Here is a 57293-nt window from a genome sequence, read left to right on the forward strand (position 1 = left end):
AAAGACCAAAAGGAGCGATGCCGTGTCCCATATCCCCAATTCCGCGATGAAGCATGCCGGCCCCGTCCATCACGAACCCGCGCCGGAGGCCCGGTCTGGCAAGCCGAATCGGGCGGAAAACGGCCAGGGGCTGGGCCTGCCGGCATGGCTGGCGATCGGCGGCACGCTCGTCGTCGGGGCGGCAGCAGCGCTCGCCGTGCCGTTGCTGCGCGGCCGTGCGACTCCGGTGCCCAAGCGCCGCGGCAAGCGTGCGACGGTACGCAAGGCGGCATCGGGCGCTAAACATCGCAAGGTAGCTGCAAAATAGACCCAGATTGGCGGAAGCGCTGGTGATGCGCGCCAGCCGTGCTAGACCCGCCCCGGGCATGGGACGACGATGAAGGCGCGCGACGACACCGGGCGGAACGGATCGAACGGTATCGCCGCGTCGCTGCGCGACGGCGATGCCGTTCGCACGCGTGCCGCGGCCAGTGCGGCGCCCGATCCCGCCGCAGCGTTCGATCGCCTGTCGCGTCGCCATCGCGAATGCCTGCGCGGGGTGCGCGCGCTCAAGGGCTCCAAGGAGATCGCCGAGGAGCTCGGCATCGAGAAATCGACCGTCGACAGCTATCTGACCGAGGCGGTGAAGCTGCTCGGCGCACGCAATCGGCGCGATGCGGCGCTGCGCTGGGCGGCGTATGAAGATCAGGCCGCTGAGCCAAGCGCCGAATGTACAACGATTATTCCCGAAGCCGGGGACCCCGATAAAATCGGGGGTCATTCTGCGCGGCTATCCCCGCTCGCCGCCGATCCGCCACTGCCGGTGGTGCCGGACGAGACCATCGTCATGGCAGCGGACAGCGGCGGCGCCCGGCCTTTCAGGTCATCGGCGTTCCCGATCCGGCTGCCCTTCCGGCGGAAAGGACAACGGAGCAACGACCTGACGGTCGGGGATCGGTTGATCTGGATACAGGCCATCGCATTCGGCACCATCGTCGGTTTCGGCATGTTGATGAGCGGCCTCCAGGCACTGACCCATTTGATCGAGGCGCTGACCCGCAACCTTTCCTGATCGTCAGCGAAAGCGCCCCGCAGGGGGTGGAAAGGGTCGCCATCATGTCGTCAATCATCGCATCGCGCACCGCTCCGGTCGCCGCGTCGTCTGTGGATACCAAGGCCGCGGCCGATGCCGTCGCGCAGCTGCTCTGGAAGCTCGAGACGCAGCTCGACGAGGCTTTCTCCACCGGCGGCGAGCTGCTCGCGGCGCTGCCCCGCGCCCGCCACGCCGCCAACCTGCCGGCGATCGCCGGGCAGCAGGCGTTCGAAGTGCTGGGCCAGGCGATCATGGCGATCGGTGCCGCCCGCGGCCACACCGTCGCGGGCCATCGCGTCATCGAAAAAATCGGTAAGCAGATCGGGTATGAAACGAGCTTCGGCGACGAACGTCCGAAGCCCGAATTCGCCCCGACAGGTGCCGACGTCAGTCATCTGCGCGTCGCTGCCTGAGGTGTCATGGCTTGACCGTCGAACTGCTCCTTTGACAGGTCAGGCCATGACACACATCCTCGTCTTCAACCTGGTCCTGCTGGCGACATGCGGTTACGCGCTGTTCGCCGGCGGCGCACCCGAACGATGGACGGCGATCCTGTTCGTCACGGGGGCTCTGGCCACGTTCGCGGTGCCGGATTTCTATCCGTCGGGCCCCTATCATCAGGTCGAGCCGATCCTGCTCGCGATCGACGTCGCGATCCTGCTCGGCCTGCTGGGGGTGGCGCTGCGTGCGGACCGCTATTGGCCGCTGTACGTCAGCGCGCTCCATCTGATCACGCTGGCGATCCATGGCGTGAAGGCCATTCAGCCGTCGCTGGTGCCGTGGATGTACGCGGGTGCGAGCGGCAAGATCGCCTATCCCATGCTGCTGATGCTGGCGATCGGCGCGCTGCGCCACCGCCAGCGCAAGGCCCAGTTCGGGAGCGACCGCGACTGGTCGCCCCTGCGCCAACCGGACATCCCTTCATCATGACTGCCGACATACGGTTGCTGCGCTGGCCCGAACGCGATCGCGAGGAGTACGAACGGCTGGTATCGGCGCTGGAACGCGTGCGGGCCTCCGCCGCGCGCAGTCGGGGCGAGATCGTCGCCCCCGTGCCCGCCGGCCCCGAAGAGCCGAGCGATGCCGATCGCGCGCGCACGCTGTTGGCCCAGCGTCGTCAGCGCGACGCCATGGCGGGCGACCTGATCGAGCTGTTCGGCGAGCCGGGGTGGGACATCCTGCTGACGCTGTTCGTCGCTTATGAAGAGGCGCGCCCGGTCACGGGCGAGGCGCTCGGCCTGCTGCTGTCGCTACGCCCGGCGGTGCTGGCCCGCTGGCTGGAGCTGCTGTCCCGACGCGCGCTGATTCGCGGTGCCGTGCATAAGACGGGCACGCTCGATCCGGCGACGCCACTGGCATTGACCGACGACGGGCTGGCGCTGGTGCTGCGCTGCATCGGCGGCGCGTGATGGCAAGGGCGCTGCGGGCCGGCGCGTCAGTGCGTCGGGCCGACCAGCCGCTCCGCCTCCTCGCGCATCATCTCGACGCCCTGGCAGACGTGGAGTCCCGCGACCGTCATGTCGAGATCGTCGGCCAGCCGCATCAGCTCTTCGCCGAGCGCCACCGCGCGGTGCAGCAGCTCGCCGCGGATGCGGCGTTGCTTCTGGTCCTCAGGCGTCATCATCGCCTTGATCTCTAATCACCCCCCGCGTCCGCGCAAGCGGGTAGCGGAGCAAAAAACCGGGGCAGCACGTTTGTCCCATACCATCCAGACGTCATGACAGGAGAGGCGCAATGGCGGACGACACCCATCCCACCGACGATGCCGCAAAGACCGGCGGCAACCCCATGCACGACGCCGCGCAGCGTGCGAGCGACACCATGCGCGGCGCAAGCGAGGCGATGCGCGGTGCCTTCACCGATCATGTTATGAATCCCGCCCGCCGCGCCGGCGAGGCGATGCGCGCCTCCGGCCAGAAGGTGGCCGACGGCAGCGCGGCGCTGGGCCTCAAGATCATCGAGCAGGCCGAACGCAATTCGCACGATGCGTTCGAGGCGATGCGCGAGGCGGCGCAGGCCCGCGACGTTACCGACGTGCTGCGCATCCAGGGCAATTACCTGCGCCGGCAGGGCGAACGCTCGATGGAGCAGGCGCGCGAGATCGGCGAGATGATCCTGCGCTTCGGCCGCGACGCGGTGACGCCGCCCAAATCGGGCGACTGACGCGCGCGATGGGCGGGTGGCGAGGGGCCGCCCGTTCCTCAGCCGAACGGCGTCGCGCGTGCCAGCATCAGCAGGTCGTGCGCGACGCCGTCGCTCGCGCGGACGTGACCGGCGAGCCGCGCCTCCTGCGTGAAGCCCAGCCGCTCGAACAGTGCCACCGATGCTGCGGCATCCGGCGTCATCGTCGCGGTCAGCTTGGCGAGACCATGCGCGTGCGCGATGGCGAGCAACGCCTGCAACAGGTCGCTGCCCAGACCCTGGCCACGCCGGTCGGGGGCCACGAGCAGCCGGATTTCGCCGACATGCCCGCTCCATCCCAGCGGATCGCGGATCAGCGCCGCGGTGGCGACGATGCGGCCGTCGTCCTCGGCGACGAGGCTGTCGATCCAGCCTTCGCCGACCGCCTGCTGCCACGCCTCGATCACCCGCGGATGGCGCAGGTCGCGGCCGGAAAACAGCAGGTCATGTTCGGGCAGCGTCGCGGTGAAGGCGAGGACGGCGTCGTCGTCGGTCGGCCGGAACCGGCGGATGGTGTGGCTCATGATCGCTCCTGGCCCGTCTGCTACCGTACGTGTGGGGCCGGTACATCGGCAGTCGCCCGGCCAGCGTCAACCCGCGGCAAGTCTCAGTCCCGGCGCGGCGCGCCACTGGGGGAGACGGGTTGCGGACCGTCGGGCGTCACCTCCAGCGACGAATCGCCGCCCAGCACCCGGTAGAGCGTCGCGCGATTGTTCGCCGCGGTCAGCTGCGTGCCGATCAGCGTGCGCTGCGCCGAATAATAGCTGCGCTGGGCGTCGAGGCTGGACAGGAAGGTATCGAGCCCCCCCTGATAGCGCGCATTGACCAGCCGCAGCGTATCGGCGGCGGCATCGCGGAAATTCGCCTGCGCGCGCAATTGGTCGGCGATCGTCCCCTGACGGGCGAGCGCGTCGGCGACCTCCTGAAACGCGGTCTGGATCGTCTTTTCGTACGTTGCGAGCGCGGCGTCGCGCTGTGCCTCGGTATAACGGACATTGGCGCGGCCGGCGCCGGCCTGGAAGATCGGATAGCTGACAGACGGCGCCACCGAATAGTTGAACGCCCCGCCGGTGAAGAGCGTCGAAAGCGCGTTGCTCGCGAAGCCGACCAGCCCGGTCAGCGAGATGCGCGGGAACAGCGCCGCGCGCGCCGCGCCGATCTGCGCATTGTAGCTTTGCAGCGTATATTCCGCCTGCACGACGTCGGGCCGGCGCAGCAGGATGCCGCTGTCGAGCCCGGCGGGCAGGCTGGCGATCGTCGGCGCGGCAACGTCGATCGACTCGGGCAGCAGCGCGGGATCGATCGGCGCCCCGACCAGCAATTGCAGCGCGTTGACGTCCTGCGCGACCAGCGTCTTCTGCTCGGCGAGGTCGGCGTTCGCGGTTTCGAGGATCTGCTCCGCCTGCCGCAGGTCGGTGCGGGCGCTGATCCCACCCTCCAGCCGCGCGCGGGTCAGGCGCACGCTAACCGCGGCGCTTTTGGCGGTATCCTCCGCGACCTTCAACAGGCTGCGGTCGGCGGCGTATGTCAACCAGCCGCTCGCGACCTCGCCCACCAGCGTCAGTCGCGTCGCGCGGGCGCCGGCTTCGGTGGCGAAATAGCGGTCGAGCGCGGCGCGCGACAGCGAGCGCAGGCGGCCGAACAGGTCGATCTCGAACGCCGTCGTGCCGATCTGCGCGGAGAAGGCGCTGTTGCCGCCACCAGTGTTGAGGACCGCGCCCGTTCCCGTGCCGTTGCCCGTATCGACGCCGGTGCCCGTGCCCGTCCCACCGGTTCCCGTTCCGCCCGTTCCCGTGCCGCCGGTGCCCGTCCCGCCAGTGCCCGTCCCGGTGTTGCCGCTGTTCGCGATGCCGCGCGTGCCGTTGCCGCCGTCCGAATAGGTGTAGCGGCCGGTGGCGTTGATTGCGGGGAACAGATTGGCACGCTGGATGCCATATTGCGCGCGCGCCGCGGCGATATTGGCGGCGGCGACGCGCAGGTCGCGGTTGTTGGCGAGCGCCTGGTCGATCAGCCGTTGCAGCCGCGCGTCCTTGAACACGTCGCGATAGGTGATCGCGGGCAGCCGTGCCTCGCTCTGGCGAAGGTAGGCGTCGCCGACCGGCCACGACGCCGGCACCGGCGTGTCGGGGCGGACGTATTTCGGCTCCATCGAACAGCCGGCGAGCATCGTGGCGCCGAGCGCGATGGCGAGGATCGAACGGGTCATCGCGCAGGCTCCGGATCAACGGCGGGCGGCATCGGCGGGGCAGGGGGCGTGTCGTCGTGATGGCCCTGGTGCCCGGTCGGCTTGCCCCTGAGCTTGGCAAGACCATCGCGCACGCCGCGGCGCACAAGGACGAAGAACAGCGGGATGTAGAAGATCGCCAGGAAGGTGGCCGACAGCATGCCGCCGATCACCGCCGTGCCGATCGCGATGCGGCTGTTCGCACCCGCACCGGTCGAAATCGCCAGCGGCAGCACGCCGAAGATGAAGGCGAAGCTGGTCATCAGGATCGGCCGCAGACGGATCTTGGCGGCCTCCAGTGCCGCATCGATGACGCGCGCGCCCTTGCGTTCGGCCTGTTCGGCAAATTCAATCATCAGGATGGCGTTCTTCGCGGCGAGGCCCATCGTCGTCAGCAAGCCGATCTGGAGGTACACGTCGTTGGTGAGGCCCCGCAGCGTCACGAAGGCGATCGCGCCGATCAGCCCGAGCGGGATGATCATCAGCACCGCGAACGGGATCGACCAACTTTCGTACAGCGCCGCAAGGCACAGGAAGACGACCAGGATCGACAGGCCGTACAGCAGCGGCGCCTGACCCGACGACAGTCGTTCCTGATAGCTGAGGCCCGACCAGGCGATCGACGTGCCGGGGATCTGTGCCGCCAGCTCGCTGATCCGCGCCATCGCATCGCCCGAGCTGACGCCGGGCGCGCCCGACCCCGAGAACTCGAACGAGGATATGCCGTTGAAACGCGACAGCGTGGTGGGGGCGGTCGACCAGCCGGTCGTCGCGAAGGACGAGAAGGGCACCATCTGACCGTTCGATCCGCGCACGAACCATTGCTTCAGATCGTCCGGCGCGGCGCGATAGGGCGCGTCGCCCTGCACGTAGACGCGCTTCACACGACCGCGGTCGATGAAGTCGTTGACATACTGGCCACCCCAGGCGGTGGTCAGCGTGTTGTTCGCCGCGCTCTGCGTCAGGCCCAAGGCCGCCAGCTTCTGCTGGTCCATGTCGATACGCAGCGTTGCGATGTCGGGCAGTTCGGTCAGGCGCACCGACGCCAGCTTCGGATCGGCATTGGCCATCGCCAGCAATTTGTCCCGCGCGGCGCCGAACTGTTCCTGCGTCAGGCCGCCGGTGTTCTGCAGCTCCATCGTAAAGCCGTCCGACGAACCGAGGCCGCGGATCGCTGGCGGCACCAGCGCGAAGACCTGCGCGTCGCGAAGCCCGCGGAACGCGCCGGATGCGCGCTGCGTGATCGCATCGGCGGTGTTCTCCTTGCCGCTCCGGTCCTTCCAGTCGACGAAGTTGAGGAAGCCCTGGCCGGTGTTCTGGCCGCTGACGCCGCCCCCGCCGCCGCCCGCGACGGTGAACAGGACGGAGGTGTTCTTGGGCTCATATTGGGCGAAATAGTTTTCGACCTGCCGCTGCACCTGCTGCGTCCGTGCGATCGTCGCACCGGGGGGCAGGCGGAACTGGACGATCGCCGCGCCCTGGTCCTCGGTCGGCAGGAAGCCGGTGGGCAGGCGCAGGAACAGTATCGCGAGCAGCGCGACGACGCCGACGTAGATCAGCAGGAACAGCCACTTGCGATCCACCACCGTCTGCACGGCACCGGTGTAGCGTGTCACCGTCTTTTCGAACGTGCGGTTGAACCAATTGCCCGCGGCCTCGCCCCATTCGGCGACCTTGCCGAGGTGCTTCTTGATGCCCTTGCTCTCCCGCTCCTCCTGCGACTTCTGCTTCAGCAGCGAGGCGGTGAGCGCGGGGCTGAGGATCAGCGCGACCAGCACCGACAGCACCATCGCCGACACGATGGTCAGCGAGAACTGGCGATAGATGACGCCGGTCGATCCGCCGAAAAACGCCATCGGCAGGAACACCGCCGACAGGACGAGCGCGATCGCGATCAGCGCGACGCTGATTTCGTTCATCGACTCGATCGTCGCCTGACGCGGCGTCATCTCGGGGTCTTCTTCCATCAACCGCTCGACGTTCTCGACGACGACGATCGCGTCGTCGACGAGCAGGCCGATGGCGAGGACGAGGCCGAACAGCGTCATGGTGTTGATCGAGAAGCCGGCGAAGTGGAAGATCGCGAAGGTGCCGAGCAGCACCACCGGCACCGCGATGGCGGGCACCAGCGTGGCGCGCCAGCTTTGCAGGAACACGAACATCACGATGACGACCAGCACGATCGCCTCGAGCAGCGTCTTCACCACCTCGTCGATCGACAGCTTGATGAACGCGGTCGTGTCGTTGGCGTAGGCGACCTTCAGGCCGGGCGGGAAGCTTTTGGCGACGCGCGCGACCTCGGCCTTCACCAGCTCGGCGGTCTTCAGTGCGTCGGCGCCCGGTGCCAGCAGCACCGCGATGCCCGCGCCGGGGTGCCGGTTGATGCGGCTGAAGGCGGCATAGCTTTCCGCGCCCAGCTCGATCCGGGCGACGTCCGACAGGCGCACGGTCGCGCCCGAGGGGAGCGTCTTGACGATGATCTGGCGGAACTGCTCGGGCGTTTGCAGGCGCGACTGGGCGGTGACGGTCGCGTTCAACATCTGCTCCGGACTGGACGGCACGCCGCCCACTTCGCCCGCCGCGACTTCGGTATTCTGGTTCTGGATCGCGGTGGTGATGTCCGACGGGATCAGCTGGTAGCTGGCGAGGCGCGCCGGGTTCAGCCAGATACGCATCGCATATTGCGATCCGAACACGTTGACGTCGCCCACCCCCTGCACGCGGCCCAGCGGGTCCTGCAGGTTGGAAACGAGATAGTCGCTGACGTCCTGGTTCGTCTTCTGGTCGGTTTCGTCATAGACGCCGACGATCAGCAGGTTGTCGGGGTTCGATTTGCGGACGACGAGGCCCTGCTGCTGCACCTGTTGCGGCAGGCGCGCGACGCCCTGCTGCACCTGGTTCTGCACCTGCACCTGCGCGATGTCGGGATCGGTGCCCTTTTCGAACGTCGCGGTGATCGACACCGAGCCGCGGCTCGACGACGAGGAGCTGAAATACAGCAGGCCGTCGATGCCGGTCAGCTGCTGTTCGATGACCTGCGTCACCGAATTCTGCAGCGTCTGTGCGTTCGCCCCGGGGAAGGTCGCGCGGATCGACACCTGCGGCGGCGCCACGTCGGGATATTGCGCAATCGGCAGGCTCAGGATCGCGCCGACGCCCGCCAGCATCACGATGATGGCGAGCACCCAGGCGAAGATCGGGCGGTCGATGAAGATGCGGGAGATCATCGCGGATCAGCCCGCCTTGCTTTGGGCGTTACCCTGCTGCTTGCCCTCGCCTTTGCCCTCGTTCTGTTTCGGCGGCGCGATCACCTGCGCGCTGTTCGCCGGCACCGCCTTCACCTGCGCGCCGGGGCGCAAATTGTTGAGGCCCTGCGTGATCACCTTGTCGCCGGGGTTCAGCCCCTGGGTCACCACCCAATATTGCCCCTGCGTGCGGGCGGCGGTGACGCGGCGGCTGACGACCTTGTTGTTCGCGCCGAGGATCATCACGCTCGCATTGCCCTTGGCATCGCGCGACAGAGCGGGTTCGGGCACCAGGAAGGCGCGTTCGTTGATCGCCTGCGCGAAGCGCGCCCGCACGAACATGCCCGGCAGCAGCAGCCCCTGCGCATTGGGGAAGCGCGCACGCATCGTGACGGTGCCGGTTTCCTGATTGACCAGCGCCTCGGCGAATTCGACCGTGCCGGTGTAGCCGTAATCGCTGCCGTCCTCGAGCAGCAGCTTCACCTCGGCCCGGGTCGGCGCGACGCCGCCCTGCATCAGCTTGCGGCGCAGCGACAGCAGGTCTGCGGCGGATTGCTGGATATCGACGAAGATCGGATCGAGCCGCTGGATCTGCGCCAGGGGATCGGTCTGGCTCGCCGAAACGAGCGCGCCGACGGTGAACAGCGACCGGCCGATCCGGCCGCTGATCGGCGCGGGCACGGTCGTGAATTGGAGGTTCACGCGCGCGGTATCCAGCGCCGCCCGGGTCTGCGCGACGGAGGCGGTCGCCTGCCGGGCGGAGGCGATGGCGTTGGTATATTCCTGCTTCGACACCGCCTCGATCGCGGCGAGCGGCTTGTAGCGGTCCGCCTGGATCGTCAGCGCTTCCTGATTGGCCCGCGCGCTGGCGAGGTTCGCCTGCGCCTGGTTGACCGCGGCGCGATACAGGCGCGGATCGATTTCGTAGAGCGGCTGGCCACGACGGACCAGCGAGCCTTCGGTAAAGAAGCGGCGGCGGATGACGCCGTTCACCTGCGGGCGGACGTCGGAGCTTTCATAGGCGCTGGTCCGGCCCGGCAGTTCGGTGACCATTGCGGCACTGGTCGGCTGCATCACGACATAGCCAACTGTGGTCGGCCCGCGATTCGCGCCGCGGCCGCCGCCCTTTTCCTTGTCATGCGTACCACCGCCACAGGCGGTCAGGGTGAGGGCGAGTGCGACAGTGGCAGCCCCGGCAAGGTGCCGTCGGCGACGAATCGATGCTGTGGTCAAGTATGTCACCCGCTAATCTCGGCTCGCGCAGCCGCGACCTGCGCGTCAATGCGCGGCGCGGTGGTTGGTTGCTCGTCGCGATGCAAAGACGGCGATCGACGGGGAAATGCAAGTCAAGTTGACCGTTATTAATGTCGCAAATTGTCGCAGTGCGGAAAAGGAGTGCCATGACGGAGACATGCGACAGGGCGCGACAGGACGCCGACAAGGCGGCCGCCGCGGCGGCGGCGGTGGACGAGGTCCGCGACGGCATGCTCGTCGGACTGGGCACCGGATCCACCGCGACCCACGCCATCCACCGGCTCGCCGAACGCATCGCGCAGGGCAGTCTGACGATCCGGGCCGTCGCGACGTCGCGCGCCAGCGAGGCGCTTGGCCGCAGTCTCGGCATCGCGATGCTCGACTTTGCCGATGTGCCACGCGTCGACCTGACGATCGATGGCGCCGACGCGATCGATGACCGATTGTATGCGGTGAAGGGCGCGGGCGGGGCGATGCTGCGCGAGAAGGTGGTGGCGGCCGCATCGGACCGAATGGTGGTGATCGCCGACGGATCGAAGCATCGTCCGCGCATCGGCGGGGTGCCGGTGCCGGTCGAAATCCTGCCCTTCGCCCGTGCGTCGGTGCTGGCGGCTTTGGGGGAGGGCGCGGCGCTTCGCCTGCGCGAAGGCGACCCCTATGCCACCGATAACGGCAATTGGATCGCGGACTGCCGCCTCGATCTTGCCGATCCCCTTGCCACCGCAGCGTGGCTCGATGCCTTGCCCGGCGCGCTTGGCCACGGGTTGTTCCTGCGCGAGGTGGATGGCGCCTATATCGCACACGGCGGCGTCGTTTCGCGACTGGAACGGGACGCGCCCTCCCGTTAAAGGCTGCCCTCGACCGCAACGGATCGGGCGTGCAGGCGTTCGATGCAGCGTAAGAGCAAGGGCCCTAATCCATGACCGATACGACGACTGCGCTCCACGAGGACGGATCGCTCGAACGCCTGACGATCGACACGATCCGCACGCTGTCGATGGACGCGGTGCAAAAAGCCAATTCCGGCCACCCCGGCACGCCGATGGCGCTGGCGCCCGTCGGCTATACGCTCTGGTCGCAATTCCTGCGCTACGACCCATCCAAGCCCGACTGGCCCAACCGCGACCGCTTCGTCCTGTCGGTCGGCCATGCGTCGATGCTGCTGTACAGCCTGATCCACCTCGCCGGCATCGAAGAGATCGACGCGGACGGTAACAAGACCGGGCGTCCCGCGCTCAGCCTCGACGATCTGAAGGGTTTCCGCCAGCTCGCCTCGCGCACGCCGGGCCACCCCGAATACCGCCACACCACGGGCGTCGAGACGACGACCGGACCGCTGGGCGCGGGGTGCTCCAACTCCGTCGGCATGGCGATTGCGGAGCGGTGGCTCGCGGCACGCTACAACCAGGGTGGCTTCACGCTGTTCGACCATGACGTCTACACGCTGTGCGGCGACGGCGACATGATGGAAGGCGTCGCGTCCGAGGCGGCGAGCCTTGCCGGCCACCTCAAGCTCAGCAACCTGTGCTGGATCTACGACAGCAACCACATCTCGATCGAGGGCGGCACCGATCTCGCGTTCGACGAAGACGTCGGCAAGCGGTTCGAGGCCTATGGCTGGAACGTCATCCACATCGACGATGCCAACGACACCAAGGCGTTTGCGGCTGCGATCGAGACGTTCAAGGCGACGAACGACAAGCCGACCTTCATCGTCGTCCATTCGGTGATCGGCTGGGGCAGCCCCAAGGCTGGCAGCGAGAAGGCGCATGGCGAACCGCTCGGCGAAGATAACATCCGCGCCACCAAAAAGGCCTATGGCTGGCCCGAGGAGAAGAGCTTCTACATCCCCGATGGCGTCGCCGAACACTTCCATGATGCGATCGCTGACCGCGGCACGAAGCTGCGCGAGGAATGGGACGCGAATTTCGCGAAGTATCGCGAGGCGCAGCCCGATCTCGCCGCCGAGCTCGACCTGATGCTCAAGGACACGCTGCCCGAGGGCTGGGACGCCGACGTTCCCGAATTCCCGGCGGACGAAAAGGGGCTCGCGACCCGCGATTCGGGCGGCAAGGTGCTCAACGCGCTCGCCGCGAAGGTGCCGTGGCTGATCGGCGGCTCCGCCGACCTCGCGCCGTCGACCAAGACCGACATCAAGGGCAAGGCCTCGTTCGAAGCGTCGAACTATGGCGGCCAGAACTTCCACTTTGGCGTGCGCGAACACGGCATGGGCGGTGTGGTCAACGGCATGGCGCTGTCGCATCTGCGCAGCTATGGTTCGACCTTCCTCGTTTTCGCCGATTACATGCGCGCGCCGATCCGCCTGTCGGCGATCATGGAACTGGCCGCGGTCTGGGTGTTCACCCACGATTCGATCGGCGTCGGCGAGGACGGCCCGACGCACCAGCCGATCGAGCATCTCGCCACGCTGCGCGCGATCCCCGGCCTCGACACGATCCGCCCCGGTGACGCCAACGAAGTCGGTTATGCGTGGCGCGCCGCGCTGGAGGACGCCAGCCGCCCGACCGCACTGATCTTCTCGCGCCAGGCGATGCCGACGCTCGATCGGTCGAAATACGCCTCGGCAGAGGGCGTGATGAAGGGCGGCTATGTCCTCGCCGATTGCGACGGCACGCCCGACGTGATCCTGATCGCGACGGGCAGCGAACTGCATCTCGTCGTCGAGGCGCATGAGAAGCTGACCGCCGATGGCGTGAAGAGCCGCGTCGTCTCGCTGCCGAGCTGGTATCGCTACGAACTTCAGTCCGACGACTATAAGGAAAGCGTGCTGCCCAAGGGCGTCACCGCGCGCCTTGCGGTCGAGCAGGCGGGCGAGATCGGCTGGCATCGCTTCGTCGGTCTGGAAGGCCGCACGATCACCATGTCGACGTTCGGCGCCTCCGCCCCCATATCCAAGCTGCAGGACAAATACGGCTTCACCGTCGACAATGTCGTCAAGGTGGCGCGCGAGATGCTGGAGACCAAGTGATGAGCAAGCTGAGCGACCTTTCCGCCGCGGGCACCGCGGTGTGGCTCGACTTCGTCGATCGCAAGTTCCTCGAAGCCAAGGGCCTCGAAAAGCTGGTGAACGAGGACGGCCTGACTGGCGTCACCTCCAACCCGTCGATCTTCGAAAAGGCGATGGGCCATGGCGACGCCTATGACGCGACGCTCGCCGCCTTCGACAAGGAGCATCCGGGCGCCGCGACGATCGACCGCTACGAACATCTCGCGATCCAGGACATCAAGGCGGCGGCGGAGACGTTGCAGCCGGTCTATGACCGCCTCGACGGCAAGGACGGTTACGTCAGCCTGGAAGTGTCGCCGTACATCGCCGACGACACCGACGCGACGATCGCCGAGGCCGAAAAGCTGTGGCACGCCGTCGGCCACAAGAACCTGATGATCAAGATTCCTGGCACGGTCGCGGGCGCACCGGCGATCAGCGCGACGATCGCCAAGGGCATCAACGTCAATGTGACCTTGCTGTTCGCGCTCGACGCCTACATCCGCGTCGCCGAGGCCTATGCCACCGGCCTCGAGGAGCGCGTCCGCCAGGGCCAGCCGATCGACCATATCGCCAGTGTCGCGAGCTTCTTCGTCAGCCGTATCGATACGGTGATCGACAAGGAAATCGACCGTCGCGTTGCCGAGGGTGATCCCGAAGCCGAGACGCTGAAGGGTCTGCGCGGCAAGGTCGCCATCGCCAACGCCAAGATGGCCTATCAGTGGTTCCTCGACTTCGAACAGTCGGACCGCTGGCAGGCGCTCGCCGCCAAGGGCGCGCAGCCGCAGCGGCTGCTGTGGGCGTCGACCGGCGTCAAGGACAAGGCGTATCCGGACACGCTCTACGTCGACACGCTGATCGGCCGCGACACGGTCAACACCATGCCGCCCGCGACGATGGATGCCTTCCGCGAACGGGGCACCGTCGCCGAGACGCTGACACAGGACGTCGACGGCGCGCGCAAGGTGCTCGCCGATGTGGAGCGTCTGGGGCTGAACTTGACGGGCGTCACCGACACGCTGGTGCTGGAGGGCGTCGCGTCCTTCGCCAAGGCGTTCGACGACCTGCTGGGCTCGATCGCCGCGAAGCAGCCGGCGGAGGCGTAACGATCGGGGGCGGGATCAACCTCCGCCCCACATCCTCCGTCACCCCGGACTCGTTCCGGGGTCCACCGGGCCGCGGGGGGATGGCAGGAGGTTCGTGCCGCCCCCCTCGCCGCGGAGTGGACCCCGGACCAAGTCCGGGGTGACGCTGTCTTGAGGCGGCTGAAAAGCTCTCCTCACAACCCGGTGGGCCCACCCCGCACCAAATCGAACCGGCCCCGCAACAACTCGGCCTGCTCCGGGTTCTACCCTTCGACATCCAACCATCCGTAAGGCAGCAGATATGAAGATCGGACTGATCGGCCTCGGCCGTATGGGCGGCAACATCGCGCGACGGCTGATGAAGGCGGGCCATCAGGTCGTCGTCTACGACCGCAGCGCAGAGGCGGTGGAGAAGCTCGCAGGGGAAGGTGCGATTCCCGCCAGTTCGCTCGACGACGTCCGCGGCAAGCTCGATACGCCGGCCATCTGGTGGGTGATGCTCCCCGCCGGCGGCCCGACCGAGGATACGATCGCCGCGATCGGCGAGGGCGCCAAGGCCGGCGACATCGTCATCGACGGCGGCAACACCTTCTACAAGGACGACATCCGCCGCGCGAAGGGGCTGGCCGACAAGGGCGTCCACTATGTCGACGTCGGCACCTCGGGTGGCGTCTGGGGCCTGGAGCGCGGCTATTGCATGATGATCGGCGGCGACGATGACACCGTCACGATGCTCGATCCGATCTTCGACGCGCTCGCCCCCGGCCTCGGCACGATCGAGCGTACGCCGGGCCGCATCGCGGGTCAGGCCGATCCACGTGCCGAAAAGGGCTATATCCATGCCGGGCCCGCAGGGGCCGGGCACTTCGTCAAGATGATCCACAACGGCATCGAATATGGCCTGATGCAGGCCTATGCCGAGGGCTTCGACATCCTGAAATCGAAGAACAGCGACAAGCTGCCCGAGGACGAGCGCTTCGACCTCAACATGACCGACATCGCCGAGGTCTGGCGCCGTGGCAGCGTCATTTCGTCGTGGCTGCTCGACCTGACGGCCATCGCGCTGGCCAAGGACGGCGAACTGAACGGCTTCTCCGGCAGCGTCGCGGATTCGGGCGAAGGCCAGTGGACGATCGACGCCGCCATGGAGGAAAAGGTGCCCGCCAACGTGCTCACCGCCTCGCTGTTCGCGCGCTATCGCAGCCGCATTGAACATACTTATGGCGACAAAGTCCTCTCCGCGATGCGCTTTGGCTTCGGCGGGCACGTCGAGATGCCGCAGTGAGCGATGGCGTGAAGCCCATCGCTCTCGTCGTGTCCGACATCGACGGCACGCTGGTCGACAAGCAGAAGAAATTGACCGCCGCGACCACTGCGGCGGTCTCGCGCTTGGAAGCGGCGGGGATCGGGTTCACCGTCATCAGCGCGCGGCCGATCTCCGGCATCCTGCCGATCGTCGAGACGCTGGGTCTCGACGGACCGATGGCGGCGTTCAACGGTGGCATCCTGTTCAGGTGCGACGGGACGATCACCGAGCATCATGTCATCGACGAGGGCGTCGCGAAGGGCGTGATGGCCATTGCGGCCCATAGCCCGGTCGATCTGTGGGTCTTTTCCGACGACCGCTGGTACGCCTCGACCGACCAGGGTGAGCATGTGGAACACGAGCGGCTGGCGTCGAACCAGGACCCGATCGTCACCGACGATTTCGGCGATCTGCTGGCCCGCGCCGACAAGATCACCTTCGTCAGCGACGACGCGCCGATGCTCAGCGATCTCGCGGACCGCTGCAAGGCGGCGCATGGCGAGGATGCGACGATCGTGCAGAGCCAGGTCTATTACCTCGACGTGACCGCGCTGGCGGCCAACAAGGGCGACGGCCTGATCGCGCTGGCCGCCGCGTTCGATCAGCCGTTGGATGCGATTGCGGCGCTTGGCGACCAGTACAACGACGTGCCGATGCTGGAGCGCGCCGGCCTGTCGATCGCGATGGGCAACGCCCCCGATCCGGTGAAGGCGCGCGCCGATCACGTCACCACCGCCAATGACGCCGATGGCGTCGCCCATGCCATCGACACCATCATCCTTCCCCGTACCGGAGCTACCGAATGAAACAGCTGATTGCCTTCGACCTCGACGGAACGCTGGCCGAGAGCAAGCAGCCCTTGCAGGAACCGATGGGTGAAGCGCTCGCCGACCTGCTTGGCGTGGCGCATGTCGCGGTCATTTCGGGCGGTGACTGGCCGCAGTTCCAGAAGCAGGTGGCGAGCCGCCTGCCGGCCCGCGCCGACCTGTCCAAGCTGTGGCTGATGCCGACGACGGGTACCAAATTGTACGTCCACCGCGATGGCGCATGGCAGACGGTCTATGCCGAGCTGTTCGACGATGCGACCAAGGCGAAGATCCTGAAGGCGTTCGACGAGTCGCTGGAAGCGACGGGCTTCGTTCCCGAAAAGACCTGGGGCGAGCGGATCGAGGATCGCGGCAGCCAGATCACCTTCTCCGCACTTGGCCAGGAAGCGCCCGTCGCTGAGAAAGAGCATTGGGACCCCAAGTTCGAAAAGCGCAAGGTCATCCAGGCCGACCTGAAGCAGCGCCTGCCGGGCTTGTCGATCAACATGGGCGGCGCGACCTCGATCGACATCACGCAGGAAGGCGTCGACAAGGCGTACGGCCTGAAGAAGCTGCGTGACGAGAGCGGTATCCCGCTCGACGCGATGATGTTCATCGGCGACGCGATCTTCCCCGGCGGCAACGATTATCCGGCGAAGGAACTGGGGCTGGACACGGTGCGCGTCCGCGATCCGGAGGAAACGATCTCGGTCGTCACCGCGATCGTCGCCTGCCAGAAGTAACTTAACCGCTGGGTGCGGCGGGCCCGGTCAGTCCGGGCGCCGCACCCGTTCGGTCAGGACGATCTCGCCCTCGACCTCGATCTCCTCGTCATCCGACAGGTCGGATGTATCGGGCATCTCGAACTCGGCGCTCCAGTCGTAGATTTTCGCGAGACCGCCGTCGATCCAGACGCGCACGGCGCCACTGGTGATCTCTCCCCCCATCGCACCGACGAAATCCGCGACGAGGTTTTCCGCCGCGGACTCGTGGTCGGTCGCGCCGGGGATGCTGGCCGGCGTCATCGGCTCATCCATCTCGATCAGCTGTGCCCAGAAGCGTTTGGCCATCGTTTCGTCCTTGCGTTGCCGCGACCGGCGGAGGGTCAGGTTGCGGTGGCGTCGGCGGTAGCGAAGCCGGGGCGTGTAGGACAGGGGCTTTGGGTTTTGCGAGCGTTGTCAGTGGGATGGCCGGGTGGGCATCCAACTAGAACGAGAGAGGGGGCGCCGGATCTGGTCCGGCGCCCCCTCTGTCATTGGCGGCGGCGTGGCGAAGCCACGCCGTCAGTCCTCGGCATTGCCGAGGCTGGCCGACAGCGCCTGTGCGGCTTTGCCGCACCGCGTGCCGGCCCGGCACGCTCAGGCGCTGTAGTACATGTCGTATTCGACCGGGCTGGGGGTCATTTCCCAGCGCGCGACTTCGCCGCGCTTGATCTCGATATAGGCTTCGATCTGATCCTTCGAGAACACGTCGCCCTTCAGCAGGAAGTCGTGGTCGGCGGCCAGGCTGTCGAGCGCCTCGCGGAGCGAACCGCAGACGGTCGGGACCTGGGCGAGCTCTGCCGGCGGCAGGTCGTACAGGTTCTTGTCCATCGCCTCGCCCGGATGGATCTTGTTCTGGATGCCGTCCATGCCCGCCATCATCAGCGCCGCATAGGCGAGATAGGGGTTGGCCATCGCGTCCGGGAAGCGGACTTCGACGCGCTTCGCCTTGGGGCCGGTGCCGTACGGAATGCGGCACGACGCCGAGCGGTTGCGTGCCGAATAGGCGAGCAGCACCGGCGCTTCGTAACCCGGCACCAGACGCTTGTAGCTGTTGGTGGTCGGGTTGGTGAAGGCGTTGACCGCCTTGGCATGCTTGATGATGCCGCCGATGAAGTACAGGCACATCTCGCTGAGGCCGGCATAGCCTTCGCCCGCGAACAGCGGGGTCTTGCCGCTCCAGATCGAGAAGTGGGTGTGCATGCCCGAGCCGTTATCTTCCTTGATCGGCTTGGGCATGAAGGTGGCCGACTTGCCATAGGCATGCGCAACCTGATGCACGACGTACTTGTAGATCTGCATGCGATCGGCGGTCTGCGTCAGCGTGCCGAAGGTCAGGCCCAGTTCGTGCTGCGCGGCTGCGACTTCGTGGTGATGCTTGTCGCAGGGCAGGCCCATTTCGAGCATCGTCGAGACCATCTCGCCGCGGATGTCGACCGCCGAGTCGACCGGCGCGACGGGGAAATAGCCGCCCTTGGCGCGCGGACGATGGCCGAGGTTGCCGCCTTCATATTCGCGGCCGGTGTTGGTCGGCAGCTCGATATCGTCGATCTTGAAGTAGGACTCGGCGTAATTCGTGTCGAACTGCACGTTGTCGAACATGAAGAATTCGGCTTCCGGGCCGACGTATACGGTGTCGCCGACGCCGGTGGTCTTCAGATAGGCCTCGGCGCGCTTGGCGGTCGAGCGCGGATCGCGCGCGTAGAGTTCGCCGGTCGAGGGTTCGACGACGTCGCAGAACACGATCAGCATCGGGGTGGCCGAGAACGGATCGGTGTAGATCGCGTCGAGATCGGGCTTCAGGACCATGTCCGACTCGTTGATCGCCTTCCAGCCCTCGATCGAGGAGCCGTCGAACATCAGGCCGTCGGTGAATTCATCTTCGCCCATGACGCTCGCGACCATGGTGAGGTGCTGCCACTTGCCCTTGGGGTCGGTGAAGCGCAGATCGACCCACTCGATCTCCTCGTCCTTGATCTTGTTCAGGATGTCGTTGGCGGTCGCCATGGAAAGCCCTTTGCTCTGGTAATGACCCGGTCGGGACCGGAAGGATGTTGCGTCGCGGGCGTGCCAATCACACAGATTGTTGCGCCGCGTCAAATGACGAAGATGTCAGACGGCGACTAGATCGCAGCCTCGTCGCGCTCGCCGGTGCGGATGCGCAGCGCGGTTTCGACCGGGATGACGAAGATCTTGCCGTCGCCGATTCGGCCCGTCTGCGCGGCGGCGGCGATCGCCTCCACCACGCGTTCGGCGAGCGCGTCGTCGACAACGACCTCCAGCTTCACCTTGGGCAGGAAGTCGACGACATATTCGGCGCCGCGATAGAGTTCTGTATGGCCCTTCTGCCGCCCGAAGCCCTTGGCTTCGGTGACGGTGATGCCGGACACGCCGATCTCGTGCAGTGCTTCCTTCACCTCATCCAGCTTGAACGGCTTGATGATGGCTTCGACCTTCTTCACCGGAACACGCCCCTTGACTGAAACCCTCGCCCCGAGCGCGGGTGTTGCACCAAACGTGCCAGTCCCGCGCCCGAGGGGCAACCGGGATTCGGCCGATTTTGCTGCCTGGAAAACGGGCATTTCGTGCCCCGTTGCCCGAGTCGCGAGCAGCGATCCGACGCGCGGAAGTGGACGAAGTGGACGGTACGTATCGTCCGAAAACGCCCCCGGCCCGGTGCCGATGGGCAACGGGTGGCGCGAGGCGGCAGGAACGGCATGGCGGCGAGTGTAGCAGAGCGGGAGCGTGTAGGACAGCGGGCGTTCGACTGCGGCTTGAGCGAGGGGCCGCGACACCAAATGTCGTCATTCCCGCGCAGGCGGGAATCCATATTCTCTGACGTTAGCGACTGGAGCCGCTCGGTTAGCCAGTCTGGATTCCCGCCTGCGCGGGAATGACGGAGAAGGGGCGGTGGGGCGGCCTCGCCTTAGAGGATCTCGCGCACCTTCTCGGCCGGGCGGGCGAGGACGACGCCCTTGTCGGTTTCGACGAGCGGGCGCTGGATGATGATCGGATTGATCGTCATCGCTTCGAGGATCGTCGCATCGTCGGCGTCGGCGAGCGCCTTGGCATCGGGTTCGGTCATCCGCAGCCCCTCGCGCGCGGTGAGGCCCGCGGCGGCATAGAGGCGCGAAAGCTCCGCGACGGTCGGCGGGTGCTTGAGATATTCGATGACGGTGACGTCGGCGCCCGCCTCTTCGAGGAGGGCGAGGGTGCTGCGCGAGGTGCCACAGCGCGGGTTGTGGTAGATGGTGGCGTGCATGACGGGCGGTATATCGCGGTTCGGCAGGATGCGGGAGGGCGTGCGAGGCCGGGCGGGGTCTGGTCGCCCGAACGGCAAAAGGGCGGCGCATGTGCGATGCGCCGCCCCCTGCACCGGGCCGAGTGAGGCGATCAGCCCTTGGTACGCGCAGCCTTCATGGCGTTGCGTACGGCGGTGAGGAAATGGTTGCCGGGCTGCGCCTTGCACTGCTGCACGACGATCGGCACGACATTCTCGACGCCGTCGAGCGTCACGGTCGGGTGCGCCTTGCCCTTCGGACCGTAATTGGCGGCATAGACGACCGCCTGCGGGCGGAAGCTTTCGTCGAGCAGACCGAAGTCGCCGCAGGTCACGGTTTCGAGGTGCTTGCCCTGCTTGAGCAGGTCGACGTGGCGGACTTCGCCGCTGCGGCTGGGAATGGTCGCCTTTTCCTGCACTTGCAGCGGCGCCGCAACGGCAGTCGAGGAAACGGCGAGAAGCGCACAGGCGGCGATCGTGCCAAACATCCGGGTCATTGTTCCAGTCTCCCTTCCTTAGAGGCGCTGGTAAAATTCCCATATGTCCATATCGGTTTCATTCTAACGGCAAATTCATGATGCCGTTACTTGGGCGTCAGCAACGACTGTTATCGTGACGCCGATGTATTCAGCAATTGTTGTTGCGCGGCAGGGGTTTGTGCGGTGCGGGCGCGTGATCCGTCGTCCTGGCGAAGGCAGGAACCTCTCGCGGCGCGTGTTGCGCGCGCTTGCCGGGAGATTCCAACCTTCGCTGGGAGGACTCTATGAGTGTAGGACGATCGGGGCTGGCGGGTCAGGAGGAGGCCGTCCCAGGGACGGCCGCCATCATCCCTGCTTCGCGAGCCACTCTTCCAGCCACTTGATCGTATAGTCGCCGCGCTGGAATTCGGGATCGTCGAGCAGCGCCTGATGCAGCGGGATCGTCGTCGTCGGACCGTCGATGACGAATTCCTCCAACGCGCGGCGCAGGCGGCGCAGCGCCCCTTCGCGGGTGGTGCCGTAGACGATCAGCTTGGCGATCATGCTGTCGTAATAGGGCGGCACCTTATAGCCGGCGTAGAGGCCGCTATCGACGCGCACGTGCATGCCGCCCGGCGCGTGGAACTGCTTCACCAGGCCCGGCGAGGGGGCGAAGGTGCGCGGGTCCTCGGCATTGATGCGGCATTCGATCGCATGACCGCGGAACTGAACGTCTTCCTGACGCAGCGTCAGCGGATGCCCCTCGGCAACGCGAATCTGTTCGCGGACGAGGTCGAGACCGGTGATCATCTCCGTCACCGGATGTTCCACCTGCAAACGGGTGTTCATCTCGATGAAGTAGAATTCGCCGTCTTCCCACAGGAATTCGATCGTGCCGGCGCCGCGATAGCCCATGTCGGCCATCGCCTTCGCGCAGACGCCGCCGATGCGTTCGCGATCGGCTTGGCTGAGGACGGGGGAGGGCGCTTCCTCCAGCACCTTCTGGTGACGGCGTTGCAGCGAGCAGTCGCGTTCCCCTAAGTGGATCGCGTTGCCGTTGCCGTCGCCGAAGACCTGGATCTCGATATGGCGCGGGTTGCCGAGATACTTTTCGAGATACACCGTGGCGTCGCCGAACGCGGCCTTCGCCTCGCTGCCGGCCTGCTGCATCAGCGTTTCGAGTTCGTCCTCGGAATGGCACACCTTCATGCCGCGGCCGCCGCCGCCCGACGCCGCCTTGATGATGACGGGATAGCCCGCCTTCGCCGCAATCGCCTTGGCTTCGGCGACGTCGCTGATCGCGCCGTCGGACCCGGGTACGAGCGGCAGGCCGAGCGCGCCGGCGGTGCGCTTCGCCTCGATCTTGTCGCCCATCGTGCGGATATGTTCGGGCTTCGGCCCGACGAAGATCAGGTTATGCAGCTCGACGATCTCGGCGAACCGCGCGTTTTCGCTGAGGAACCCATAGCCCGGATGGATCGCGTCGGCGCCGCTGATCTCCGCCGCCGAGATGATGTTGGGGATATTGAGATAGCTGTCGACCGCGGCGGGCGGCCCGATGCAGATCGCCTCGTCGGCGAGGCGGACGTGCATCGCGTCGGCATCGGCGGTGGAATGGACCGCGACGGTGCGGATGCCCATCTCGCGACAGGCGCGGTGGATGCGCAGCGCGATTTCGCCGCGGTTGGCGATCAGCAGCTTCTTGATCTGACGGGGAGCAGCGGTCACGCGTGGTTACTCGACGACCACGAGCGGCTGGTCGAATTCGACCGGCTGGCCGTTTTCGATCAGGATCTGGCGGACGGTGCCGGCGGTGGCGGCGACGATCGGGTTCATGACCTTCATCGCCTCGACGATCAGCAGCGTGTCGCCGGCCGAGACGCTCTGGCCGACGCTGACGAAGGGCTTCGCGCCCGGTTCGGCGGCGAGATAGGCGGTGCCGACCATCGGCGACTTCACCGCATTGGCCGACACGGCCGGCGCCATCGCACCGGCTTCGGCCGACGCTGCGGCCGCGGGGGCGGCAGGCGCTGCAGTGACGGGCGCGGGGGCGTAATGGACGGGCGCGGCCTGGGGGGCGGCCTTGCGCGCGACGCGGATCTTGCGGTCGCCCTCTTCCACCTCGATCTCGGTCAGATGGGTGGCGTCGAGCAGTTCGGCGAGCTGGCGCACGAGGTTCACGTCAACCTGCATGGCACCGTTGGGGGTCTGGTCGGTCATGGGAAGGCCTCCTGTCAGAAGCGCGCCGCGGCTTCAAGCGCGAGCATGTAGGAGAGGGCGCCAAAGCCGGCGATCGTGCCTTTTGCGGCACGCCCGACGAAGCTGATGTGGCGGAAGTCCTCGCGGGTGTGCGGGTTGGAGAGGTGGACCTCGATCACCGGCGTGCGGATACCCTTGATCGCGTCGTGGACGGCGATCGACGTGTGCGTGAAGGCGCCGGCGTTGAGGATCACCGCCTTCGCGCCGCGCGCCTGCGCCTCGTGTAGCCAATCGACGAGGTGCCCTTCGTGGTTGGACTGGCGCATGTCGATGTCGAGGTCGAGTTCGCGGGCGCGGTCTTCGAGCTGGCCGGCGATGTCGTCGAGCGTGTCGTGGCCATAGATCTCCGGCTCGCGCGTGCCGAGCAGGTTCAGGTTCGGGCCGTTGAGGACGTAGATCGTGTCGGTCATGGGCGGGGGTGTATCGTTGTTCCAGGTAGAAGGCGAGGTTTCGCGCGAAGACGCGAAGACGCGAAGAAGGAGGGTTCGCGCAGAGGCGCGGAGACGCGGAGGGGGTTCGCCCGCGGCAGCGGGCTTTCTCTTAGCGAGAGCTGGGATATAGGCCGCTTCGCGGCAGTGCGAGACGATCGTCCGATTCATGCACCCTCCGCGTCTCCGCGTCTCCGCGTGAACCCCTTCTTTTGCCTCTTTGCGGCTTCGCGGCTTCGCGTGAATCAAACCAGCAACGGTGGACACGCGGCGTGACGCGCCTAGATGGGGCACGCATAAGGAGTTTGACGCGTCATGGCCCATAGCGACGGCACCGTATCGATCACCGTGAACGGCGAGCACAAGCGCGTCGCCGCCGGCCTCAGCCTGACCGATCTGGCGAACGAACTGGGGCTGGTGCCCGAGAAGGTCGCGGTGGAGCGGAACCTGGAGGTCGTGCCGCGCTCGACGTTGAAGGACGTGTGCGTCGAGGATGGCGACGATATCGAGATCGTGCATTTCGTCGGTGGTGGCGACCATCAGGCGCCGATCGTCGACGACTCGTGGAGTGTCGCGGGCAAGACGTTCCGGTCGCGGCTGATCGTCGGGACGGGCAAGTATAAGGACTTCGCGCAGAATGCCGCGGCGCTGGAGGCGAGCGGGGCGGAGATCGTCACGGTCGCGGTGCGGCGGGTGAACGTCAGCGATCGCAATGCGCCGATGCTGACCGACTTCATCGATCCCAAGAAGGTCACCTACCTGCCCAACACCGCGGGCTGTTTCGACGCGGAGAGCGCGATCCGCACGCTGCGGCTGGCGCGCGAGGCGGGCGGTTGGGAGCTCGTGAAGCTGGAAGTGCTGGGCGAGGCGAAGACGCTCTACCCCGACATGCACGAGACGCTGCGCGCGACCGAGGTGCTGGCGAACGAAGGCTTCAAGCCGATGGTCTATTGCGTCGACGATCCGATCGCGGCGAAGCGGCTGGAGAATGCCGGCGCGGTCGCGATCATGCCGCTCGGCGCGCCGATCGGGTCCGGGCTCGGTATCCAGAACCGCGTGACGATCCGGCTGATCGTCGAGGGGGCGGGCGTGCCGGTGCTGGTCGATGCGGGCGTCGGCACCGCGTCGGACGCGGCGGTGGCGATGGAGCTGGGCTGCGACGGCGTGCTGATGAACACCGCGATCGCCGAGGCCAAGGACCCGATTCTGATGGCGGGCGCGATGCGGCGCGCGGTCGAGGCGGGGCGGATGGCCTATCGCGCCGGACGCATGGGGCAGCGGCGCTATGCCGACCCGTCCAGTCCGCTCGCCGGTTTGATCTGATATCGTATTGGGTCCGCACCAGACGCTAAAGTTTTTGTCACGGAACCGGTCCGACTTCGGCCCGTTGTTCTTGCGATAGATCAAGCGGCCCGGCTGGCGGGTCGCAGTCAATCGCAGGAGACGATCGATGGGCGAATTCACCGATAAGGTCGCAGCGGCCGGCAACAAGATCGCCGGCAACGTCAAGGAAGCTGTCGGCAAGGCGACCGACAATGACCGTCTGGTAGCCGAAGGCGAAGCGCAGCAGGCCAAGGGTACCGGTCAGGACGTCAAGGGCAGCGTCAAGGGCGCGCTCGGCGACAAGATCTGATCCAAAATATCAGTTCGCGAAACCGACAGGGTCGTCTCGCATCGCGGGGCGGCCCTTTCGCTTGGACAACAACAGGGGACGACACATGAAGAAGACGATTCTGGCCGGCGCGACGCTGGTGGCGATGGCGCTCTCGCTGAGCGCGTGCGGCGGCAAGGGCGACGACAAGCTCGGCTCCGAGGTCGAGAAGTCCTACGACAACCGCGCCGATGCGATGGAGCAGGCAGCGGACAATCTGAAGGACCAGGCCAAGGAAATCCGCAAGAGCGGCGAACAGCAGGCCGATGCGATCGACGACGCCGACGTGAATGCGCAGGCGATGACCGAAGAGCAGAAGGCGGCGCTGAAGAACGGGTCCGAGAAGCTGCGCTGAGGGTGAGGGGGCGGGTTGGTTTGGGACCGGTGTGTTCGACCGGTCTATTGCCAGGCCGTTCCTCTCCCTCTTTTTCGTCATTCCTGCGGAGGCGGGAATCCAGAACCGCTACCGTTGCGGCAGGCGCCGTGAGGCTTGCCAGTCTGGATTCCCGCCTTCGCGGGAATGACGGTGGTTTGAGTGCGGCTGGGATCAGGTGTGGGGCGCTTGTGGCGTCCGTTGTGCTGGTGGTTGTCGTTGCGTGACGCAACGTCTGCCCATGCGCAGTGGATGCCGGAACGAGTCCGGCATGACGGGGTGTTTGGGGCGGGTGTCTTGTGACCTACAGGCCGAGTGTTGAGTGTTCCGGCATGGCGGCGCAGGATCTTTGGTCTGCGATCGCGCTGTTTGCAGCGCATGCTTCATAACCGACGTCGTCCCGGCGGAGGCTGGGACCTTTTGCGGCTCTTGTTGCGCCCTGTGACCGGGAGATCCCAGCCTTCGTTGGGATGACGTTAGGGCGGGCGGCGCGGTGTATGGTTCGGCCGTCTGCTCACATAAAAAAACGCCCCCTTCCGTGAGGAAGAGGGCGTTTTTTGTTGGCCGCTGTGGGCGTTGGCGATCAGGCGCCGAAGGTGCGCTGCCACCAGCCGCGGCGGGGTTGTTCGCCGGTGTCGGTGGCGGTGTCGGTCGCCGGGGCCTCCGCTTCCTCGGGCTCAGCCGGGGCGGCGGGTTCCGGAGCGGTCACCGTGTCGGCAGGGGCGGCATCGGTCGTGGCGGCTTTACGCGTGCGGCGACGCTTGGGCTTTTCCTCCGCGGCGGGCGCCTCGGCGGCCGGAGCCTCTTCGGCGGCGGGTGCCGGGGTGGCCTTCTTGCGGGTGCGCTTGGGCTTGGGCGCCGGTTCGGCGTCGGCGGCCGGGGCGGCGACCGGCGCTTCGGCGACGGCGGGCTCCGCTTCGGCCGCGGCAGGTGCCTCGACCGGCGCCACATCGGCGACCTTGCGGGCGCGCGGGCGGCGGCGGGTGCGCGGCGCCTCGACGGGCTCGGCGTCCTCGACCTTCGCCGGGGCCGGCGCGTCGAGACCGGTCGTCACCGGGCCGGCATCGCCCGCCTCGACGATCGGTTCGTTGGCCGCCGGCGCGTCGACGTCGGCGTCGGTGCTGTCGACCGCGGCGTCCGTGCCCTCGGTCGGCGTGCCTTCGGCATGGCGGCGACCGCCACGACGACCGCGGCGCCCGCGACGGCGACGGCCTTCGCCCTGCGGCTGCTCGCCATCGGCCTCGACGGTCTCGTCACCCGCGACCGGCTCGACGTCGGTGTCGGCATTCTCGGCGTCGATCGCGTCGACCGGTGCTTCAGCGGTATCGTCCGATGCGGTGTCGCCAGCCTCGTCCTCGCGGTTGCGACCGCGGCGACCGCGACGGCGGCGGCGGCGGCCACGGCCTTCGCCCTCGCCGCGCTCGTCGCGCTCACGCTCGCGCCGGGGCTCTTCCTCGACGGCCTCGACGACCTCGTCTTCCTCTTCCTCGTCCTCGATATCGTCGGGGACGTCGTCATAGTCTTCCTCGACCAGCGCCTCGATCTTGGGCGGGTGCGCGGGCGGCGGGCCGCTGGCCTCGACCGACATGCGCGCGCCTTCCTCCTCGCGATCGGGGACGATCTCGACGATCACGCCATAGCGATCCTCGATCTCGGCGATGTCCGCGCGCTTCTTGTTGAGGACGTAGATCGTCGCTTCCTGGCTGGCGCGCAGGGTGAGCACCGAGCCGCGGCCGCGGGCCGCTTCGTCCTCGATGAGACGCAGCGCGCTGAGGCCCGCCGACGATGCGGTGCGGACGAGGCCGGTGCCTTCGCAATGCGGGCAGGGGCGCGTCGAGGCTTCGAGCACGCCGGTGCGCAGACGCTGGCGGCTCATCTCCATCAGGCCGAACGACGAGATGCGGCCGACCTGGATGCGGGCGCGATCGTCCTTCAACGCTTCCTTCATCGCCTTCTCGACCTTCCTGACATTGGAATTGTTGTCCATGTCGATGAAGTCGATGACGACGAGGCCGGCCATGTCGCGCAGGCGCAGCTGGCGGGCGATTTCCTTGGCGGCTTCGAGGTTGGTCGCGGTCGCGGTCTGTTCGATATTGTGTTCGCGCGTCGACCGGCCGGAGTTGATGTCGATCGAGACCAGCGCCTCGGTCGGGTTGATGACCAGATAGCCACCCGACTTCAGCTGCACGACCGGATGGTACATGGCGGCGAGCTGATCTTCGACATGCGCGCGCTGGAACAGCGGCACGGCGTCGGCATATTGCTTCACGCGGCGGGCGTGGCTGGGCATCAGGAGCCGCATGAACTCCTTGGCGTGGCGATAACCCTCTTCGCCCTCGACGATCACCTCGTCGATGTCCTTGTTGTAGATGTCGCGGATCGCGCGCTTGATGAGGTCGCTGTCGCCGTAGATCAGCGCCGGCGCCGACGAGCCGAGCGTCGCTTCGCGGATGCCATCCCACAGACGCGCGAGATAATCGAAGTCGCGCTTGATCTCGACCTTGGTGCGCTGCAGGCCGGCGGTGCGGACGATGCAGCCCATCGAGCTGGGCAGCTGCATGTCGGCCATGATCGACTTCAGGCGCTTGCGATCGGCGGCGTTGCTGATCTTGCGGCTGATCCCGCCGCCGTGCGACGTGTTGGGCATCAGCACGCAATAGCGGCCGGCGAGCGACAGATACGTCGTCAGCGCCGCGCCCTTGTTGCCGCGCTCTTCCTTGACGACCTGAACCAGCAGCACCTGACGGCGGCGGATGACGTCCTGGATCTTGTAGCGGCGGCGCAGGTTCATGCGGCGCTGGCGCAGCGCCTCCACCTGGTCGTCGTTGCCATTGCGCGGCTTCTTCGCGGGGGCGCCTTCGCTGCCCTCGGCATCGTCATGGTCGGCGTCGTCATCATGATGATCGGCGTCGTCGTAATCGTCGTGATCGCGATCGTCGTGCGCATCATCGTCATGATCGTCGTCGTCATGCTCGGCGCGCAGCGCGGCTTCCTCCGCGGCATGCTCCGCCTCTTCACGCAGCAGCGCGTCGCGGTCTTCCTTGGGGATCTGATAGTAATCGGGGTGGATTTCGCTGAAGGCGAGGAAGCCGTGGCGATTGCCGCCGTAATCGACGAACGCCGCCTGCAGCGACGGCTCGACGCGCGTCACCTTGGCGAGATAGATGTTGCCCTTGAGCTGCTTGCGTTCGGCGGACTCGAAATCGAATTCTTCGATTCGATTATTTTTGACGACGGCGACGCGGGTTTCTTCCCGGTGGCGTGCGTCGATCAGCATACGCGTGGTCATTGAATAGTCTCCGCGCGCGTGGCGCTCCGGCGGCGGGTCCGTGACGGACCGGGCGGCAGGGCGCGCATGCGCGTTGATAGGTGGCGCCGGGCGGACCAGCGCGGGTTTGTGGCAAAGATGCGTCTGCTCGCCCGGCACATCGGGGGGCACGGCCCTCCCGCACGCCCGACACGCCGCCGGCCGAGGCCGGGCGGTGTCGAACGGTGGAAAAGTGCGTCATGCGAGCGTCAACCTGGTTAAGACCGCGCCAGGACGGCGCGAGAACCGGCGCATCGCCGATCTGTATTCACGGGCGACGCACGGGTGCAGTCCGTTGGTAGCATCGGCCTGCACGAACCGCAACTGGCAGGAACTTGCCGTATCGGCCGGCAAAATCGTGCCGAATTCCGGATTAACCTTGCCGGGCAACCCCCTGTTGGCACCCTGTGCGTCACAACGGCCCCGTGGCGATCGCGTTCAGAATCGCCCGAGGGGTTGTGTATGGCTTTTCGCTGGACCCGCGTACGCCTGTCGCGGCAAGGACGCCGTGTGCTGACGCTGTTCGCCCTGATTGCGGGATGGTTCACGAGCGCGCCCGCCTGGGCGGCGACGATGATCCGTAGCGTCGCGGTGCAGGACGGGCGGATCGTCATCCGCTTCGACGGCCCGGTCGCGGATGCGAGCGGCGAGATTCTGTCCGCCAGCCGCCAGATCGCCGTCGACATCGCCGATGCCGTGCCCGGCGCGCGCGCGCGCGGTGGCGGGCCGGTGAGCGGCGTCACCCAGCTGCGGCAAGGGGCGGGCACGCGGCTGCTGTTCGACCTCGCGCGGCCGGCGATCATCGGCGATGCATCGTTCGAACAGGACGGGCGCAGCCTGGTGCTGTCGATCGAGCCGGCGAGTGCGGCACGCTTCGCGGCGGCAGGGGCGGCGGGGCCGCTAAGCTTCCTGTCCTTCGACATCGGCGGCTGGGCGGCACGGCCCAAGTACAAAGTGTCGGTGCCGGTGCCGCCCCCGGCGCGCGGCCTGCCGCTGCCCAAGGTGCGCGGCGACGACAACCGGCCGCTGGTGGTGATCGATGCGGGGCATGGTGGCGTCGATCCGGGTGCGATCAACCCGGTGACCGGGCTGCGCGAAAAGGACGTGACGCTGCGCATCGCGCGGACGATTCGCGACCAGTTGCTCGCCACCGGGCGGGTGCGCGTGGCGCTGACGCGCGACGACGACCGCTTCCTCGTGCTGCGCGAACGCTACGGCATCGCACGGCGGCTGAAGGCCAATCTGTTCATCTCGATCCATTGCGACAGCGTCGGCAGCGGGGAGGCGAGCGGTGCGTCGGTCTACACCTTGTCCGAAGTCGCCTCCGACAAGGAAGCGGCGCGGCTGGCGGCGCGCGAGAACAAGGCGGACGTGATCTCCGGCGTGAACCTGGGCGATGCGGGTGCGGACGTCACGTCGATCCTGATCGACCTGGCGCAGCGCGAGACGATGAACACGTCCGCGAACTTCGCGCGGCTGCTGGGACGCGAGGCCAAGCCGCTGATCCCGACCAAGCCGGTGTTTCATCGTATGGCGTCGCTGATGGTGCTGAAGGCGCCCGACATGCCGTCGATCCTGTTCGAGACGGGCTATATCTCCAACCCGCGCGATGCCGCGTTCCTCGACAGCAGTGAAGGGCGGGAGAAGATCGCGGAAAGCGTGACCAAGGCGGTTGAGGTGCATTTCGCGCGGCAGATGGCGAGCCGGTAGGGGCGCGCCGGGGCGACGTGTGTCACGGGAGGGCGGCACGCCCCACCCGCCTCGTCATCCCCGCGCAGGCGGGGATCCAGACGCGCTACCGCGGCGACTCCATTATCAACGGTAGCGGTTATGGATTCCCGCCTTCGCGGGAATGACGGAACGTAGTGAAAGGCTGGGGTCTCTCTCGGCGCCTGAAGCGTGCTTCCACGGCGAGATTCCAGCCTTCGCTGGAATGACGGACGGGGGGGCGGCGTTCACCGCCGTTTGGAATCCCCGTCAGATCGCGCCCGAGAAGGTGTCGCACGCCGCCGGATCGCCAGTTTCGATGCCGCGGCGCAGCCAGGTCTGGCGCTGGGCGGAGGTGCCGTGGGTGAAGCTGTCGGGGACGACGCGGCCCTGGCTTTCCTTTTGCAGCGTGTCGTCGCCGATCGCGCCGGCGGCGGTCAGGCCCTCTTCCAGATCGCCCGGCTCCATGCGGCTGCGGTTCTGCGCGGCCCAGACGCCGGCGTAGCAATCGGCCTGCAACTCGAGGCGGACCGAGGCGGCATTGCCCTCCCGCTCCGAACTGCTGCGCTGGATCTGCTGCACCTTGTCCGACGTGCCGAGCAGGTTCTGGATGTGATGGCCGAATTCGTGGGCGATCACGTAATCCTGCGCGAAGTCACCCTTGGCGCCGAAGCGATTGGCCAATTCGTTGAAGAAGCTGGTGTCGAGATAGATGCGCTGGTCGGTCGGGCAGTAAAACGGGCCCATCGCCGATTGCGCGGCGCCGCAGCCCGACCGTCCGTTCTGGTTGAAGAAGGAGAGGCCCGGGGCGCGGAAGCGCTCGCCGCTTTGCGCGAAGATCTTTTCCCAGGTATTTTCCGCCGAGCTGAACGCGTTACAGGCGGCACGCTTGTCGGGGTCGGATGAGCAGACCGCAGTCGCGCCGCGGCCTTCGGACGGGGCGCTGCGGGTCACCTGCGTGCCGCTGCCGCCTCCGCCGCCCACGAGACTACCGAGATTGCCAAGCCCGCCGAACACGGCGAACAACAGCAATACGACGACGATGCCGCCGCAGCCGAAGCGGCTGCCGATCAGTGGCAACAGGCCGAACAGCAGGCCGCCGCCACCGCCTCCGCCGAAGCTACCACCGCCGGTGTTACCCTGGTCCTCGACGTCAATATTGGGATCGAAATCGTCGAGGCGCATGGCAGGCTCCGTTTAGCGTGTGTAACGAATGCCCGAACCCGTCCCCCGGTTGCAACCGGCTGCGCTTGGCGCCACGACAGGCGTGTTATCAGGAGAGTAGCATGATCCTTCAGGGCAAGACTGCGGTCATCACCGGCTCCACCTCTGGCATCGGCCTCGCCTATGCGAAGGCGCTGGCGGCGGAGGGCGCGAGCCTCGTCATCAACGGATTTGGCGATGCCGATGCCATCGAGGCGATCCGCGCCGAACTGGCGGCGACCAGCGGCGCGACCGCGCTGTACGACGCGGCCGACATGACCAAGCCCGACCAGATCGCGGCGCTGATCGATCGCGCGGTCGCCGAGACGGGGCGGATCGACATTGCGATCAACAATGCCGGCATCCAGCACGTGTCGCCGATCGAGGACTTTCCCGACGACAAGATGGAAGCGATCGTCCGCATCAACCTGCTGTCGGCCTGGTATGTCGCCAAGGCTGCGGTGCCGCATATGAAGCGGCAGGGTTGGGGGCGGATCATTACCACCGCGTCCGCGCACAGCCTGGTCGCGAGCCCCAACAAATCGGCCTATGTGATGGCCAAGCACGGCATCGCGGGCCTGACCAAGACGCTGGCGCTGGAAACCGCGACGCACGGCATCACGGTCAATTGCATTTCGCCGGGCTATGTTTGGACGCCGCTGGTCGAGGCGCAGATTCCCGACACGATGAAGGCGCGCGGGCTGACGCGCGAGCAGGTGATGAACGACGTGCTGCTCGCCGCGCAGCCGACCAAGGAATTCGTGACGCCAGAACAGGTCGCGGCGCTCGCGCTGTTCCTGTGTCGCGACGAGGCGAAGGCGATCACCGGCGCCAACCTGTCGGTCGACGGCGGCTGGACGGCCGCATGAGGGGCCTGTGGCTGGGCACGGCGACGGCGCTGGTCGCAACGGTGCTGGCAGGCGCGGCGCTGGCACATGTGCGCGACCCCGATACGGCCGCAGTCGACTGGCGCGCGGTGGCGACGGTGGAGGACCGGCAGCGCCTGCGCGAATGGCGCGACGCCTGGGTGAAGGCGCTGGCGGAGGCACGTGCCGATCCGGCGGGCGCAGCGGTGCTGTCTGCGGACCCGGCGCTGTTCAATCCCGACCAGGTGATCCGCGGCGAGATGCTGAAGCCCGGGGCCTATCGCTGCCGCACCTATCGGCTGGGCGGTAACGGCGCCGAGCGGCTCGCCGGCACCGCGCCGCCGCCGCGCGCGCTGCTGAGCGGCGCCTGGACGGCGTGCCGGGTCGAAGGGCAGGGCCCCAAGCGCCAGTTCGCCACCGACGGCGTGCAGCGGGCGAGCGGCGTGCTGTTCGATAGCACCGATTCGCGGACGATCTTCCTCGGCACGCTGGCGCTCGGCGACGAGGCGCGACCGATGCCGTACGGCCGCGATCTGCGGCGCGATATGGCGGGCTTCGTCGAGCGGATCGGCGAGGCGCGCTGGCGGCTGGTGCTGCCGTTCCCGGGGTTTCAATCGACGCTGGATGTGATGGAGATCGTGCCGGCGTAGCGGGCTTTCCTCCCCACGTCGTCACCCCGGACTTGGTCCGGGGTCCACCGAGCCACGGGGGCACGGCTGGAGCCTCTTGCCGTCCCCCTCGCCGCAGAGTGGACCCCGGACCAAGTCCGGGGTGACGGAGTGGTTTGGGCTTATGGTGCGGTCGTCATCGGCGTTGTCGTAGCAGCCGTCGCCGCTACCGGCGCGGTCGCCACGACGGGCGTCGTCGCCAGCGGCGGCAGCGTCGCGAGGTAGGCCTTGCCGTGCATCTTCACCAACGTGACTCGCCCGGCATTCGCCTCGGCGATCGACTGAAGGTAGGACCGCGGCTTCTTCATCAGTTTCGGGCGGTCGAGGTCGGTCAGGCCGGCGATGCGCGCGGCTTCCTTGACGAAGTGGACGCAGTTGCGCTGATTGAGATTGTAATGCGCGTCGCCGGTCTTTTCGTCCCACGCCGCGACCAGCCCGAGCACGGCGTTATATTGCGCGTCGGTGAGGACGACCGAGAACTGCGCGTCGCTGCCGGCGATGTAGAAGGGCTTCGAAATGTCGAGCCGCCCCGCCACCGTGCCCATCAGCAATTTGGGCGACACCGATTTGGCGGTGAAGCCGTAATTGGCGTCGACCGGCGCGCCGCCCGCGTCCGGCACCCCACGCAGCGTGATGAAGGCGTGCGGGAAGCTGTTGCCGAGTTCGTGGCTCCAGAAGGTGATCGTCACCGCCGCCCAGGCGGGCGCCGCGCCGAACAGCGTGGACAGCAGCAGCGCGGTGGCGAGCAGCGGGCGGAGGAGGGAGCGAACCATACGCGGATGATACAGGCGGCGGCGGGGCTTGGGCAACGGAGATCACACTGAGGCGGCGTGGTATTTTCGCGCCCCTAAGCTTGGACGGGATGCGCGAGCGTCGCGGCATTCTCGCGCTTTTCGGGGCGGATATAGATCGAACTGAGCCGCGGGACGGCGGCGCGCAATTCGTCCTCCAGCTCCTCGATCAGCGTCTCGGCCGCGCCCATCGTAATCGCGTCGTCGAAATCGACGCTGGCGGCGACGAAGATCGCATCGGGCGCGGTGTGGATGGTGCGGACGTGGTTGACGGCGGTGACGGCGGGATGGCGCGCGATGATGTCGCGCACCGTCTCCACCACCTGCGGGTCGGCGCGCTCGCCGATCAGCAGGCCCTTGGCTTCGCGGGCGAGCAGCACGGCGACGAGGCCGAGGATCAGACCGATCAGGATCGACGCGACACCGTCGATGCGCGGATCGACGAAATAATGGCTCGCCCAGACGCCGACGCCTGCGATGACGAGGCCGGCGAGCGCGGCCGAATCCTCGAACAGCACGATGAAGCCCGCCGGGTCCTTGCTCTGGCGGATCGCGCGCCACCAGCCGGCCTTGCCCTTCGCCTTCGAAAATTCGCGCATCGCGATGAACCAGGACGCGCCCTCCATCGCCATCGCAATGCCAAGCACGATGTAATTGACCAGCGGATCGAGCAACGGTTCGGGCGTGATGATGTGGCGATAGCCCTCATATATCGACACGCCTGCGCCGACCGCGAAGATCAGGATCGCGACGACGAACGCCCAGAAATACAGCTCGCGCCCGTAACCGAAGGGGTGGACGGCATCGGGCGCACGCTTGGCGCGATGCTGGCCATAGAGCAGCAGCACTTGGTTGCCGCTGTCGACGCAGCTGTGGACGCCTTCGGTCAGCATCGACGACGAGCCGGTGATGCCCGCGGCGACGAACTTGGCGACGCCGATCCCGAGATTGGCGGCAAGCGCCCCGTACAGCACGATATTCTCGCGGATCCGCGCGGTCAGCCCGTCTGCCATTGTCGCTCCCTGTTGCGCCGCAGATGCGGCATCGTGACGAGACGCATGAGCCGGTGGATCGGCTCCCGTCGCTCTGGTATAACGGCCGTGTAAACGCGCGATCCAGTGTGGCGCGGGCGGCGGGGCTGAGCGTGAATGAAAGCACCGGCTGGGCCCGCGGCCATATCGCCTGACCCCTAAACGGGAATGGCCGCCGGCATACGAGATGCCGGCGGCCACCTTTCCTCCCCAGGAAACTTTCGAGAATTCCGTTAGCTAGGTGGGGGCGGGTGCGGCGAGAGGGGCCGGATGCGCAGCGGGGTCATGGTGTCCACCACATGGACAAGCGGGCGCGTCATGCTGTAACAAAATGACAAGCGCACGGAGTTGCCATCCCGTAGCGCAGATGTGGCGTGGGGGAGTGGGGCGTGGCCGAGCGTAAATTGTTTGCGGGGCATGCGGTGCGGCGGCTCCGGCGGCAGGCGGCGCTGACGCAGGCGGCGATGGCCGAGGTGCTGGGCATTTCGCCGAGCTATCTCAACCTCGTCGAGCGCAACCAGCGGCCGCTGTCGGCGGCGCTGCTGGTGCGGCTGGCCGAATCGTATGACTTCGATCCGCGCGCGCTGACCGCGGGCGAGCCGGGCGGTGGCGAAGCGGCGATGCGGCGGCGGCTGGCCGATCCGCTGTTCGCGGACCTGGAGATCGATCGCAACGAGATCGCCGAATGGCTCGCCGGGGCGCCGGGCGGTGCGGAAGCGTTTGCGCGGGCGTACGACCGGCTGGGTGCAGGGGCGGCGCGTGACGGCGATGCCGCCGACCCCGTCGCGGAAGTGCGGCGCGAGATCGAGCGGTGGCGCGGGCATTTCGCGGACCTCGACAGTCTGGCCGAAGCGCTGGCGGACGAATTGCGACTGGGTGCAGGCGACCTGTACGGCGCGATCGCCGAGCGGTTGCGCGTCAAGCACCAGCTGACGATCCGCATCCTGCCCGTCGACGTGATGCCTGACCTGCTGCGCCGGCTGGACCTGCATGCCCGGCAGTTGCAGCTGAGCGAGGTGCTCGATTCGGCGTCGCGGACCTTTGCCGCGGCGTATCAGCTGGCGCAGATCGAGGCGCGGGCCGAGATCGATGCGCTCGCCAAGGGGGCGGGCTTTGCCGACCGTTCGGCGGAGCGATTGTTCCGGCGGCACCTCGCCAGCTATTTCGCGGCGGCGGTGATGATGCCCTATGCCCGGTTCCTGCGGGCTTGCGAGAGCACGGGGTACGACCTGGAGCTGTTGCAGCGGCGATTCGGGGCGGGGTTCGAGCAGGTGGCGCACCGGCTGACGACGCTGCACCGCGTCGGGGCGCGGGGACTGCCGTTCTTTCTCATTCGCATCGATCGCGCCGGGCAGTGTTCGAAGCGCTTCTCCGGGGCGAGTGGGTCGCCGCTCGCCGAGGCGGAGGGGCGCTGCCCGCTGTGGCGTTTGCACCAGGCGTTCGATCGGCCGGGCAGCCTTGCGGTGCAGCTGGTGGAGCTCGAGGACCGGGCGCGGTGGCTGACGATTGCGCGGACGGTGACGCCGCAGCGGCGGCGCTATGGCGGCGTGCTGGCCGAATTCGCCGTCGGCATCGGCGTGGCGGCGGAGCTGGGCGGGGCGCTGGCGGTGGCGCGGGGCATCGACCTGAAGGGCGATGCGACGCCGATCGGCCTGGGGTGCCGGGCGTGCCAGCGTACCGATTGCCCGCAGCGGTCGGCACCGCCGGCGGGGCGGGCGCTGCTGATCAACGAGCGGGATCGGGGCGTGTCGGGGTTCACCTTCACCGGCGACTAGCGGAAAATATCCATACAAAGTGACAGGCGTTAACGCTGATGGCGTGACGTTTGGACGCGATTTTCGGCGCATTTCGCTCAGAATGCCGTGTCAATGTCCGTACACATCCTCGCATCCAGACAGCGAGGGATATGTGACATGACCTACCAGCAGCAGATCGGCACCGCCCGCCAGACGATCGGCGGCCACGCCACCTGGGGCGGGATCGATGCCGAATCGGTCGCGCGGATGCGGTTGCAGAACCGCTTCCAGACCGGCCTCGATATTGCGCGATATACCGCGGCAATCATGCGGCGGGACATGGCGGCGTACGATGCCGACCCCGCGGCCTACACCCAGTCGCTCGGTTGCTGGCATGGGTTCATCGGGCAGCAGAAGATCATCAGCATCAAGAAGCATTTCGGCACCACCGACCGGCGTTACCTGTACCTGTCCGGCTGGATGGTTGCGGCGCTGCGCAGCGAATTCGGCCCGCTGCCCGACCAGTCGATGCACGAGAAGACCAGCGTGCCCGCGCTGATCGAGGAGCTGTACACCTTCCTGCGCCAGGCGGATGCGCGCGAGCTGAGCCTGTTGTTCCGCGAGCTCGACAAGGCGCGCGAGAGCGGCAACGAGGTGGAGGCGCAGCGGCTGACCCAGGCGATCGACAACCATCAGACGCATGTCGTGCCGATCATCGCCGATATCGATGCGGGCTTCGGCAATGCCGAGGCGACGTATCTGCTCGCCAAGAAGATGATCGAGGCGGGCGCCTGCGCGCTGCAGATCGAAAACCAGGTCAGCGACGAGAAGCAGTGCGGCCACCAGGACGGCAAGGTCACCGTGCCGCACGAGGACTTCCTGGCGAAGGTGCGCGCCTGCCGCTACGCCTTTCTGGAGCTGGGCGTCGACGATGGCATCATCGTGACGCGTACCGACTCGCTGGGCGCGGGCCTGACCAAGCAGATCGCGTTCAGCAAGGAGCCGGGCGACATCGGCGACCAGTATAACGCCTTCCTCGACTGCGACGAGATCGACGTCGCCCAGGTTGGCAACGGCGACGTCGTCATCACGCGCGAGGGCAAGCTGCTGCGGCCGAAGCGCCTGCCGTCGAACCTGTTCCAGTTCCGCGAAGGCACCGGCGCGGACCGCTGCGTGCTCGACTGCATCACGTCGCTCCAGAACGGCGCCGACCTGCTGTGGATCGAAACGGAGAAGCCGCACATCGAACAGATCGCGTCGATGGTCGATCGCATCCGCGAGGTCGTGCCGAACGCCAAGCTGGTCTATAACAACAGCCCCAGCTTCAACTGGACGCTCAATTTCCGTTGCCAAGTGTTCGACGCCTGGGCGGAAGCGGGCAAGGACGTGTCGGCGTACGACCGCGCGCGGCTGATGAGCGTCGATTACGACGGCACGCCGCTGGCCGAGGAGGCCGACGAGCGTATCCGCACCTTCCAGAAGGATGCGGCGGCGCGGGCCGGCATCTTCCACCACCTGATCACGCTGCCGACCTATCACACGGCGGCGCTGAGCACAGACAACCTTGCCAAGGCCTATTTCGGCGACGAGGGCATGCTCGGCTACGTCAAGGGGGTGCAGCGCCGCGAAATCCGCGAGGGCATCGCCTGCGTGAAGCACCAGAACATGTCGGGCAGCGACATCGGCGACGACCATAAGGAGTATTTCGCCGGCGAGGCCGCGCTGAAGGCGGGCGGCGTCCACAACACGATGAACCAGTTCGCGGCGTAACCCCCGCAGCCCCCGTGCCCGACGGTGCGGGGGCCGTTTTGCCCCGCGGAAGTGGACGAAGTGGACGGTACGTAACGTCCCGAAAGCCTTCCCCGGCGATCGTGCCGGATGGCGCCTCGATCACCGCCCGACCGGGCTATCCGGCGGGCGGTTTTGTGTATGCGATCCTCACGGGTGGGGAGAGAAAGAGCGGCGCGCCGAGTCGGTGCGGGGCTGAGTGTTTCACATTTGGTCCGTCTAGGAAAGAGCTTCGCCGTGCTATCTGATTTGCCGTTCGAGCGAAGTGAGACACAACCGCGGTCATCACCGACCGATTCATCGAAGAACATCCAAGATCGATCATGTTGCCACTTTCGGCTCGATCATATGATGCCTAGCCAACGGGCGGAGATGCAGCTAAATATTATCGTATCATAGACCTGACGGATAACAATGTCTTAAGTGTCAATCATCTGCATTGTACAAAACAATTTATCGGCGGTATGATTTCTGAAAATATCCGTATTCTTGTGTTGACCGATTAGGTCGTCATGATAAATTGTATCCTCACGCCACATCGGGGGAAACATGCGGGCTCGGAACCGGTACGGATGGATGGCGGCAACTCTGATGGCGCCGTTTATCATGGCTTTTCAGAGCGATGTTCGCAATCCGCCAGCTGATTTACGTAGCAAGGCCAGCCTCATACTCGATCATTCCGGGGAACTTTCGCGGATATGGCCTGGGTATTGGCCTGAAAATCAGGGCTTCATCCTCTACGACCCATCCTCCGGCGCCGTTTTGGTCGGCGCCGATGGGCAACCACGCAATGTGACCTATCGCGCCGGCAAGCTGCCGGGAGCGGATTCGGACTTCGTGTTCGACTATCCCGCGGGCACACCAAATATGATGATGATGACGGTCAAGAACGATTGGCCACTAGCTGTCGAGACGCTGTTCCATGAACAGTTCCATGACTTCCAGCACGACGCGTTCGACAAGAAAGATCGGCGATACGGAGGGGACTATGTTGATCTGACAGAGATCACGGATCGGGCCAGCTTTACCGCAGCCGCTGAACTGGAAAGGCGCGTGCTGGCTGATGCTATCCTTGCGCAAACGGCTGCGAAGCGGACGGAGCTGTCACGACAGTATGTGGCCCTCAGGCGAATCCGGGAGACCACGTTGGGAGAAGCAATCGTCGGTAAAGAACGGTACTTCGAACGCCTGGAAGGAACGGCCCAGTACGTGGGTTTCAAAGCTGCCGCCATTGTACTGACCGGAGAAGATGGTAGCGTCGCTACTCAGCTAGCGACCGGCTTGCGTCGCAACCTGTTCGCCAATGCCAAGGGGTCGTACAGCGGTAACTGGTTTCGGACGCGCGCTTATGACGTTGGTGGAGCAATCGCCCTGCTACTCGATCAACTCGGCCCGTCGGACTGGAAAGCACGTGTTCAAAGCGGGGAGCCGCTCGATATACTGCTCGAAAAGGCCTTGGGCATTACAGATAATAACGAAAGAACGCGCCTCGGTCGGACAGCGCAGGCGACTTATGGCGCCGGGCAAATTTTGCTCGAAATGAAAGCCGCATTGGCCGCGGCGCCGAAAACATTGGAAAGCCCGGCCGATTTTATGCGCTTAGGCTCGCGCCATCTCGTTCTTTCTATATCGATTCCCCGTAGCCGATTGGCGGATGGTCAGGAGTTCAGCAGCACAAAGCAGATGATAGCCGTTGGAAGGGCGGCCATGGCATTTTTGGATGTCAATAACTTTCAAGTCGAGCAGCCGGGTATAAAGCTTGCGCTCAAGGGCTACTCCGTGATGTCCGAGAGAGCACCATCGAAACCTGGGGAGGCGCTCCTCACGACGTACACCATTTCCCTCAGTCCGCAGGTGAAGCTCCCAACGCTGGACGCTTTGGCGCCCGGAACGCACTCGCTCGACAGCCTCAACGTGTCCACCGAAGGCCTAACACTTCATGTTGATCGGCCGACCACGGTTACAGTCACGAAGGATCGGATCGCGGTTTTGACGTCGGTTGCCAGCCAGCCATGACCTGACGCAGTAGTCTTGCTCGTGATGTACCGCGGGTTCGGACGAACCCGACATATTGCGTCGCGAGGTATAGTCGTTTTGCCGAGACGACAGTCCAAATCGGGAAAACAAAAAGCGACACACTTTAGGCGGTGATGGCATTGAAAGGCGGCTCGGCGGATGCGGTCACGCCCCCGCGTCTGTCAGCCGCTCGAGCTGGTCCTTGGTCAGTTCCAGCTCCATCGCCGGCAGCAGATCCTCCAGCTGCTTGACGCTGGTCGCGCTGGCGATGGGGGCCGTCACGCCTTCTTGCGCGATCAGCCACGCCAGCGCGATCTGGGCGAGGGTGGCGCCGGTTTCGTCGGCCACCTGATCCATCGCGGCGAGGACGGCGGCGCCTTTGCCTTCGAGCAATGCGCCCATGCGGCCGCCGCGGACGCTTTGGGTGAGGTCGTCCTTGGTGCGGTACTTGCCGGTGAGGAAGCCGGAGGCGAGGCCGTAATACGGCAGGACGCCGATGTTTTCGGTGACGCAATAATCCTGCAGCTCGCCTTCGAATTTGTGGCGGCTGACGAGGTTATATTCGGGCTGGAGCACGTGGTAGCGGGGCAGGTCGCTCGCCTTGGCAAGGTCGACCGCCGATTTGAGGCGCGCAGCGTGGAAGTTGGAGGCGCCGAGGACGCGGACCTTGCCGGCGTCGATCAGCGCGCCGAAGGCTTCGAGCACCGCCTCCTGCGGGACTGTGTCGTCGTCCTGGTGCGCGTAATAGAGATCGATACGGTCGGTGCCGAGGCGCTTGAGCGAGGCTTCGGCGGCGGCGACGATGCGCGCGGGGGCGAGCTTTTCGCCGCCTTCGCCGGGCAGCATGCCGACCTTGGTCGCGATCAGCACAGCGTCGCGCTTGCCGCTGTGGCGCAGCCAGTCGCCGATCATGCTTTCCGATTCGCCGCCTTTGTGGCCGTCGATCCAGGCTGAATAGACGTCGGCGGTGTCGATCATCGTGCCGCCGCCGGCGACAAAGGCGTCGAGGACGGCGAAGCTGGCGTCGCGGTCGGCGGTCCAGCCGAAGACGTTGCCGCCGAGTACCAGTGGCGCGATGCGGAGGTCGGTGGAGCCGAGGCGGCGCAGCTGGGTCATGAGGCGTCCATTTGGTTGGCGGCGGGCGGGTTGGCGGCGGGCTGGGTGTCGTTGCCGGCGTCGTCGCTGACGGCGTCGAGATCGATGCTGTTGGCGTCGAGCATCGCGGCGGCGTCGTTCAGTTGCGCGGCTTCGTCGGGCGTCACCGCGCGGGGATCGTCGCTGCCGCCCGAACAGGCGGCGAGCGATGCGGAGAGCAACAGAGGGATGAGCGCCGTGGCGATCCGGTTCGACATGTGGCGGTCAATTCCCCCGGTGTGTTGATGCGGTTGATATTCATTCCTCCCCCGCCAGGGGGAGGTGGCGCCGCGAAGCGGTGACGGAGGGGGCGGTAAGCCACACGTCTGTTGGTGGTTCCTCCCCCTCCGTCATGCCTTTGGCATGCCACCTCCCCCTGGCGGGGGAGGACTATCATGCCTGTCGCTTCGTCTTAGTCCTTCAGCGCGCGGCCGGCGCGTTCCAGTGTGTTGCCGGTGGCGTCGGCGGCGCGATCGGCGGCGTTGCTGATCGAGCGGCCGGCGCGGTCGAGCCCGCGGTCGATGTTTTCGCCGGCGCGATCGGCGCGCGCGTCGGCACGGTCGGCGGCGCGATCGATCGCGTTGCCCGCATTGTCGAGGTGGCGTTCGGCCGAGCCGAAGGCTTCGTCGGTGGCGGCGTCGACATCGCTGACCGCGTTGCGCGTGGTCGCGGCGGCATCGGCGGCGATCGCATTGCCGGCTTCGGCGGTCTGGTCCTGCGCATTCTGGCTGCAGGCGGCGACGCCAAGGGCGAGCGGGGCGGCGAGGATCAGCAGGCGCTTCATGAATCAGGTCTCCCAGGAAAAACGTCTAACCCGCCGCAAACGCCTTTGCGACCGTTTCGGTCCGCGTTGACCGCATATAAAGATATCTTTATATGTTGATGCGATCATGGCCCATGCACTCGACATCTTCCGTGCCCTTGCCGACGCAACGCGGCTGCGCATCTTCTCGCTGCTGCGCACGATGGAGCTGTCGGTGGGCGAGCTGGCGCAGGTGCTGGGGCAGAGCCAGCCGCGGGTCAGCCGGCACGTGAAGATCCTGTGCGATGCGGGCCTTGCCGAACGGCGCAAGGAGGGCAGCTGGGTGTTCGTCGCGCTGGGCGAGGCAGCGGCGACGCAGCCGGTCGCGGGCGCGATCGACGCCTGGACGCAATATGAGCCCGACCATTGGGCGGTGGCGGATGCCGCGCGTCTGGCCGCGGTGCGCGCCGATCGCGCGTCGAGCGCGGCGGCGTGGTTCGAGGGGCATGCGGGCGAATGGGATGCGATCCGATCCCTCCACGTCGCCGAGAGCGAGGTCGAGGCGGCGATGGCGGCGGTGCTGGGCACCGGGCCACTCGGCAGCCTGATCGACATCGGCACGGGCACTGGGCGGATGCTGGAGCTGTTCGGCGACCAGGCGGACAGCGCGCTCGGCATAGACCGGTCGTCGGAGATGCTGCGGCTGGCGCGGGCGAAGCTGCACGACCGGCCCAACACCGAATTGCGCCAGGCGGACCTGTATGCGCTGCCGATGGCGGATGGCGCGGCGGATGTCGCGATCCTGCACCACGTGCTTCACTTCGCGCAGCAGCCGGGCGCGGCGATCGCCGAGGCGGCGCGCGTGCTGGGACCGGGCGGGCGGCTGCTGATCGTCGATTTCGCGCCGCACGACCGCGAGGAGCTGCGCACGCGCAACGCGCACACGCGGCTGGGCTTTGCGGACGATCAGATCGCGGGCTGGTTCGGCAATGCGGGGCTCGGCCTCGCCCGGACGGAGACGCTGGGCGGCGGCGAATTGACGGTGACTTTATGGCTGGGGCGCAAGTCCGGCGCCAGCCTGCGTGAGGTGCCTTTGCAGAAGGTTGGAGCGGCATGACGATTTCGGTGAACCAGCTGGAAGAGGCGCAGATCGCGCTGAAGGCACCGCTGTACGCGGACGTGGGCGGCCATCTGGACGTGTCGTTCGAATTCTTCCCGCCCAAGACGGAGAAGATGGACGAGCAATTGTGGGAAGCGGTGCGCACGCTGGAGCCGCTCGGGCCCAGCTTCGTCTCCGTCACCTATGGCGCGGGCGGCTCGACGCGGGAGCGCACGCACGCCACCGTCGCGCGCATCCAGCGCGAGACGAGCCTGGCGGCGGCGGCGCATTTGACCTGCGTCGAGGCGACCAGGGCGGAGATCGATCAGGTCGCCGAGGATTATTGGGCGGCGGGCGTGCGCCACATCGTCGCGCTGCGCGGCGATCCGCCCGCGGCAGGCGCGAAGTTCGAAAGCCATCCGGGCGGGTATGAGAATGCCGCCGCGCTGGTCGCGGGGCTGAAGCGGCTGCATCCCTTCGAGATTTCGGTCGCGGCCTATCCGGAATGCCATCCGGATTCGGTGAGCGTCGCGGCGGATCTGGACAATCTGAAGGCCAAGATCGATGCGGGCGCGACGCGCGCGATCACGCAATTCTTCCACGAGCCCGAAACCTTCTTCCGCTATCGCGACAAGGTGGCCGCCGCCGGGATCACCGCGGAGATCGTGCCGGGGATCATGCCGGTCACCAACTTCGCCAGCGTCGTGCGCATGAGCAAGATGTGTGGCACCGAGGTGCCGGCGTGGCTGGCGCGGCTGTTCGACGGGCTGGAGGATCATCCCGCCGCGCGGCAGCTGGTGGCGGCGACGCTGGCGGCGGAGCTGAGCCGTAAATTGTACGCGGGCGGCTGCAAGTCGCTGCACTTCTACACGCTCAACAAGGCGGAGCTGTCGTTCGCGATCTGCCACCTGCTGGGCGTGCGGGCGAAGCCGATGCAGGACGCGGCGGCGGCGTGAATGAAAGTCCTCCCCCGCCAGGGGGAGGGGAACCGTTCGGCGCCAGCCGAATGGTGGAGGGGGCGGCAAGCGGTGGACTGGATGACGGGTCTCCCGCTTACCGCCCCTCCGTCACCGCTTCGCGGCGCCACCTCCCCCTGGCGGGGGAGGACTTGTTTTAGGACGGACTTTGATGACCATACGCGACACCTTCCTGGGCGAAGCCGCCAAGCGCATCCTGATCACCGATGGGGCGTTCGGGACCGAGATCCAGAACTGGAAGCTTTCGGAGGCCGATTATGCCGGCACTTTGGGGCTGTCCCACGACCAGAAGGGCAACAACGACATCCTGGCGCTGACCAAGCCCGAGGTGCCGGAGGCGATCCATCGCGCCTATTTCGAGGCGGGGGCGGATATCGCGGAGACCAACACCTTCTCGGCGAACCGGATCAGCCAGGCGGATTACGGCGCCGAGCATCTGGTGCGCGAGATCAACGTCGAGAGCGCGAAGCTCGCCCGGCGGATCGCGGACGAATTCCAGGCGAAGGATGGCCGCCCGCGCTTCGTTGCGGGCGCGATCGGGCCGACCAACAAGACGCTGTCGCTGAGCCCGGACGTCAACGATCCCGGCTATCGCGAGATCGACTTCGATTATCTGAAGGACGTGTATCGCGAGCAGATCGATGCGCTGGTCGAGGGCGGCGCGGACTTCATCCTGATCGAGACGGTGTTCGATACGCTGAACGCCAAGGCGGGGATTATGGCGACGCTGGATGCGGCCGAGGCGCTGGGGCGCGACCTGCCGCTGATGCTGTCGATGACGCTGACCGACCTCTCCGGGCGCAACCTGTCGGGCCATACGGTCGAGGCGTTCTGGCATGCGGTGCGGCATGCCAAGCCGGTGACGATCGGGCTCAACTGTTCGTTCGGTGCGGAGCAGCTGCGGCCGCACGTGAAGACGCTGAGCGAGACGTGCGACACGCTGATCATGGTCTATCCCAATGCGGGCCTGCCCAACGAACTGGGCGCGTATGACGAGGCGCCGTCGACGACCGCGGGGCTGGTCGGCGAATGGGCGAGCGCGGGTCAGGTCAACGTGCTGGGCGGCTGCTGCGGATCGACGCCGGCGCATATCAAGGCGATCGCGGACATGGCGCGCGGCGTTGCGCCGCGGACGGTTCCCAAGCCGCCGGTGCGGACGCGGCTGGCCGGTCTGGAGCCGTTTACGATGGCGGCGTGATCCCAATCCTTCCCGCCTGCGGGGAGGGGGACCATGCCCAGCATGGTGGAGGGGGTTCTCCACACACGATATCGCCGGTGGAGAGCCCCCTCCACCCCTCGGCTTCGCCGAGCGGTCCCCCTCCCCGCGAGCGGGGAGGATTGGAAGAAAAGACGATGACCAATTCCTCTGCCCAGTTCGTTAATATCGGCGAGCGCACCAACGTCACCGGATCGGCGGCGTTCAAGAAGATGATCATGGCGGGCGACTATACGCGCGCGGTCGAGGTCGCGCGCCAGCAGGTCGAGAATGGCGCGCAGGTGGTCGACGTCAACATGGACGAAGGCCTGCTCGACGCCGAGCATGCCATGACGACCTTCCTGAAGCTGATCGCCGCCGAGCCCGATATCGCGCGCGTGCCGATCATGATCGACAGCTCCAAATGGAGCGTGATCGAGGCGGGGCTGAAGTGCGTCAGCGGCAAGCCGATCGTCAATTCGATCAGCATGAAGGAGGGCGAGGAGTCGTTCCTTCACTATGCCAAGCGCTGCATGGCCTATGGCGCCGCGGTGGTCGTGATGGCGTTCGACGAGGTGGGCCAGGCGGACACCAAAGACCGCAAGGTCGAGATTTGCGCGCGCGCCTATGACCTGTTGATGGGCATCGGCTTCCCGCCCGAAGACATCATCTTCGATCCCAACATCTTCGCGGTGGCGACGGGGATCGAGGAGCATAACAATTACGGCGTCGACTTCATCGAGGCGTGCAAAGAGATCAAGGCGCGCTGCCCGCACGTCCATATTTCGGGTGGCCTCTCCAACCTGTCGTTCAGCTTCCGCGGCAACGAGCCGGTGCGCCGCGCGATGCATTCGGTGTTCCTGTACCACGCGATCCCCGCGGGCATGGACATGGGGATCGTCAACGCAGGGCAGCTCGACGTGTACGACACGATCGATCCCGAACTGCGCACCGCGTGTGAGGACGTCATCCTCAACCGCGATCCCGAGGCGGGCGACCGGCTGGTCGCGCTCGCCGAGCGGTTCCGCGGCACCGATGCGGTGGCCGAGAAGGCAGCGGCAGAATGGCGCAGCCTGCCGGTCGTCAAGCGGCTGGAATATGCGCTGGTGAAGGGCATCGACGCGCATGTCGTCGACGATACCGAGGAATGCCGCCAAGCGTTCGCGCGGCCCATCGAGGTGATCGAGGGCCCGCTGATGGACGGCATGAACGTCGTCGGCGACCTGTTCGGATCGGGCAAGATGTTCCTGCCGCAGGTGGTGAAGTCGGCGCGTGTGATGAAGAAGGCGGTCGCGCATCTGCTGCCCTTCATCGAGGCGGCGAAGGAGCCGGGCGCCAAGGGCAAGGGCAAGATCGTGCTCGCGACCGTCAAGGGCGACGTCCACGATATCGGCAAGAACATCGTCGGCGTCGTGCTCCAGTGCAATGGCTTCGAGGTGGTCGACCTGGGCGTGATGGTGCCCTGGTCGAAGATCCTCGAGGCAGCGAACGAGAATGACGCCGATATGATCGGCCTCAGCGGCCTCATCACGCCATCGCTCGACGAAATGGTGACGGTGGCCGAAGAGATGAAGCGCGCCGGCATGTCGATGCCGCTACTGATCGGCGGTGCGACGACGTCGAAGGTGCATACCGCGCTGCGCATCTCGCCCGCCTATGACGGGCCGATCGTCCATGTGCTCGACGCCAGCCGCGCGGTCGGGGTCGCGACGACCCTGGTCAGCGATACACAGCGCGATGCCTATGTCGCCGGCGTTGCCGAGGATTACGAAAAGGTGCGGATCGCGCGCGCCAACAAGGGGCAGAACGACCTGCTGCCGCTCGCCGAGGCGCGGGCGCGGGGCTTGACGGTCGACATGGCGTTGAAGGCGCCGGCGGCGGCGCAGCCGGGCGTGCATGTGTTCGACGACTGGGACCTCGCCGACCTGCGGGCGTATATCGACTGGACGCCGTTCTTCCGCGCGTGGGAGCTTGCCGGCAACTTCCCGGCGATCCTGACCGACGAGGTGGTCGGCGAGAGCGCGAGCAGCCTGTATGCCGATGCGCAGGCGATGCTCGACCGGATCGTCGCGGAGAAGTGGCTGACCGCGCGCGGCGTCGCCGGGCTGTGGGCGTGTCACCGTCACGACGACGACGTGTGGGTCTATACGCAGCATCGCGAGGCGCATCGCAGCCCCGATGGCGCGAGCATTCCCGAAGGCTTCCAGATCCCGAACCTCGACCGCACGCAGGAGGCGAGCGTGCGGCTGCCGTTCCTGCGCCAGCAGATCGCCAAGCGTGAGGGCCGCGCCAACATGTGCCTCGCCGATTTCATCGATCCGGCGGGCGACTGGATGGGCGGCTTCGCGGTCGGCATCCATGGCATCGAGCCGCATCTGGCGCGGTTCAAGGCGGACAACGACGATTACAACGACATCCTGCTGAAGGCGCTGGCGGATCGTTTGGCCGAGGCGTTCGCGGAGCGGCTGCACGCGCATGTCCGCACCGATTTGTGGGGCTATGCGCCGGGCGAGCAACTGACCAACGAGGCGCTGGTGCGCGAACAATATCGCGGCATCCGGCCGGCACCGGGCTATCCGGCGTGCCCCGAACATTCGCTGAAGGTGACGCTGTTCGAGATGCTCGACGCGCAGGGCAATGCGGGCCTGGAGCTGACCGACAGCTTCGCGATGCTGCCGACCGCGGCGGTGAGCGGCTTCTACTTTGGCCATGCGCAGGCGGAATATTTCGGCGTGGCGCGGATCGGCGAGGATCAGGTGGCGGATTACGCCACGCGGCGCGGCGTCTCGGTGGAGCAGGCGACGCGCTGGCTGCGGCCGAATCTGGACTGAGGCATTCTCTTGCTCCCCTCCCTTCCAGGGAGGGGCTGGGGGTGGGTGGCGGCCGGGCGATACGGCGCCGGCGTCCTTGATGGCGGCCGTACCATCAAGCCTCCACCCACCCCCGACCCCTCCCTGGAAGGGAGGGGAGGCGGAGTGCTACCGGATTGTTAACCACTTCCCGATAGGCAGCGGCGAGGAAGGGCGTGCCGCCGGGCGTGCCCGTATACGCCAAGGGACGTTGCCATATGTGCCTCCAGCTTCCACCCGTGCCGGGCAGTGTCGCGCTGCCGGGCTTCGCCTCGGTCGCCGCGGAGCGCGATGCGTGGCGGGTGCGGACGCGCCAGCGCCAGCAGGCGCTGAGCCCGGTGCTGACCGCGGTGCCACGCATCCGCGGGCCGGTGTCGGCGGAGACGTTCCTCGACCTGTTCTACGCGCCGGGCATTCCGGTGGTGATCGAAGGGCTGGCGGCGAAATGGCCGGCGGTGCGTCAGTGGACGACCAAGAAGCTGGCGCGCAAGGTCGGCTCGGCGGAGATAACCTATCAGGGTGGCCGCAACAGCGCCCCCGACTTCGAGATCGCCAAGACGCGCCATACGCGGACCATGCCGTTCGACGCCTATATCGACATGGTGACGAGCGCCGACACCGGCAACGACGCCTATATCACCGCCTATAACAACGTCGCCAATACGGTGGCGCTACAGCCGCTGATGGGCGATTTCGGGCCGGTGCCGTTCTTGGACGAGCGGATCGGCAGCATCTGGATCGGGCCGAAGGGCACGTTCACGCCGCTGCACCACGACCTCAACAACAATCTGCTGGTGCAGCTGATGGGCACCAAGCGCCTGTTCCTGCTGCCGCCCGACGAGACGTCGAAGCTCGCCAACAATGACTTCGTGTTCAGCGACGTCCACGACATCATGAGCGACGACAAGGTGGCGCAATATCCCGAGGTGCTCTCGGCGCGCTGCTATCATGTCGATATCCACCCCGGCGATGCGCTGTTCATGCCGGTGGGCTGGTGGCACCAGGTCGAGGCGCTGTCGTTCAGCGCGATGCTGACCTATCACAATTTCATCTGGCCCAACGACGCGTTCCGGGATTTCCCGCCGAACCGGTGAGGCCTCGGTCCGATCAATGTTCCGCAGTTGCGTACTCCTCCCCCTGGCGGGGGAGGAATTCGGCCTTAAAACCCGCGTTTCGCGAGGCCGGGATTGCGGCGGAGTTGCGGCGCGACCACCGGGATGGTCAGCATCGTGCTGGCGACCGCCATCAGCAGCAGCGCGGTGAAGGTTTCGCTGGTGATGATCTTCTTGTCCAACAGGATGTTGACGAAGATGATCATGATCAGCGCCTTGGTCTGCAGCAGCCAGCCGATCGCGCTGGCATCGCCCTTGGGCCATTTGAGGATGCGGCCCGCCAGGTGAATGCCGGCGAGCTTGCCGCCGACCGACGCGGCGAGCAACAGCGCGGCGACCGCGAATACCGATGTGCCGCCCATGCCCCATTGCGTCTTGAGGCCGGTCGACAGGAAGTAGACGGGCATCACCGCGAGCAGGATGGTGCCGCGGAACCGGTCCATCCGCGCCTCGCCGAACCAATGCGCGTCGAGCACGGCGCCGGCCAGAAACGCGCCGACCATGAAGTGCAGGCCGGCCCAGTCGGCGGCGAAGGCGCAGAGCGCCAGCCAGATCAGACCGACGTACCAGCGATCGTTTTCCGGCAGCGCGCGCAACAGCTTGCGGATCGCCCAGGTGGCGACGGCGAAGCCGACCAGGAAGCCCGCCTGCCGCCCGACGCGCTCCCAGTCGAGCAGGATCAGCGCGAGCACGCCCCAGATCGCGATATCGTCGAGGCTGGCGTAGCGCAGTACGCGCTGGCCCAGCGGCGCGCGCAGGATGGCGAGCTTTTCCATTAGCAGCACGAGGATGGGGAGCGCGGTGACGGCGCAGGCCATGCCGATGCCGAGCACCACCTGCCAGTTCGCACCGCTCGGCCCGCGCCAGCCGGGGTAGCGCAGGATAACGAGCGCGGCGAGGCTGCCCGCGATCAGCGGCACACCCAAGGCGAGGCCGGCGGTGACGCCCGTTTCGCGCCGCCGCCGCCACGCCTCGCCGACGTCCAGCTCCAAGCCCGCCACCCAGACGAACAGCATCACCGACCACCAGGCGATGCCGTTCAGCGCCCCCATCGTCGCGGGCGCGAAGACGAAGGCGTAATAATCGGGGAAGATCGCGCCGAGAATGCCCGGCCCCAGCAGGATGCCGCCGATGATCTGCACGACGACCAGCGGCGCCCAATAATCGGTCCGCCCCAGCCGCCACACGGCATAGGGCAGGGTGAAGATGATCAGGATGGCGAGGAGGAATACCTCGGTCGCCGACATCGCGTGCATGATTGGACAATATCCCCGGTGCGGCGTGTCCCCCCGACGCGCTGCGGCATGTTTGTTGCCCCCTCCCATCCGCGTCCGCAATGCTTTTTCTGACCCGCGCTGGGACACGTTCTGTGTCCGCTAACCCCATGAAAGAACGGGGCGATCCATTAACCGCGATTGGCGCTGGCGCGGCGCGCGGGCGGGCGGCAGGATTGCGGCCATGACCCGTACCCTGATCGCGCTCGCCCTCGTCGCCAGCCCCGCCTTTGCCCAGCAGCAGGCGCCGTTCACCGTCGTCGAGACGGGGCAGGGCTTCACCGATCTGCAGGAGGCGGTGTCGTCGATCCGCATGGGGACGGGGACGATCCGCATCGCGCCCGGCGTCTACCGGCAATGCGCGGTGCAGCAGGGCGGGCGCATCACCTTCCAGGCGGCGCAGCCGGGCACTGCGATCTTCGAAAAGACTGCCTGCGAGGACAAGGCCGGGCTGGTGCTGCGCGGGCAGGGATCGACGGTCGATGGCCTCGTGTTCCGCGGCTATCGCGTGCCGGACGGCAATGGCGCAGGGATCCGCACCGAAATGGGCGACCTGACGGTGACCAACTCGATGTTCCTCGACAGCCAGGAAGGCATCTTGGGTGGTGAGCCGACAGGTCAGCGCATCCGGATCGACCATGCGACCTTTTCCGGCCTCGGCCAGTGCGACGAGACGCCCGATTGCGCGCACAGCATTTACCTCGCCAATCGCGGGCAGGTGACGATCACCAATTCGCGGTTCGAGCGCGGGCGCGGCGGGCATTACGTCAAGCTGCGCGTGCCCAATGTGACGATCAGCGACAACAGCTTCGACGACACGGCGGGGCAGAAGACCAATTACATGATCGACTTGCCGGAGGGCGCGCGCGGGCTAATCACGCGCAACACCTTCGTGCAGGGCCGCGCCAAGGAGAATCACAGCGGGCTGATCGTCGTGGCGGCCGAGGCGAAGACCTATCCGTCCGCGGGGCTGCGCATCGAGGGCAATGACGCGCGGCTGGCACCGGGGGCGCCGACCAACCCGGCGTTCGTCGCGGACCTGAGCCACGAGCGGCTGGCGGTGGGGGCGAACCGGCTGGGGCCGGGGATACGGATGTTCGAGACGCGGTGAGGGGGGAAGCCCCTCCCGTTCGCCCTGAGTCTGTCGAAGGGCGGATATCCCCGCGCACCGTCGCGCGTGTGGACAGGTGCCCTTCGACAGGCTCAGGGCGAACGGCGGGTGGGCGCTATTTCAGCTGCTTGGGGTCCACCACGACGTAGCGGATGCGGGTGCGGTTCCAGGTGTAGGTGATGTGGACCAGGCCGTCACGGGTCTGGATGACCGCGGGATAGGCGTAGCCGTCGGGCATCGGCTTCGATTCCAGCGTCAGCGCCTTGTGCCAGTCGACGCCATCGGCGGACAGGCCGATGTTGAGCGGCCAGCGCGGGCCGTCGCCCGGCGTGTCGGGACGGTGCGCGGCGTGGTTGTAGACGATCAGCTGGCGCCCATCCTGCAGCGTCACCGCATCGGTGCCGGCATTGGGATTGGGCAGGTCGATCGCGGCGAGCGGCGACCAGCTTTTGCCGTCGTCTTTCGACCAGCTCATCGCCAGCGCGCCCTGCCGGGTGCGGGCGATCAGTTCGAGACGGCCGTCGGGATAGGACAAAACGCTCGGCTGGATCGCCTCGATGTTCATCGGCGAGGGGATTTCCGCCTCCGCCTGCCACGTCTTCCCGCGATCGGTGGAGCGTTCCATCTTGAGGAACCAGCGGTTCTTCTCGGGCGTGCCGACTTCGCGGCTGGACGGCGCGAGCCATGTCCCGTCGCGGGTCACGAACATCTTGTTCTTGATCGGGCCAAGGATGCCGTCGGGCAGGCGCGTCGGCTGGCTCCAGTGGCGGCCACCGTCGGTCGAGGTGATGACCATGCCCCACCAGTCGCGCGGGTTGGGGCCGATCTTGTAGAACAGATGGAGCGGCTGACCGGCGGGCTGGAACAGCACCGGGTTCCACGTGGGGTAAAGCTTGCCGTCTGCGCTGCGGCCATCGGCGACCGCGACGGGCGTGTCCCAGCCCTTGGCGCTGTGGCGGGCGAACCAGATCTTCACGTCCGGCCGGCTTTCGCCGCTGCCGCCGAACCAGGCGGCGGCGAGCTGGCCGTCGGGGAGTTCGACGATCGTCGAGGCATGCGCCTGCGGGTAGGGCGGGGCGGCGTCGATGAACTGGGATTGCAAGATGGGGGATTGGGCCAGCGCGGGCGTGGCGAGCGCTGCGACGGTCGCGATGGCGACCGAGAGTCGCCCCGCCCACGCCGTCACCCCGGACTTGGTCCGGGGTCCACTCTGCGGCGAGGGGAATGGCTGGAAGCTCGGACGCTGCCCCCGCGGCTGGGTAGACCCCGGAACGAGTCCGGGGTGACGAGGGGTGTGGGGCGAGGGGAATGGCTGGAGGTTCACGCGTTGCCCCCGCGGCCCGGTGGACCCCGGAACGAGTCCGGGGTGACGGTGTGGGTGGGGCGAGCGGAGGGGCAAACGCGGGGTCGTCATCGTGCGCAAGTATCGCCGGTGCCGGGGTCGAGGTCCAGGCAGCGGCCGTCGAGGCCCTTCACCGGCAGATGGATCGTCGCCGCGAGCGTGGGCGCGATGTCGACCGTTTCCACCGACAGCGGCTGTTCGAAGCCGGCGATGCCCTTGCGCCAGAACAGGATCGGCACGCGGCGGTCGTAATCCCAGGGAGACCCATGCGTTTCGATATAGCCTTCCTTCGGCTCCTCGATCGTCGTCACGCGCGGTTTGAGCAGGACGAGCAGGTCGCCCGACACGTCCGGGTTGAACGAGGCGCGCGCGCGTTCCAGCAGCGTCCAGTTTTCGGGCGGCGTGGTGGCGAAGGGCGTGGCGGCGATCTGTGCGCGGGTGAAGGCGCCGGCGACCTGCGGCATGGCAGCGAAACGCTTCTGCGCCTCGGCCAGCACGCGCGGGCGCAGCGCGGCGGGCAGGTCCTTGCCGAGATAGACGTCGCCCTCCGCGCCGACCAGCGCGGGAACGGTGAGGCCGAACTCGCGCATCAGCGCGGCATTCACCACCTTGATCGAGGCGTCGCCGGAGACATGCTCCTCCATCGGCATCGCATGCTGCTGCTGGCGTTCGGTCATGTCGTGCGCGCCGTGATCGGCGGTCAGCACGACCTCGTAATCGATGCCCCAGCTGTCGAGCGTGTTGAGGAAACTGCCCAAGGTGTGATCGAGCTGGTCCATCTGGATGCACATTTCGGTGCCCTGCGTACCGAGCGCATGGCCGATATAGTCGGTCGCCGAGGCGCCGATATCGATGATGTCGGTCTGCGGTCCCTTGCCGAGGCCCATGTCCTGGATCAGCCCCGCCGCGATCGCGAACACTGCGGCATCGCTGGCGGGCGAGACGCGGAAGCCCTTGAGGTCACCCGCCGCGCGCGCGAAGCGGCCCTGGCCGTAGACCTTGCCGGCCACCGTGATCGGTCGGTCGAGTGCCTCGCAATAGGACGGCAGCGGCAGCGGTTCCTGGGGCTTGGCGACCAGCGCCGCCACGGCGTCGCGGCCGCGCTGGACGGCGCGGGGCACGGGCCGACCGGCGTAGCTGGAATAGGTCTTGCCGTCCCACCACCAGAGTTCGTCGACCTTGTGTCCGCCCATCATCACCGCGGCGCGATCCTTGCCCGCGACCGAGACGACGCGGGTGCGCGGATCGGCGGCCTTCATCATCTCGCCCAGCGTCGGCACCTTCAGATGCTTGTCGCTGACGACATAATGTTCGTGGTCGGTGCCGGGGACGGTTTCGTCCTCGGTGCAATAGACGATCTTGTCGGCGCGGGCGATGTTTTGCTCGACCCAGTTGTTGGCGACGATGCCGGTGTGCGCCGGGCGCATGCCGGTGAGGATCGTCGAATGGCCGGGGCACGTCTCGGTCGCGGCATGGCTCTGATAGCCCGACGGGAAGACGACACCGGTCAGCAGGCGCGCGAAGCCTTCGGTGAAGTGATTGCGATATTGCTGGAACAGGTCGGCGGAGAATTGGTCGACCGAAATGGCGACGATCAGCTTCGGCGGCGTCTTTAGCGCGGTGCTGGTCGCGCCGGGAGCCGGGGTGGATGTCGGGATGGGGGGCGCGGGGCTCGGTTCGGGACGGAAGCCCGGCGCGGGCGCGGTTTGGGCGATCGCCGGCGCGGCGGCGGTGGCGAACAGGGCGGCGGCGATCAGCGCTTTCATCGAGGGTACTCGTGTTACGAAACCGCCGCCGCTATGACGGGCGGCGATGGATCGGGCAAGAATGGGCAAGCCGCGAACGGCGGTGGTGGCGATGCGCGCACTGTGTTGCGCGCTGATGACGATTGTGGCGAGCCTGTGGGCGATGCCGGCGATGGCGGACCTCGCACCCGCGGGCGGCGCGCCGCACCTGGCCATGCAGCTGGTGCCGGAGAGCGACAGTCCGCGCGCCGGCCAGGCGCTGACGATCGCGATCGCGACGCAGCCCGAAAAGGGCTGGCACGGCTATTGGCGCAATCCGGGCGATGCGGGGTTCGCGCCCGCGCTGCAATGGACGCTGCCCAAGGGCGTGACCGCTGCGCCCGACCTGCAATGGCCGGTGCCCTCGACGCTCGTCGTCGCGGGGCTGATGAATTACGTGTACGAGGCGCCCTATGCGCCGCTCGCGACGCTGCGGGTGCCGGCGGGGCTGGCCAAGGGCACCAGGCTGCCGGTGCGGCTGGCGATCAACTATCTCGTCTGCACCGACACGATCTGCGTACCCGAGGCGCAGGCGCTGAGCTTGGACCTCACGATCGGGGATGGCGCACCGTCGCATGGCGCGGACTTCGACCGCTGGCGTGCGGCGATCCCCAAGCCGCTGGATGCCGCCGCGACCTATCAGGTGAAAGACGGCAAGCTGGTGATGGCGGTGCCGCTGCCCGCCGCGGCGAAGGTGTCCGACGTCGCCTTCTTTCCCTATGGCCCCGACATGGTGAAGTACGCCGCGGCGCAGAGCGTGACGCGCGACGGCGACCGGTTGCTGCTGACCACCGAGGGCGCGCCGAAGGGCGACATTGCCGGCGTGCTGCGCATCGGCCGTGATCTGGGGCTGAGCGTGACTGCCAAGCCCGGCACGGTGGCGTCGCCCGACGATCGCAGCGGCTGGATGGCGGCGCTGCTCGCCTTTGCCGGCGCGGTGCTGGGCGGGCTGATCCTGAACGTGATGCCGTGCGTCTTCCCGATTCTGAGCCTGAAGGCGCTGCATCTGGCGCGTGGCGGATCGGACGAGCGCGCGGCGCGGATCGATGCCTTGGGCTATATGCTGGGCACGGTGCTGATGTGCGTCGGACTGGGGGCGCTGATCCTGGCGCTGCGGGCGGGCGGATCGGCGGTCGGCTGGGCGTTCCAGTTGCAGGACCCGCGCATCGTCGTGCTGCTGATCGCGCTGACCTTTGCGATCACATTGAACCTCGCCGGACGATTCGAAGTGCCGGTGCCCGCCTTCGCGAGCCATGGCGGGGCGGCGGGATCGATCGCGACCGGCGCGCTCGCCGCCTTCGTCGCGACGCCGTGCAGCGGGCCGTTCATGGGCGCGGCACTGGGTGCGGCGCTGGTGCTGCCCTGGCCGGCGGCGCTGGCGGTCTTCGCGGGGTTGGGGCTGGGGTTGGCGCTGCCGTTCCTCGCCATCGGCTTCGTGCCCGCGCTGCGGCGGCGGTTGCCCAAGCCGGGGCTGTGGATGGAGCGATTCCGTCGCGTGCTCGCCGTGCCGATGGCGCTGACGGTGCTCGCGCTGTTGTGGCTGGCGTGGCGGCAGGCGGGGACGATGGGGCTGGCGCTCGGCCTCGCGACGCTGGTCGCGACCGGCGTAATCCTGAGCCTGGGCGGTACGCGGCAGCGGCGGGGCGATGGCTTCGGCTGGGCGCTGGCGCTGGCGGCGCTGGTGGTGCCGGCGGGGCTGGCGGCGGCGCTGACCGGCGGGGCGACCAAGCCCGCGCATACCGGCGGCGATGCGTTCAGCGAGGAACGGCTGGCGAGCCTGCGCAAGCAAGGGCGGCCGGTCTTCGCCTATTTCACCGCGGACTGGTGCCTGTCGTGCAAGGTCAACGAAGCCTCGTCGATCGACACGAACGCGACGCGCGCGGCGTTCGAGCGCAATAATGTCGCGGTGCTGGTGGGCGACTGGACCGATGGCGATCCGGCGCTGGGGCGGTTCATCCAGGCGCACAACCGCGCGGGCGTGCCGCTGTATCTATACTATGCGCCGGGAGCGGCCGAGCCGCGCGTGTTGCCGCAGGTGCTGACGCCGGGGATGCTGGCGGAGCTGAAATAACCCCAAGTCGAAATCCTCCCCCGCCAGGGGGAGGGGGACCGTTCGGCGTCAGCCGAATGGTGGAGGGGGAGGTAAGTGCGGTGCCATTGTACAAGATACC

51 protein-coding genes are annotated in these 57293 nt (G+C 66.9%); 28 read left to right on the forward strand and 23 right to left on the reverse strand.

The window, feature by feature from the left end; genetic code table 11:
• Positions 1-22 precede the first annotated feature (22 nt).
• From GGR47_RS01850 to GGR47_RS01870, 5 genes are all read left to right on the forward strand, one after another.
• Positions 23-307: a hypothetical protein gene (locus GGR47_RS01850; protein WP_244305002.1), complete on the forward strand. Its 285-nt coding sequence runs from the start codon at positions 23-25 to the stop codon at positions 305-307.
• A gap of 69 nt (positions 308-376) precedes the next feature.
• The gene (locus GGR47_RS01855) at positions 377-1051 is read left to right on the forward strand and encodes a helix-turn-helix domain-containing protein (protein ID WP_147035737.1); all 675 of its coding nucleotides are present in this window, start codon (positions 377-379) and stop codon (positions 1049-1051) included.
• A 44-nt stretch (positions 1052-1095) separates the two neighbouring features.
• The gene (locus GGR47_RS01860; RefSeq protein WP_018250514.1) at positions 1096-1485 is read left to right on the forward strand and encodes a hypothetical protein; all 390 of its coding nucleotides are present in this window, start codon (positions 1096-1098) and stop codon (positions 1483-1485) included.
• A gap of 46 nt (positions 1486-1531) precedes the next feature.
• Positions 1532-2002, forward strand: coding sequence for a hypothetical protein (locus tag GGR47_RS01865; protein WP_017977624.1), 471 nt, complete (start codon positions 1532-1534; stop codon positions 2000-2002).
• Positions 1999-2481, forward strand: a complete 483-nt coding sequence (locus GGR47_RS01870) for a hypothetical protein (RefSeq protein WP_244305001.1) — start codon at positions 1999-2001, stop codon at positions 2479-2481. The genes GGR47_RS01865 and GGR47_RS01870 overlap by 4 nt, the downstream gene beginning before the upstream one ends.
• Before the next feature lie 26 nt (positions 2482-2507).
• Here GGR47_RS01870 and GGR47_RS01875 read toward each other — a convergent pair whose 3' ends face one another.
• Positions 2508-2696, reverse strand: coding sequence for a hypothetical protein (locus GGR47_RS01875; protein WP_017977626.1), 189 nt, complete (start codon positions 2694-2696; stop codon positions 2508-2510).
• Between the two features lie 110 nt (positions 2697-2806).
• Here GGR47_RS01875 and GGR47_RS01880 point away from each other — a divergent pair, with 110 nt between their 5' ends.
• Positions 2807-3235, forward strand: coding sequence for a phasin family protein (locus tag GGR47_RS01880; protein ID WP_147035736.1), 429 nt, complete (start codon positions 2807-2809; stop codon positions 3233-3235).
• Between the two features lie 38 nt (positions 3236-3273).
• On the opposite strand, the gene GGR47_RS01885 is transcribed toward GGR47_RS01880, so the two are convergent.
• The 4 genes from GGR47_RS01885 to GGR47_RS01900 form a co-directional block, all read right to left on the reverse strand.
• The gene (locus GGR47_RS01885) at positions 3274-3777 is read right to left on the reverse strand and encodes a GNAT family N-acetyltransferase (RefSeq protein WP_017977628.1); all 504 of its coding nucleotides are present in this window, start codon (positions 3775-3777) and stop codon (positions 3274-3276) included.
• An 83-nt stretch (positions 3778-3860) separates the two neighbouring features.
• Positions 3861-5459, reverse strand: coding sequence for an efflux transporter outer membrane subunit (locus GGR47_RS01890; RefSeq protein WP_147035735.1), 1599 nt, complete (start codon positions 5457-5459; stop codon positions 3861-3863).
• Positions 5456-8704 (reverse strand): efflux RND transporter permease subunit, encoded by a 3249-nt coding sequence (locus tag GGR47_RS01895; RefSeq protein WP_147035734.1) that lies wholly within the window; start codon positions 8702-8704, stop codon positions 5456-5458. Before GGR47_RS01895 ends, GGR47_RS01890 begins: the two co-directional genes overlap by 4 nt.
• A 6-nt stretch (positions 8705-8710) precedes the next feature.
• On the reverse strand, positions 8711-9955 hold the full coding sequence (locus tag GGR47_RS01900; RefSeq protein WP_221204568.1) for an efflux RND transporter periplasmic adaptor subunit: 1245 nt from the start codon (positions 9953-9955) through the stop codon (positions 8711-8713).
• Between the two features lie 167 nt (positions 9956-10122).
• On the opposite strand from GGR47_RS01900, the gene rpiA reads away from it, so the two are divergent.
• The 6 genes from rpiA to GGR47_RS01930 all read left to right on the forward strand — a co-directional run bounded on the left by rpiA (position 10123) and on the right by GGR47_RS01930 (position 16923).
• The gene (gene rpiA, locus GGR47_RS01905) at positions 10123-10824 is read left to right on the forward strand and encodes a ribose-5-phosphate isomerase RpiA (RefSeq protein WP_147035733.1); all 702 of its coding nucleotides are present in this window, start codon (positions 10123-10125) and stop codon (positions 10822-10824) included.
• A gap of 71 nt (positions 10825-10895) precedes the next feature.
• Positions 10896-12965 carry a transketolase gene (tkt, locus tag GGR47_RS01910; RefSeq protein WP_147035732.1) on the forward strand — a complete coding sequence of 690 codons (2070 nt, stop codon included), beginning with the start codon at positions 10896-10898 and terminating at the stop codon, positions 12963-12965.
• A complete protein-coding gene (gene tal, locus GGR47_RS01915; protein WP_147035731.1) occupies positions 12965-14089 on the forward strand; it encodes a transaldolase in 1125 nt (374 codons plus the stop codon). The genes tkt and tal overlap by 1 nt, the downstream gene beginning before the upstream one ends.
• A 262-nt stretch (positions 14090-14351) precedes the next feature.
• The gene (gnd, locus tag GGR47_RS01920; RefSeq protein ID WP_276509311.1) at positions 14352-15353 is read left to right on the forward strand and encodes a phosphogluconate dehydrogenase (NAD(+)-dependent, decarboxylating); all 1002 of its coding nucleotides are present in this window, start codon (positions 14352-14354) and stop codon (positions 15351-15353) included.
• Entirely contained in the window at positions 15350-16180 is an 831-nt protein-coding gene (locus GGR47_RS01925) for a Cof-type HAD-IIB family hydrolase (RefSeq protein WP_147035729.1), read from the forward strand. The genes gnd and GGR47_RS01925 overlap by 4 nt, the downstream gene beginning before the upstream one ends.
• Positions 16177-16923: an HAD-IIB family hydrolase gene (locus tag GGR47_RS01930; RefSeq protein ID WP_147035728.1), complete on the forward strand. Its 747-nt coding sequence runs from the start codon at positions 16177-16179 to the stop codon at positions 16921-16923. Before GGR47_RS01925 ends, GGR47_RS01930 begins: the two co-directional genes overlap by 4 nt.
• Positions 16924-16950: 27 nt before the next feature.
• On the opposite strand, the gene GGR47_RS01935 is transcribed toward GGR47_RS01930, so the two are convergent.
• The 8 genes from GGR47_RS01935 to aroQ form a co-directional block, all read right to left on the reverse strand.
• Positions 16951-17250, reverse strand: coding sequence for a hypothetical protein (locus GGR47_RS01935; RefSeq protein WP_017977638.1), 300 nt, complete (start codon positions 17248-17250; stop codon positions 16951-16953).
• Between the two features lie 288 nt (positions 17251-17538).
• Entirely contained in the window at positions 17539-18948 is a 1410-nt protein-coding gene (gene glnA / locus GGR47_RS01940) for a type I glutamate--ammonia ligase (RefSeq protein WP_017977639.1), read from the reverse strand.
• Positions 18949-19064: 116 nt separating this feature from the next.
• A complete protein-coding gene (locus tag GGR47_RS01945) occupies positions 19065-19403 on the reverse strand; it encodes a P-II family nitrogen regulator (RefSeq protein WP_017977640.1) in 339 nt (112 codons plus the stop codon).
• Positions 19404-19867: 464 nt separating this feature from the next.
• Positions 19868-20203 carry an arsenate reductase family protein gene (locus GGR47_RS01950; RefSeq protein ID WP_147035727.1) on the reverse strand — a complete coding sequence of 112 codons (336 nt, stop codon included), beginning with the start codon at positions 20201-20203 and terminating at the stop codon, positions 19868-19870.
• A 131-nt stretch (positions 20204-20334) separates the two neighbouring features.
• A complete protein-coding gene (locus tag GGR47_RS01955; protein WP_017977642.1) occupies positions 20335-20718 on the reverse strand; it encodes an HdeA/HdeB family chaperone in 384 nt (127 codons plus the stop codon).
• Between the two features lie 327 nt (positions 20719-21045).
• Positions 21046-22407: an acetyl-CoA carboxylase biotin carboxylase subunit gene (gene accC, locus GGR47_RS01960; protein WP_017977643.1), complete on the reverse strand. Its 1362-nt coding sequence runs from the start codon at positions 22405-22407 to the stop codon at positions 21046-21048.
• A 6-nt stretch (positions 22408-22413) separates the two neighbouring features.
• Positions 22414-22899 carry an acetyl-CoA carboxylase biotin carboxyl carrier protein gene (gene accB / locus GGR47_RS01965; protein WP_147035726.1) on the reverse strand — a complete coding sequence of 162 codons (486 nt, stop codon included), beginning with the start codon at positions 22897-22899 and terminating at the stop codon, positions 22414-22416.
• 14 nt (positions 22900-22913) lie between these two features.
• Positions 22914-23348 carry a type II 3-dehydroquinate dehydratase gene (gene aroQ / locus GGR47_RS01970; RefSeq protein WP_147035725.1) on the reverse strand — a complete coding sequence of 145 codons (435 nt, stop codon included), beginning with the start codon at positions 23346-23348 and terminating at the stop codon, positions 22914-22916.
• Positions 23349-23681: 333 nt separating this feature from the next.
• Here aroQ and thiS point away from each other — a divergent pair, with 333 nt between their 5' ends.
• The 3 genes from thiS to GGR47_RS01985 all read left to right on the forward strand — a co-directional run bounded on the left by thiS (position 23682) and on the right by GGR47_RS01985 (position 25372).
• The gene (gene thiS, locus GGR47_RS01975) at positions 23682-24689 is read left to right on the forward strand and encodes a sulfur carrier protein ThiS (RefSeq protein ID WP_147035724.1); all 1008 of its coding nucleotides are present in this window, start codon (positions 23682-23684) and stop codon (positions 24687-24689) included.
• A 127-nt stretch (positions 24690-24816) separates the two neighbouring features.
• Entirely contained in the window at positions 24817-24999 is a 183-nt protein-coding gene (locus GGR47_RS01980) for a CsbD family protein (RefSeq protein WP_017977647.1), read from the forward strand.
• Positions 25000-25084: 85 nt separating this feature from the next.
• Entirely contained in the window at positions 25085-25372 is a 288-nt protein-coding gene (locus tag GGR47_RS01985) for a hypothetical protein (RefSeq protein WP_017977648.1), read from the forward strand.
• A 601-nt stretch (positions 25373-25973) separates the two neighbouring features.
• On the opposite strand, the gene GGR47_RS01990 is transcribed toward GGR47_RS01985, so the two are convergent.
• Positions 25974-28667 carry an Rne/Rng family ribonuclease gene (locus tag GGR47_RS01990; RefSeq protein ID WP_183949459.1) on the reverse strand — a complete coding sequence of 898 codons (2694 nt, stop codon included), beginning with the start codon at positions 28665-28667 and terminating at the stop codon, positions 25974-25976.
• 492 nt (positions 28668-29159) lie between these two features.
• Between GGR47_RS01990 and GGR47_RS01995 the strand changes: the two genes are divergently transcribed.
• Positions 29160-30407 (forward strand): N-acetylmuramoyl-L-alanine amidase family protein, encoded by a 1248-nt coding sequence (locus GGR47_RS01995; RefSeq protein WP_147036876.1) that lies wholly within the window; start codon positions 29160-29162, stop codon positions 30405-30407.
• 267 nt (positions 30408-30674) lie between these two features.
• Here the strand turns inward: GGR47_RS01995 and ypfJ are convergent, their stop codons facing one another.
• Entirely contained in the window at positions 30675-31589 is a 915-nt protein-coding gene (gene ypfJ, locus GGR47_RS02000; RefSeq protein WP_147036877.1) for a KPN_02809 family neutral zinc metallopeptidase, read from the reverse strand.
• A 101-nt stretch (positions 31590-31690) separates the two neighbouring features.
• Between ypfJ and GGR47_RS02005 the strand changes: the two genes are divergently transcribed.
• Both GGR47_RS02005 and GGR47_RS02010 read left to right on the forward strand, forming a co-directional pair.
• Positions 31691-32476 carry a 3-hydroxybutyrate dehydrogenase gene (locus tag GGR47_RS02005; protein WP_147036878.1) on the forward strand — a complete coding sequence of 262 codons (786 nt, stop codon included), beginning with the start codon at positions 31691-31693 and terminating at the stop codon, positions 32474-32476.
• The gene (locus tag GGR47_RS02010) at positions 32473-33123 is read left to right on the forward strand and encodes a DUF4893 domain-containing protein (RefSeq protein WP_147036879.1); all 651 of its coding nucleotides are present in this window, start codon (positions 32473-32475) and stop codon (positions 33121-33123) included. Before GGR47_RS02005 ends, GGR47_RS02010 begins: the two co-directional genes overlap by 4 nt.
• A 140-nt stretch (positions 33124-33263) precedes the next feature.
• Here the strand turns inward: GGR47_RS02010 and GGR47_RS02015 are convergent, their stop codons facing one another.
• Together GGR47_RS02015 and GGR47_RS02020 are read right to left on the reverse strand one after the other, a co-directional pair.
• Complete coding sequence (locus tag GGR47_RS02015; protein WP_147036880.1) at positions 33264-33914, reverse strand: hypothetical protein; 651 nt, start codon at positions 33912-33914, stop codon at positions 33264-33266.
• Positions 33915-33988: 74 nt separating this feature from the next.
• Positions 33989-34945 carry a cation diffusion facilitator family transporter gene (locus GGR47_RS02020; RefSeq protein WP_147036881.1) on the reverse strand — a complete coding sequence of 319 codons (957 nt, stop codon included), beginning with the start codon at positions 34943-34945 and terminating at the stop codon, positions 33989-33991.
• A 407-nt stretch (positions 34946-35352) separates the two neighbouring features.
• Here GGR47_RS02020 and GGR47_RS02025 point away from each other — a divergent pair, with 407 nt between their 5' ends.
• The 3 genes from GGR47_RS02025 (at position 35353) to GGR47_RS02035 (ending at position 40503) form a co-directional block, all read left to right on the forward strand.
• Positions 35353-36738, forward strand: coding sequence for a helix-turn-helix domain-containing protein (locus GGR47_RS02025; protein ID WP_147036882.1), 1386 nt, complete (start codon positions 35353-35355; stop codon positions 36736-36738).
• Positions 36739-36876: 138 nt separating this feature from the next.
• Positions 36877-38469 (forward strand): isocitrate lyase, encoded by a 1593-nt coding sequence (locus GGR47_RS02030; RefSeq protein WP_147036883.1) that lies wholly within the window; start codon positions 36877-36879, stop codon positions 38467-38469.
• A 594-nt stretch (positions 38470-39063) separates the two neighbouring features.
• Positions 39064-40503, forward strand: a complete 1440-nt coding sequence (locus tag GGR47_RS02035; protein ID WP_147036884.1) for a hypothetical protein — start codon at positions 39064-39066, stop codon at positions 40501-40503.
• A 165-nt stretch (positions 40504-40668) separates the two neighbouring features.
• Here the strand turns inward: GGR47_RS02035 and GGR47_RS02040 are convergent, their stop codons facing one another.
• From GGR47_RS02040 to GGR47_RS02050, 3 genes are all read right to left on the reverse strand, one after another.
• A complete protein-coding gene (locus GGR47_RS02040) occupies positions 40669-41619 on the reverse strand; it encodes an aldo/keto reductase (RefSeq protein ID WP_147036885.1) in 951 nt (316 codons plus the stop codon).
• Positions 41616-41855: a hypothetical protein gene (locus GGR47_RS02045; protein WP_147036886.1), complete on the reverse strand. Its 240-nt coding sequence runs from the start codon at positions 41853-41855 to the stop codon at positions 41616-41618. Before GGR47_RS02045 ends, GGR47_RS02040 begins: the two co-directional genes overlap by 4 nt.
• Positions 41856-42049: 194 nt before the next feature.
• On the reverse strand, positions 42050-42421 hold the full coding sequence (locus GGR47_RS02050) for a hypothetical protein (RefSeq protein WP_017977663.1): 372 nt from the start codon (positions 42419-42421) through the stop codon (positions 42050-42052).
• A gap of 106 nt (positions 42422-42527) precedes the next feature.
• Here GGR47_RS02050 and GGR47_RS02055 point away from each other — a divergent pair, with 106 nt between their 5' ends.
• The 5 genes from GGR47_RS02055 to GGR47_RS02075 all read left to right on the forward strand — a co-directional run bounded on the left by GGR47_RS02055 (position 42528) and on the right by GGR47_RS02075 (position 49593).
• Positions 42528-43496, forward strand: coding sequence for an ArsR/SmtB family transcription factor (locus tag GGR47_RS02055; RefSeq protein WP_147036918.1), 969 nt, complete (start codon positions 42528-42530; stop codon positions 43494-43496).
• Positions 43493-44434: a methylenetetrahydrofolate reductase [NAD(P)H] gene (metF, locus tag GGR47_RS02060; protein ID WP_017977665.1), complete on the forward strand. Its 942-nt coding sequence runs from the start codon at positions 43493-43495 to the stop codon at positions 44432-44434. The genes GGR47_RS02055 and metF overlap by 4 nt, the downstream gene beginning before the upstream one ends.
• Before the next feature lie 172 nt (positions 44435-44606).
• Entirely contained in the window at positions 44607-45653 is a 1047-nt protein-coding gene (locus GGR47_RS02065; RefSeq protein WP_147036919.1) for a homocysteine S-methyltransferase family protein, read from the forward strand.
• Positions 45654-45730: 77 nt separating this feature from the next.
• On the forward strand, positions 45731-48481 hold the full coding sequence (gene metH, locus GGR47_RS02070) for a methionine synthase (RefSeq protein ID WP_147036920.1): 2751 nt from the start codon (positions 45731-45733) through the stop codon (positions 48479-48481).
• Positions 48482-48717: 236 nt separating this feature from the next.
• Positions 48718-49593 (forward strand): cupin-like domain-containing protein, encoded by an 876-nt coding sequence (locus GGR47_RS02075; protein ID WP_221204569.1) that lies wholly within the window; start codon positions 48718-48720, stop codon positions 49591-49593.
• A gap of 65 nt (positions 49594-49658) precedes the next feature.
• On the opposite strand, the gene GGR47_RS02080 is transcribed toward GGR47_RS02075, so the two are convergent.
• On the reverse strand, positions 49659-50867 hold the full coding sequence (locus tag GGR47_RS02080) for a cation:proton antiporter (protein ID WP_147036921.1): 1209 nt from the start codon (positions 50865-50867) through the stop codon (positions 49659-49661).
• Positions 50868-51069: 202 nt separating this feature from the next.
• Here GGR47_RS02080 and GGR47_RS02085 point away from each other — a divergent pair, with 202 nt between their 5' ends.
• Positions 51070-51996 carry a right-handed parallel beta-helix repeat-containing protein gene (locus GGR47_RS02085; protein ID WP_147036922.1) on the forward strand — a complete coding sequence of 309 codons (927 nt, stop codon included), beginning with the start codon at positions 51070-51072 and terminating at the stop codon, positions 51994-51996.
• A gap of 115 nt (positions 51997-52111) precedes the next feature.
• Here GGR47_RS02085 and GGR47_RS02090 read toward each other — a convergent pair whose 3' ends face one another.
• On the reverse strand, positions 52112-53182 hold the full coding sequence (locus GGR47_RS02090; protein ID WP_244305204.1) for a sialidase family protein: 1071 nt from the start codon (positions 53180-53182) through the stop codon (positions 52112-52114).
• 224 nt (positions 53183-53406) lie between these two features.
• Positions 53407-55104, reverse strand: a complete 1698-nt coding sequence (locus tag GGR47_RS02095; RefSeq protein ID WP_147036923.1) for an alkaline phosphatase family protein — start codon at positions 55102-55104, stop codon at positions 53407-53409.
• Positions 55105-55165: 61 nt separating this feature from the next.
• On the opposite strand from GGR47_RS02095, the gene GGR47_RS02100 reads away from it, so the two are divergent.
• Complete coding sequence (locus tag GGR47_RS02100; RefSeq protein WP_147036924.1) at positions 55166-57193, forward strand: protein-disulfide reductase DsbD family protein; 2028 nt, start codon at positions 55166-55168, stop codon at positions 57191-57193.
• Positions 57194-57293: the final 100 nt, after the last annotated feature.

Origin of the sequence: Sphingomonas aquatilis, assembly GCF_014196115.1 — a bacterium.
Taxonomy (GTDB): Bacteria; Pseudomonadota; Alphaproteobacteria; order Sphingomonadales; family Sphingomonadaceae; genus Sphingomonas; species Sphingomonas aquatilis.

Coding starts and splice junctions, on each gene's coding strand:
- GGR47_RS01855 (WP_147035737.1), top strand. CDS start 377: ATGAAGGCGCGCGACGACACCGGGCGGAACGGATCGAACGGTATCGCC.
- GGR47_RS01860 (WP_018250514.1), top strand. CDS start 1,096: ATGTCGTCAATCATCGCATCGCGCACCGCTCCGGTCGCCGCGTCGTCT.
- GGR47_RS01865 (WP_017977624.1), top strand. CDS start 1,532: ATGACACACATCCTCGTCTTCAACCTGGTCCTGCTGGCGACATGCGGT.
- GGR47_RS01870 (WP_244305001.1), top strand. CDS start 1,999: ATGACTGCCGACATACGGTTGCTGCGCTGGCCCGAACGCGATCGCGAG.
- GGR47_RS01875 (WP_017977626.1), bottom strand. CDS start 2,696: ATGATGACGCCTGAGGACCAGAAGCAACGCCGCATCCGCGGCGAGCTG.
- GGR47_RS01880 (WP_147035736.1), top strand. CDS start 2,807: ATGGCGGACGACACCCATCCCACCGACGATGCCGCAAAGACCGGCGGC.
- GGR47_RS01885 (WP_017977628.1), bottom strand. CDS start 3,777: ATGAGCCACACCATCCGCCGGTTCCGGCCGACCGACGACGACGCCGTC.
- GGR47_RS01890 (WP_147035735.1), bottom strand. CDS start 5,459: ATGACCCGTTCGATCCTCGCCATCGCGCTCGGCGCCACGATGCTCGCC.
- GGR47_RS01895 (WP_147035734.1), bottom strand. CDS start 8,704: ATGATCTCCCGCATCTTCATCGACCGCCCGATCTTCGCCTGGGTGCTC.
- rpiA (WP_147035733.1), top strand. CDS start 10,123: ATGACGGAGACATGCGACAGGGCGCGACAGGACGCCGACAAGGCGGCC.
- tkt (WP_147035732.1), top strand. CDS start 10,896: ATGACCGATACGACGACTGCGCTCCACGAGGACGGATCGCTCGAACGC.
- tal (WP_147035731.1), top strand. CDS start 12,965: ATGAGCAAGCTGAGCGACCTTTCCGCCGCGGGCACCGCGGTGTGGCTC.
- GGR47_RS01930 (WP_147035728.1), top strand. CDS start 16,177: ATGAAACAGCTGATTGCCTTCGACCTCGACGGAACGCTGGCCGAGAGC.
- GGR47_RS01935 (WP_017977638.1), bottom strand. CDS start 17,250: ATGGCCAAACGCTTCTGGGCACAGCTGATCGAGATGGATGAGCCGATG.
- glnA (WP_017977639.1), bottom strand. CDS start 18,948: ATGGCGACCGCCAACGACATCCTGAACAAGATCAAGGACGAGGAGATC.
- GGR47_RS01950 (WP_147035727.1), bottom strand. CDS start 20,203: ATGCACGCCACCATCTACCACAACCCGCGCTGTGGCACCTCGCGCAGC.
- GGR47_RS01955 (WP_017977642.1), bottom strand. CDS start 20,718: ATGACCCGGATGTTTGGCACGATCGCCGCCTGTGCGCTTCTCGCCGTT.
- accB (WP_147035726.1), bottom strand. CDS start 22,899: ATGACCGACCAGACCCCCAACGGTGCCATGCAGGTTGACGTGAACCTC.
- aroQ (WP_147035725.1), bottom strand. CDS start 23,348: ATGACCGACACGATCTACGTCCTCAACGGCCCGAACCTGAACCTGCTC.
- thiS (WP_147035724.1), top strand. CDS start 23,682: ATGGCCCATAGCGACGGCACCGTATCGATCACCGTGAACGGCGAGCAC.
- GGR47_RS01980 (WP_017977647.1), top strand. CDS start 24,817: ATGGGCGAATTCACCGATAAGGTCGCAGCGGCCGGCAACAAGATCGCC.
- GGR47_RS01985 (WP_017977648.1), top strand. CDS start 25,085: ATGAAGAAGACGATTCTGGCCGGCGCGACGCTGGTGGCGATGGCGCTC.
- GGR47_RS01990 (WP_183949459.1), bottom strand. CDS start 28,667: ATGCTGATCGACGCACGCCACCGGGAAGAAACCCGCGTCGCCGTCGTC.
- GGR47_RS01995 (WP_147036876.1), top strand. CDS start 29,160: ATGGCTTTTCGCTGGACCCGCGTACGCCTGTCGCGGCAAGGACGCCGT.
- ypfJ (WP_147036877.1), bottom strand. CDS start 31,589: ATGCGCCTCGACGATTTCGATCCCAATATTGACGTCGAGGACCAGGGT.
- GGR47_RS02005 (WP_147036878.1), top strand. CDS start 31,691: ATGATCCTTCAGGGCAAGACTGCGGTCATCACCGGCTCCACCTCTGGC.
- GGR47_RS02010 (WP_147036879.1), top strand. CDS start 32,473: ATGAGGGGCCTGTGGCTGGGCACGGCGACGGCGCTGGTCGCAACGGTG.
- GGR47_RS02015 (WP_147036880.1), bottom strand. CDS start 33,914: ATGGTTCGCTCCCTCCTCCGCCCGCTGCTCGCCACCGCGCTGCTGCTG.
- GGR47_RS02020 (WP_147036881.1), bottom strand. CDS start 34,945: ATGGCAGACGGGCTGACCGCGCGGATCCGCGAGAATATCGTGCTGTAC.
- GGR47_RS02030 (WP_147036883.1), top strand. CDS start 36,877: ATGACCTACCAGCAGCAGATCGGCACCGCCCGCCAGACGATCGGCGGC.
- GGR47_RS02035 (WP_147036884.1), top strand. CDS start 39,064: ATGGCGGCAACTCTGATGGCGCCGTTTATCATGGCTTTTCAGAGCGAT.
- GGR47_RS02040 (WP_147036885.1), bottom strand. CDS start 41,619: ATGACCCAGCTGCGCCGCCTCGGCTCCACCGACCTCCGCATCGCGCCA.
- GGR47_RS02045 (WP_147036886.1), bottom strand. CDS start 41,855: ATGTCGAACCGGATCGCCACGGCGCTCATCCCTCTGTTGCTCTCCGCA.
- GGR47_RS02050 (WP_017977663.1), bottom strand. CDS start 42,421: ATGAAGCGCCTGCTGATCCTCGCCGCCCCGCTCGCCCTTGGCGTCGCC.
- GGR47_RS02055 (WP_147036918.1), top strand. CDS start 42,528: ATGGCCCATGCACTCGACATCTTCCGTGCCCTTGCCGACGCAACGCGG.
- metF (WP_017977665.1), top strand. CDS start 43,493: ATGACGATTTCGGTGAACCAGCTGGAAGAGGCGCAGATCGCGCTGAAG.
- GGR47_RS02065 (WP_147036919.1), top strand. CDS start 44,607: ATGACCATACGCGACACCTTCCTGGGCGAAGCCGCCAAGCGCATCCTG.
- GGR47_RS02075 (WP_221204569.1), top strand. CDS start 48,718: ATGTGCCTCCAGCTTCCACCCGTGCCGGGCAGTGTCGCGCTGCCGGGC.
- GGR47_RS02080 (WP_147036921.1), bottom strand. CDS start 50,867: ATGCACGCGATGTCGGCGACCGAGGTATTCCTCCTCGCCATCCTGATC.
- GGR47_RS02085 (WP_147036922.1), top strand. CDS start 51,070: ATGACCCGTACCCTGATCGCGCTCGCCCTCGTCGCCAGCCCCGCCTTT.
- GGR47_RS02095 (WP_147036923.1), bottom strand. CDS start 55,104: ATGAAAGCGCTGATCGCCGCCGCCCTGTTCGCCACCGCCGCCGCGCCG.
- GGR47_RS02100 (WP_147036924.1), top strand. CDS start 55,166: ATGGGCAAGCCGCGAACGGCGGTGGTGGCGATGCGCGCACTGTGTTGC.